Origin of the sequence: Devosia ginsengisoli (assembly GCF_024707105.1) — a bacterium.
Taxonomy (GTDB): domain Bacteria; phylum Pseudomonadota; class Alphaproteobacteria; order Rhizobiales; family Devosiaceae; genus Devosia; species Devosia ginsengisoli_A.
On sequence record NZ_JANQAJ010000006.1, the window covers coordinates 1 to 56,300 of the forward strand.

Sequence of the window (56,300 nt, forward strand, 5' to 3'; positions counted from 1 at the left end):
ACGTCGCCTTCGCGCCGCTGTGACAGCATGCGCGCGTGACTTTATCCCTCACCATGACTATGTGCTGGTCGGACGACGGGAAGCGCTCAGCGAACCCTTCGCCAAGCTGGTTGCCGATCTGAGTGCGCTGATCCAACGCGTACACACACCCAGATCGACAGACGAGCGCCAATCTTCCGGCCGCGGCCCACGGAAACCAAGATAATGGAAAACAATCGCAACATCATCCTGGCCATCGTGCTCAGCATGGTCGTGCTGTTCGGCTGGCAGTTCTTCGTGGCCGGCCCGCAACTGGAGCGGGCCCAGCAGCAGGCCCAGATCGCCGCCGAGCAGCAGGCAGCGGCCGATGCCGCGCTGGCAACGCCGGCGACGCCGGGTGAAGCCGCCGCCACGCCCGCGCCGACAGGCACGCAGACTTACGCCACGCGCGAGGAGGCGGTCGCCGCCAGCCAGCGCGTCAGCATCGACACCGAGGACCTGTCGGGCTCCATCAACCTGACCGGCGCCCGCATCGACGACCTGCGCCTCAAGCAGTATCGCGAGACGGTCGATGCGAATTCCCCGGTCATTACCCTGCTGACCCCGGCCGGCGTACCCAATGCCTATTTCGCCGAAGAGGGCTGGGTGCCGGTCACTGGTGCCAATATCGCGGTGCCGGACAGCCGGACGCAGTGGTCGATCGAAGGTGCCAATACCGCGCTGACCACGACCACTCCCGTGACGCTGGCCTGGGACAATGGCGCTGGGCTGATCTTCCGCCGCACGATTTCGGTCGATGAGCATTACCTGTTCACCATCAGCCAGGCGATCGAGAACCAGGGTACGGGCGATGTCGCCCTTTATCCCTATGCGCGGGTCGTCCGCCACAACACGCCCCATGTCGCGAACTTCTTCATCCAGCATGAAGGCCCGCATGGCGTGCTGGGCGACAACAATCTCATTTCCAAGAAATATTCCGACCTGCAGAACGACCGGCAGGTGACCTACGAAAACACCTCGGGCTGGCTCGGCTTCTCGGACAAATACTGGGCCACGGCTGTGCTGCCGCCGGCCGGCACCGCGCTCAATGCGCGCTTCAACTGGTCCAACGCGGCCGGCTATGACGACTACCAGACCTCCTATGTGGAAACCACGCCGGTCGTCGTCGCGGCAGGGGCCACGGCCACCCGCGAAAGCTACCTCTTTGCCGGCGCCAAGGAAGAATCGGTGATCTCGGCCTATCAGTCCCAATATGGCTTCGACCGGCTGGAACTGCTGATCGACTGGGGCTGGCTGCATTTCATCACCAAGCCGATGTATTACCTGCTGAGCTTCCTTTACGGGATTCTGGGCAATTTCGGCCTCGCTGTGCTGGCCGTGACCGTCATCGTCAAGGCCATCTTCTTCCCGCTGGCCAACCGCTCCTATGCCTCCATGGCTGCCATGCGCCGCGTGCAGCCGGAGATGAAGGCCATCCAGGAGCGCCTCAAGGACGACCGCCCGGCCCAGCAGCAGGCGATGATGGAGCTTTACCGCAAGGAAAAGATCAATCCGCTGTCCGGTTGCTGGCCGATCCTCATCCAGATCCCGGTCTTCTTCGCGCTCTATACGGTTATCTTCATCAGCCTCGACATGCGCCATGCGCCGTTCTTCGGCTGGATTCAGGATCTGGCGGCGCCCGATCCGACCAATATCTTCACCCTGTTCGGCCTGATCCCGTGGGATCCGACCGTATTGCCCTTCATTGGCAGCTTCCTGCATCTGGGCATCTGGCCGGTCATCATGGGCATCACCATGTGGGTGCAGATGAAGCTCAATCCGCCGCCGCCCGACCCGACCCAGGCGATGATCTTCAACTGGATGCCCGTCATCTTCACCTTCATGCTGGGCACATTCCCGGCGGGCCTGGTGATCTACTGGGCATGGAACAACACGCTGTCGGTCACCCAGCAGTATTTCATCATGAAGCGCCACGGCGCCGAGGTGAACCTGCTCGGCAATATTCTCGATGCCTTCAAGCGCAAGCCCAAAACGGCCGAGCCCACCAAGTCCTGATCGTCACCATCGATCAGCCATGCTATTGCCCGCCGGAACACTTCCGGCGGGCTTAATATTTGTACGGCCGCGCTTCCGAACCGGAAAACCGGCAACCACTTTTCCTGGAAGCGCTAAAATTGAAGCGAGCAGCACCATGAGCACTATCGATTACGCCCCCGACATGATCGAGCGCGGCCGCCTGCTGTTCGCGCGGCCCTTCCTCTTCGTCAAAGGCTGCGTGCGCATTGCCGACCTGCCGCCGATGGACCGGGTCGAGATCGCTTTTGCCGGCCGTTCCAATGTCGGCAAGTCGAGCCTGATCAATGCGCTTTGCGGCACGTCCTCCCTGGCCCGCACCTCCAATACGCCCGGCCGCACGCAGGAACTCAACATCTTCGAGAGCCAGAGCGAAAGCCTGCGCATCGTCGACATGCCCGGCTATGGCTATGCCAAGGCGCCCGAGGACAAGGTGCGGCAATGGACAAGGCTGATCCATCAATACCTCACCGGTCGTGCCACCCTGCGCCGCGTCTATGTGCTGGTCGACGGGCGGCACGGGCCCAAGGACAATGACCTCACCGTCATGAATGAGCTCGACAAGGCCGCAGTCAGCTACCAGGTGGTCCTGACCAAGGCCGACAAGCCGTCGGCGGGTGAATTGACCAAGGTGATATCAGCCACCAAGGCCGCCATAACAAAGCGCCCCGCAGCCCATCCGCATGTCATCCTGACCTCGAGCCTCAAAGGCGAGGGGCTGCGCGAACTGCGCACCGAAATCGCCTTGCTGCTGGAAAGCTGATCAGGCCTCGGCCTACCGCGTCGTACAGGCCACCCAGCGCCGCAGGATTTCGCTCAATGCGGCCGACCGGCTGGCCAGCTCATCGGCATCGCGGAAGGTGATGACACCACGATCGGGCGCGGCCCAACTGATCAGCCTGTCCGGGTCTTCGAAGCGGAAGAAGTCGTCGGCACCGGCCTTGGCGCCACGGTGCAGGATCAGCTGCACCCGGTCGCCGGGATGCAGGCGCATGGTGATACGGTCATCGTCGCCCAGCCCGAAGCTCGGGGCGTTCCACTTGATGCGCTCGACCAGGTCGGGCACCGCCGCCAGGATCACCAGCCGCAAAGCCGCAACATCGGCCTTGCGAGCGTGCTGGAGTCCATCGAGATAGGCATCAACGGCACCGAGCTTTTCCGCCACAGCCATGTCAGCGCCCCCTGAAAAACTGCCCGATATAGCCAGCAACGTCCGCGCTGTGCGACGGGGTGGCAATGGAGGAGATGGCGGTTTCCACTATTTCATCCGGCGCCTTGCCGCGCCGCAGCTCGGCCAGCGCCAGCGTATAGTCGTCCTGGAATTCGGGATGCGGCTGGAAACTCAGCGCCGCGCCATTGCGATAGGCGAGCCCGGCATTGGGGGTGAAATCGGAGCCCAGGATCACTTCGGCTTCGGCGGGCGGCACAATCACCTGGTCCTGATGCGAGCAGGCCACCGCCAGCGCCGCCGGCGCCGCAGTCATGAAATCGGGCCGCCCTTTCACCGCATAGGTATGCCGACCCAGGCCCCAGCCCTTTTCGGACTTGCGCACATCCCCGCCCAGCGCATCGGCCATGATCTGGTGACCGAAGCACACGCCGAGCATGGGGGTCTTGCGGCCATAGGCGTCGCGGATGAAGGCCCGCAGCGGATCGAGCCAGGCATAGTCGTCATAAACGCCAGCCGGCGAACCGGTCAGAACAATACCCTCCAGTTCCCCCGGATCGGGCAGCGCCGCGCCGTCGGACACCGGCACCATGTCATAGGTGAAGCCCTGCCCCGTCCCATCGAACATGGTCTCGAACATCTTGCGATAGGGACCGAACCGGTCGCGCAGCGGCAAGGGGACTTCGCCGGTCTGGATAATGGTGAGCTTCATGGACAGGTCCGCAGAGTGGCCCCTGTCGATAGCGGGAAAACAGGGCGCGACGCAACACCCTGCCCGTCCGCGGCCTTAAGCTGGAATGAACTTCAGTGCCAACCCGTCAATGCAATAGCGCAGGCCGGTGGGCGGAGGACCATCCTCGAACACGTGCCCCTGATGGCCACCGCAATTGCTGCAATGGACTTCCGTCCGGACCATGCCGAATGTGTTGTCGACATTGGTGCCCAGGGCGTCGGGAATGAAGGTGTAGAAGCTCGGCCAGCCCGTGCCGCTATCGAACTTGGTGGCCGATTCAAACAGCGGCTGGTCGCAGCCGGCGCAGGCGAAAATGCCTTCGCGGTGCTCGTCGAGCAAGGGCGAGGTGAAGGGACGTTCGGTGCCTTCTTCACGCAGGATGTAATAGGCGTCGGGGGAGAGCCGGGCGCGCCATTCGGCGTCGGTCAGCTTGAACGGGAAGTCGCCCTCGGCCGCAATGGTCGCGCCGGTGGGGCGCAGGACGCTGAAGGCAGCGAGCGCGGCTATAGCGGTGCCCCCGAGCAGCATTGTGCGACGATCGATCGTGGCCATGTCTCTTCCCTCCGATCCGACAGCCACCCTACAGCCCCGACAGGGGCGATGGCAGTCAAGTTGTGGTGAGAGGCCGTCGTAACGGCCTCTCTATGGGCGCCATTCGCAGCAGCGCCGCTTTTGGTTACAGAGCCGGCCGATGGCCGGCCTGTTACATGGCCGATTTGGGAGTCAGCACGGCGTCGATCACATGGATCACGCCATTGGACTGGATCACGTCGGCAATGGTCACATTGGCTACAGTGCCATTCTCGTCGGTCACGGTCACCTTGCCGTCAGCGGCCTTGAGCGTCAGCTTGCAGCCGCCCACGGTGTCCACGACATGCTCGCCGCCATCGGCTTCGACCATGCCGACAATGTCGGTGGAGAGCGCCTTGGCCGGGATGACGTGACAGGCCAGGATGGTCGACAGCATCTCCTTGTTTTCCGGCTTCAGGAGGGTTTCGACCGCCCCTTCCGGCAGGGCGTCGAAGGCGGCATTGACCGGGGCCAGCACGGTGAACGGGCCTTCGCCCGACAGCGTCTCGACCAGGCCTGCGGCCTGGACGGCGGCAACCAGCGTCGTGTGGTCGGCCGAGTTCACGGCATTTTCGACGATGTTCTTGTCGGCAAACATGGCGGCACCGCCCACCATCGGATTGTCCTGCGCAAAGGCAGCGCCCGAGAGAGCGGAGACGGAGAGCATGGCGGCAAGGGTGAGTGCGCGGAAATTCATTTGTCGTTCCTTCCTGTGTTTCCTTCCCATTCTTTCGGCTGGGACAGGGGAAGGTACGGAGGGGTGACGGAAAGAGTTTCAGGCTCGATACTAAATCCGCGTCACCGCCCCCTTGGCGACGATCGGGCCGGTCGGCGCGCCGCTGGGCGAGCCGCCTTCGGGTTCGAGCGTGATGGCCAGCACAGAGCCTTCGCCCCAACCGGCCAGGATTTCGGGCGCGATGGTGACAGTGCTGCGTTCGCCGACCGGGATGACACCCATGGAGACGGGTGCATTGTCGCCCTGGATGGCCCAGAGTTCGAAATCGCGATCCGGCACATCTTCGCCCGACAGCGCCGTCAGCCGCACCGAGCCGCTGCCGTCATAGAGCGCGACGAATTTGACGTCGCTCCCCTCTTCCTCGAGCGCGGCGACGAGCTGGGTGGTGAGCGTGCCCACATCGGGCGCCGGTTGCAGCAGATTGAAGCCGATTGCCGCAATGGCGACAGCCAGCGCCCCGGCGGCGATGCCGCGCCAAATCAGCAGATTCTCCCACAGGGAAACGCGTTTCTGCCCTTCGCCAAAGGCGCGGGCCTCGATGGCGGCATAGAGATGGGCGGGCGGGGGCACTTCCGCATATTCGTCATCGAGCGCGGCAAAGCGCGCAACCCAGAAATCGCGCTCGGCCCGCAGACCCGCATCCGCCTCGATCAGGCGGCCGACACGTTCATGCTCGCTGGTCGAGAGCAGGCCGAGCACATATTCGGCCACCAGGGCGTTGCGCCCTTCATGATCTCCGCCGATGTCGTCGCTCGCGCTCATGTCGTGAGGCACTCTTTCAGTTTGATGAGACTCCGGCGCAGCCAGGTCCGCATCGTGTTGAGAGGCACGGCAAAACGCGATGCCAGTTCCTCATAGCTATAGCCATCGAGATAGGCACCGCGCACCGCTTCGGCACGATCGGGATCGAGCGTGCCCAGGCAATGTTCGATCCGGCCACGCTCCTCGCTGTCTGCAGCGGCGCGTTCCGGGCTCGGGCCGCTATCGGGAATCTCCAGCGCCACGTCGATATCGTCGGCGGCCGGACGGCGCGCCCGCAGCTTGTCGAGCGCATGATTGCGCGCCACCGCCACCAGCCAGCTGATCGGGCTGGTATTTCCGGCCACATAGCGATCCGCCCGCTGCCAGATTTTCACATAGACCTCCTGGATGGCCTCTTCGGCCTCCGAACGGTCCTTCAAGATACGCAGGGTCACCCCGAAGAGTTTCGCGCTGGTCCGCTCGTAGAGCAGGCGGAAAGCGGCCCGGTCGCGCAGGGCACAGCGGGCGATGAGATCGGCGATGTCCCGCGACGGGGCTGTGGTGGACATGAAACCGGTCTGCCTCCCGACATGGGCATATCGGCCCAGTCCGAGAACGCAACAGACCTTAAAAAGGATCAATGCGCAAATGCCGCATAAGCGTCTTTTCCTTTGGGCATTGATGTTCTAGACCCGTTGCGGTCTCAATAGGGACTGCTTGCCAACAGAATGGGTCTGTCCATGACTGATCAGCCTTCGACCGACCGGTTCAGCCACGACGCCGGCATCCTCGCCCAGGCCCTGCCCTATATGCAGCGCTACGAGGGCAAGACCGTCGTGGTGAAATATGGCGGCCACGCCATGGGCGACCTCAAGCTCGGCCAGGCCTTCGCGCGCGATATCGCGCTGCTCAAGCAATCCAAGGTCAATCCGATCGTGGTGCATGGTGGCGGGCCGCAGATCGCCTCCATGCTCAAGAATCTGGGCATCGAATCCAAGTTCGAGGGCGGCTTGCGCGTCACCGATGCGCGGACCATGGAAGTGGTCGAGATGGTGCTGGCCGGCTCGATCAACAAGGAAATCGTGGCGCTGATCAATGCCGAGGGCGAATGGGCCATCGGGCTCTGCGGCAAGGACGGCAACATGGTCTTCGCCAAGAAGGCCGAAAAGACCATCAAGGACCCGACCTCCAATATCGAGAAAGTGCTCGATCTCGGCTTTGTCGGCGAGCCCGTCGAAGTCGATCGCACCCTGCTCGACCTGCTGGCTCGCTCCGAGATGATCCCGGTCATCGCCCCGGTGGCGCCCGGCCGCGACGGCAACACCTACAATATCAATGCCGATACCTTTGCCGGGGCCATTGCCGGCTCGCTCGGCGCCAAGCGCCTGCTGTTCCTCACCGACGTGCCGGGCGTGCTCGACCGCAACGGCACGCTCATCCCAGAACTCAGCGTGCGCGAGGCCAAGGACCTGATTGCCGATGGTACCATTTCAGGCGGCATGATCCCCAAGGTCGAAACCTGCCTCGAAGCGCTCGACAATGGCGTGGAGGGCGTGGTGATCCTCAACGGCAAGATGCCCCATGTCGTCCTGGTCGAGCTCTTCACCGAATTCGGCGCCGGCACGCTGATCGTACGCTAGGACAAACCACCGCGTTGACGTTTCGCTAACCATTTGGCACATCCCGGTCGAATTGGCCGGGATGTGGCGCTTATGGCATAGCCCGGTCCGGACAAGTCGTGGCAAATTTTAGCCATCAGGTTTGCGGGGTTTTTGTCATGCGTAAGGAATTCAAGCTGGCGGCAGCGGCCGGCATCGCGGTAATCGGCTCGGCCGGGGCCGCACAGGCCCAGTCGATGATGGCGCCGGTCGTCACCAGCGGCATGTATCAGCCGACATATTCGGCCTGGGATGGCTTCTATGTCGGCGCGCAGGGCAGCCTGGTTGCCATGAAGAGCCACGAGATTGCCCCGGGCATCCTGGCAGGCGAACAGCTTCTCGGCGACATCGGCGGCAGCGCCGGGGTGTTCGCGGGTTACCGCTACCAGCTCAATGACTGGCTGGTGCTGGGCGTCGATGGCGAAGTCAACAATGTCGCCACGCAGTTCGAATATAACGGCGCCCAGAATTACGGTGCGCTCAAGTGGGATGCGGCCGTACGGGCCACACTGAGTTATCCGGTGGCGCCCAATGTGCTGGCCTATGGCACGGTCGGCTATTCATGGGGCCATTTTGATCTCAGCCCCAGCCGTGGCGGCGTCAGCACGGAATTCACCGCCAGCGGCTTCCAGCTTGGTCTGGGTGTCGACATGATGGTCACCGAAAACCTCATGGCCCGCCTCAACGCCACCTGGACCCATTATGGCGTCAACACCGTGCCGGGCGGCGGCACCAGCGAACCGAGCAATTCGGTCGTTCGCGCAGGTCTGGCCTGGAAGTTCTAGAACCAATACGACCGGAATCAAAAAGGCCGCCCATTGGGCGGCCTTCGCATTTCTAGGCTTCGACCAATACCGGCTGGGCCGGTGCGCCACGCGCCTGCCCGCCCTTGGGGCCCCTGAAAAACGGGGCCAGCAGCAAGACCAGGGTAAAGCTGCCCACCACATACCAGAGCGCCAGGCTCGACGCGTCGGCAAAGGCGGCATGGGGCGTCGCACCACCGGCAAAGCCGTTGCCGAGTCGGGTGAAGAAGATTTCCCCGATAATGGCGACGCCCAGCGCGCCACCCACCTGCTGGAAAGCCTGCAACGCCCCAGAGCCAGCCCCGGCATCGCGCGGCGGCACATTGGCCAGCACGAGCTGGAACAGCGAGGAGAAGCCCAGGCCCAGCCCGATACCCGCGATCAGCAGCGGCGGCAGGAAGGCCAGGGAATCGATGCTGTCAGTGACCCCGGCAATGTAGAAATGCAGCCACAGGATGCCGAAGGACAGCAAGGCACCCGCCACGGCCAGCCGGGAGCGCAGGTAGTTGGCGCCGAAGCGTGCGGCAATGCCCGAAGCGATCAGCACGCCCACCGAAAAGGGCGTGTTGGTCAGGCCCGATTGCAGTGGTGTGAAGTCGAAACCGCCTTGCAGCAGCAGCGAAATCACCATGAAGAAGCCGGGAATACCCGAGGCATAGATGGTGACGACGAAGGCACCGAACATGAACTGCCTGTTGGTGATGAGATCGAAATTCAGCAGTTGGGGCGCGCCGGCGGCGGCCCGGCTGCGCGTCCACAGCACGAAGGCGACGAGCAGGAGGAGACCGGCGGCGATCATGGCAAAGGCCCAGAGCGGCCAGCCATAGGCGCGACCCTCGACGATGGGGAAGACCACCGCGACTATGCCAAGGCCGAACAGGACGATGCCGACATAATCATTGCGCAGGGCGGCATGGCCCGGCAGCCGCGGAATGAGGAACCAGCCGGCGATCACGGCGGCGATGCCGATCGGGATGTTGACGAGGAAGATAGGCTGCCAGTCCATGCCGAAGAGATTGGCCGAAATCAGGGCGCCGCCCAGGATGGGACCGCAGACCGAAGCGAGGCCGGCCGACAGGCCGAACAGCGAAAAGGCCTGGCCCCGCTCATGCGGCGGGAAGGTCACGGTGGCGATGGCCAGCACCTGCGGCGTCATCATGGCGCCGGCCAGGCCCTGGATGACGCGGGCGGCAATGAGGAATTCGATATTGGGCGCCAGGCCACACAGGGCCGAAGCGGCAGTGAAGCCGGCCACGCCCCAGAGGAAGAGCCGGGTGCGGCCCAGGATGTCGCCGAGGCGCCCGAAGGGCAGCAGGCCGAGCGCGAAGGCCAGGATATAGGCGGCAATCACCCATTCGATCTGGCTGTCGGTGGCGCCCAGCCCGTCGCGCATCGAGGGCAGCGCGACATTGACGATGGTCACGTCGATCAGGTTCATGAAATTGGCGATCAGCAGGATGCCCAGCGCCAGCCAGCGGCGCGGATCGGGCGGAGCATCGGCCCCGGTTGTGTGAGGTTGGGCAGACATGGAAAATTCCTTGGTCGTCTGAATTAACGGGTGAAGGCGCGCTCCAGTTCGGCCGCCACGCGGTCGAGCAGGGAGAGCGACAGTTTGGGCTGGCGCCAGCAATCGGAGAGGGCGCCAGTCGAAATCAGGGCGGCCGCCTCGGGATCGAGGTCGGGCCGGAACGAGCAGTCGGATATGCCGAGCCGGAAAATGTCGGCAAACTGGTTGCGCCAGAAATCGCGCATGGGCAGCATGATTTCGGCGATGACTGCATCACGCCTGGCCCGTTCGACAAGTTCTGTCAGTATGATGATGAGGTCGGGCATTTCGACGACGGTTTCGCGGAAATCGTCGAATTCGAGCCGCAGTTGTTCGAGCCCGTTCTTGCCGCTGCGCGGATGGCGCAGGGCTTGTGCCTTGAAGTCGTGGCGCAAAGATTCCGCCACCAGCGCGACCAGCGCTTCCTTGGACGGCACATGATAATGGAGCGTGGCGATATTGATGCCGACGCGGGCGGCAATATCGCGCGTGCGCAGGCCTTCGAGGCCTTTTTCGACGATGATCCGGCGCGCTGCCTGCGCGATGGCGAGGCGGCGGTCGTCGCCGCTTTCGCGCTTGCCGGTCAGCGATATGTCCATGGTCATGGCGGCCCTCCGCATGATGCGGCAGTGCCTATAGCGCGGCGCAGCCCGTCAATCAATCATTTGATTGAGAGGCAGCCATGAGCAGATTGCAAGGCTTCGGCGGCGGCGAAATGCTCGCCTTCCGTCAGCGCCTGGTGAGTTCCACCACCGGAATGAACGCGCGCGAGGTCTTTTCCTGATAGCCGGCAAATTGGGGAAAACAGCGCGCCTGTTCGGCATAGATCGTCGCCCGCTCATCGCCCTCGACCACGCGGGCACGCACGGGAATGCGCTTGATATCCGTGCCGTCGCCCACCTCGATCTCGATATCGGGATGCGCCACGAGATTGTGGAACCAGGCCGGATTCTTCGGTGCGCCGCCATAGGAGGCAAAGACATACCAGGGGCCATTGTCCTGCTGGCGCAGATACATCAAGGGCTGCAAGCGCTCCTGCCCCGATTTGGCGCCGACGGAATGCAGCAGCAGAACCGGCGAGTCCTTGAAGTGGCCGGCTGGCTTGCCGCCATGCTGCTTGAAATCGGCAATGACCTGCGCGTTGAAGTCGTTCATGCTGGTAATCCTCTCGGTGGGCCCCATTTCCGACATCGGTAGACGGCGTTGAGAGTTCAACCCGCTCGCGCGGGAAAAATATCCGGGGAGGTAGCACCCTTGTCACTCCACCCCCGATGTCATCCCGGCCTTGAGCCGGAACCCATCCCGAGATCATGCCACGGCCGCAAGGTGGATCGTCCGACCACTGGATATGCCTTGCCACCTCAGGATGGATCCCGGCTCAAGGCCGGGATGACATCGAGGGAGAGGATCGCGCGGTGCTCCACTTACCCATCTTATCCCCCTCGCCAAAAACCGCGCGTATCATCTTGCTCATCTTCCGGGATACGGGCGGCGCTGCAGCGACGGGCGTCCGGAGGCCAGCCGGGGGAGTGGAGGTCGCGCTCTGCTCCGGGTCGAGCGGACGAGGCGTTTGGGCGGGGTGCTACGGCTAACCGCTAGGGTCTGCGATCGCGCCGTCCGAGCAAGTCCGGCATCCCGAGACGGCTTCCGTCTCATTACTAAATTTACCAGAGGCGAAAGCCGTCTCGGGATCCGCACGTCCGCGGCCGCACTTGCGGTCCGCATCCGACAACCGCATTGCAGGCGGCGCTTCAGCTTGCCCGATTGACAAAAGACTGCGCCGGGCATCCAACACGGCACGAAATGGAGTGCCCGCCATGCAGGACTATGTCCGCCGCATCCTCACCTCGTCAGTCTATGAAGCGGCCGAGGAAACCCCGCTCGAAAAGATGGAGCTGCTGTCGGCCCGGCTGGGCGCCGAGGTGCTGCTCAAGCGCGAGGACATGCAGCCGGTCTTCTCCTTCAAGATCAGGGGCGCCCACAATCGCATCGCCCAACTCACGGAAGCCGAGCGCGCCCGTGGCGTCATCTGCGCCTCGGCCGGCAATCATGCTCAGGGCGTGGCCCTCTCCGCCACGCGGCTGGGCATCCGCGCCATCATCGTCATGCCCACGACTACGCCCGTTATCAAGGTGAACGCCGTGCGTCGGCTGGGCGGAGAAGTCCAGTTGTTCGGCGACGGGTTCGATGCGGCGCGCGCCCATGCGGCCGAACTCGCGGCCAAGCATGGCTATGTCGTGGTCCACCCCTTCGATGACCCCGATGTCATTGCCGGCCAGGGCACGATCGGCATGGAACTGCTGCGCCAGCATCCGGGCGAGATCGGCGCCATCTATGTGCCGGTGGGCGGCGGTGGGCTTGCCGCGGGCATTGCCGCCTTCGTCAAGTTCCTCCGCCCCGAAATCCGCGTCATCGGCGTCGAGCCGGAGGAAGCGGCCAGCATGAAGGCGGCCATTGCGGCCGGCCATCCCGTGGCGCTCGACCAGGTCGGGCTCTTCGCCGATGGCGTGGCCGTGCGGCAGGTGGGCGACGAGACGTTCCGGCTCTGCCGCGAACTGCTCGACGATATCGTCACGGTCTCGGCCGACGAGATCTGCGCCGCCATCAAGGACATTTTCGATGATATGCGCGCCATTGCCGAGCCGGCCGGCGCGCTGGCCCTCGCCGGCTTGCGGCGGCAGGTGGAACTGGGCGAGGCCCCTGAAGGGGCGCTGATCGCCATCAATTCAGGCGCCAATGTCAACTTCGACCGGCTGCGTTACGTGGCCGAGCGCGCCGAGATCGGCGAGCGGGCCGAGGCTTTGCTGAGTGTCGAAATCCCCGAAAAGCCGGGCAGCTATCGCGCCTTCATTCGCCTGCTCGGCCAGCGCTCCATAACTGAGTTCAACTACCGCTTCGCCCATGGCGCCTCGGCCAATATCTTCGTCGGCATCAAGCTGACGGGCGGCGATGCCGAAAAGCACGAGATCATCGCGCTGCTGGAAAAGCACGGCCTCGGGGTGACCGACCTCACCGATAATGAAGTGGCCAAGCTCCATGTCCGCCATATGGTCGGCGGGCGCGTGAGCGACCTCGATGACGAAGTGGTCTACCGCTTCCAGTTCCCGGAACGGCCAGGAGCGCTGCTCAAATTCCTCGAAGGGCTGAACGACCGCTGGAACATCTCGCTGTTCCACTATCGCAACCACGGCTCCGACTATGGCCGCGTGCTGGTCGGGGTGCAGGTGCCCGCGGCAACGCGGGACGATTTCCTCGCCCATATCGATGCCATCGGCTTTCCCTATTGGGAGGAAACCGACAACCCGGCCTATCGGCGTTTTCTCGATCGCGGCCGCCCCTGAACCGGGAGTGTCACAACACGGTCACCAGCGTTATGCTGCAGTAAACCGACAATGAGAAAGACAGGCCACCATGCGGCCGGAATCTATTGCAATTCAATGCACAAGGGGCCATCTGCCACAGAATGGCGCCGGTCTATTGCTCAATGCGCCCACCCGACAAAGCAAAATCACACCAATGCCGGAGATGACGATGAGGACCACAAAGACGACCCGCCTGCTGCTGAGCGGTGTTGCGACCGTTGCCCTGATGGGCCCTGCCATGGCGCTCGATGCACAGGCCTTCGTCGATCGCATCGCCGAAGTCTACAAGCCCCTCGGCTATGACTTCACCTTCGGCGCGGCAGCGCTCGATGGCGACACGATCACCATCGATGGCGGCACCGTCACCATCGTCTCCTCGCCCGAAGCGGCCATGGAGCCGATGACCTTCGACACCGAAGTCACCTTCACCGGCGTCGTCGAGAATGCCGATGGCAGCTATACCGCCGAATCCGTCACCATCCCGGACATCGAAACCGACTTTGCCGAGGAGCCGGCTGGCCATCTGAGCCTCAGCGACATCCGCGTCGATGGCTTCTACCTGCCGGCGGGCGATCCGATACCGTCCATCGGCCTGCTGCAATTGTTCCAGTCCTTCAGCACTGGTCCGCTCTCGCTCACCCGCGACGGCGAAGAGGTCTTCGCGTTCGAAACCATGGCCTCGCAATCGACCTTCAATCCGTCCTTTGCGACGACCGAGCTGACCGATCTGGCCTCGACCTTCCTGATCAGCGGCATGTCAGCCGATCTCACCTCGGTTGCCGAAGAAGACCCGGCCGCCGGCGCCACGATCGAGGCGCTGGGTCTCACCAGCGTCACCGGCGAAGTCTACATGGAGATGAGCTGGGCCATGGCCGACGGCCATATGGATGTCAGCGCGCTCTCCTTCGACTTCGATGATGTCGGCGCGCTCGATATTACCTTCGACATTACCGGCTTCACACCGACAGTGCTCGACCAGATCTATGCCATGCAGGCCGCGATGGGCACGGGCGGCGAACCGACCGAGGAACAGGCGCAGGCCCAGATGATGCAGGGCATGGCGCTGATGCAGGGCGTGAACATCGTTTCCGCGTCGATCCGCTATGACGATGCCTCGCTGGCCGGCAAGCTGCTCGACTTCTTCGCCGCCCAGTCGGGCGCCGACCGCGCCACCTTCGTCCAGGGCCTCAAGGCCATGCTGCCGGCCATGCTGGCCGAGTCGGGCATCCCGGCGCTCAACGACCTGGTCGTGCCGCCGGTCTCGGCCTTCCTCGACGATCCGCAGAGCCTCGAAGTCAAGGTGGCGCCGCCTTCGCCCACTTCGCTGCTAGTGCTGATGGCCGCCGCCGCCAATCCGGCGGGCCTGATCACTGCGCTGGGCCTGGCCGTCGAAGCCAACCAGCCGGTGGACTGACAACAGATCGGGGAGCGGCAGTCTGGCCGCTCCCCGATGATTTATCCCCATTTTCACACTTGCGTATTATAGTGGGGCGACCATGAACGATATGACGCCCCCTACCCGCAGTCTCAGCCACATCACCGATTGGGTGTTCGATCTCGACAACACCCTCTATCCGCGCGAATGCAACCTCTTCGCGCAGATCGACAGCCGCATCACGCAATATGTGATGGATGTGACGCGGCTCGATTTCGAAGCCGCCCGCGCCCTGCAGAAAAGCTACTACCGGGACTTCGGCACCACGCTCAACGGGCTGATGCTGAAGCACGAGATCGATCCCGACCACTTCCTGAACACGGTCCACGCCATTGACTATTCGCCGGTCGACGCCCATCCCGACCTGGTCGAGGCCATCCGCGCTTTGCCCGGCCGCAAATTCATTCTCACCAATGGCGACACCGGCCATGCCCGCTCGGTGCTATCGAGGCTGGGAGGCGCCGACATTTTCGAGCATGTCCACGACATCCGCGCCATGACCTTCGTGCCCAAGCCGCATCGCTCGGCCTATGACGGGTTCCTCGCTCTTCACGACATAAACCCGGCCAGCGCCGTCATGTTCGACGACCTGGAAAAGAACCTCGTCGTACCGCATGAAATCGGCATGGCGACGGTGCAGGTCGTGGCCGATGCCGGCTATGTGCATGAGCAGGTGGAAGCCTGGGAACTGGATCGCAGCAGCGGCCCCCATGTCCATCACATCACCGACAATCTGGCGCGCTTCCTGCGCGAGATGCCCTGACTACATATTGTTCAGGTGCAGGATATTGCCGTCCGGGTCCTTGAGCCAGACGGCCTTGAAGCCGTTGGTGCTGTGGATGCCGTCCTTATAGTCCAGGCCCATATCCGGATAGTGCTCGAAACTTATCCCCTTGGCCGTGAGGTCGGCGACAATGGCGTCGAGCTGGTCACCGACACCCCAGACAACGGCATTGGCCTTGTTGGTGCCGGCGAAGTCGGAGACATAGACGTTGAGTGTGGTCTTACCGGTCTTGAAGGAGAGCACGTTGTCGTCGCCCTGGGTCAGCTCGAGCCCGAGCTTGTCCTGGTAAAAGTCCCTGGCGCGCGACATATCCCTGACCGCTACGATGGCTGATGAATCGATGTCCTTGAGCATGGTCACATCCTCGCTGTGTGCATTGGGTTCCGAACGCGATCGCCCGCGTCATGGTTCAATGACGTTCGGCCCGCCGCTTTACAGACAGGACGCTAGGGATTAGCGTTCACTCCATCGGCAACTGCCGATATATCAAGGCGGCGCGGAGCCGCGAAACCATCAGGAACAGTGTCATGGAATATCGTCGCCTGGGCAAATCCGGCCTCAAGGTCAGCGAGCTGTCGCTCGGCAGTTGGGTCACCTTCTCCAAGCAGGTGGACGAAAAGGAGGCCCTGGCACTGATGGGCCTGGCCTATGACGAAGGCGTCAATTTCTTCGACAATGCCGAGGGGTACGAGGCCGGCGAATCCGAAACGCTGATGGGCGCCGCGCTCAAGAAGCTCAATTGGAGCCGCGACAGCTATGCCGTCTCCTCCAAGGTGTTCTGGGGCGGCACCAAGCCGACACAGAAAGGCCTCAACCGCAAGCATGTGACCGAGGCGGCCCATGCCGCGCTCAAGCGCCTGCAGGTCGATTATCTCGACCTCTATTTCTGCCACCGCCCCGATATCGAGACCCCGATTGAGGAAACGGTCTGGGCGATGCACAATCTCATTACCCAGGGCAAGGTGCTCTATTGGGGCACATCGGAATGGACCGCCCAGCAGCTCACCGAAGCCTGGGCCTTTGCCCGCGCCAACCACCTCATCGGCCCGCAGATGGAGCAGCCGCAATATAACCTGTTCACCCGCGAGAAGGTCGAGCACGATTATCTGCCGCTCTATGACCTCATGGGCCTGGGCACCACGATCTGGTCGCCCTTGGCCTCGGGCGCGCTCACCGGCAAATACAATGACGGCATCCCTGCCGACAGCCGCATGAACCTGCCGGGCTATGAGTGGCTCAAGAAGGAATGGACCAGCGAGGCCGGCAAGGCCAAGCTCGAAAAGATCAAGCAGCTTGCCGCGCTGGCCAAGGAAGTCGGCCTGCCGGTCCACCATCTGGCTTTGCTCTGGTGCCTGGACAACCCTCATGTCTCGACCGTCATTCTCGGCGCGTCGAAGAAAGCCCAGCTCGCCGACAACCTCTCGGCCCTCAAGTCGAAGGACAAGATGACTCCTGACGTGGCTGAGAAGATCGAAACCATCATGGGCAACAAGCCCAAGGCGTTCGAGCGGTACTAGGCTCGATTTCGCAGTCGTCCACGCTCCCCCTTGTGGGGAGGGAAGCGAGGATAGGACTTAGCGTTTGCTAAGTCCGTTGAATCGAGCAGGGTGGGGGTGTCGAACGCGCCCCGAACTCGGCGGGTGCGGACCGCTCGACACCCCCACCCTTGATCCCTCCCCACAAGGGGGAGGGAGACGACTGAGACGCTGGCGGCAATTGTTACGACACCTTAACGTGGAGAACTATTCCCCCTCCCCCGCCGCCCGGTTATCATTGCCGCATGACCGACCTTCCCGGGCGGCGTCCGCCGCCCACGCCTGACAAGGCTCCCACCTTCCGCGAGCGTATCGAGAACCTCCGCCATCTCGGTCGGCTGGTCGCGCAGATCTGGCGCACCAGCCGACCGCTGACCGCCGCGAGCATGGGGCTGCGACTCATCGCTTCGCTGCAGCCCATCGCCATGCTCTATGTGGGCAAGCTCATCATCGACGAGGTGGTTCGCCTCACCGCCATAGCCGCACCCGGCCCCGGCTTTGCCGACTGGTGGAGCAGCGGCGCGCTCAATCTCATCGTGATCCTGCTCGCCATCGAACTGGCGCTGGTGGTCGCTTCGGACCTGCTGGCGCGGGCCACGGGCCTCGTCGATTCGGTGCTGTCGGAACTCCATTCCAATACGGTCAGCGTCGAGCTGATGGCGCATGCCGCCCGGCTCGACCTCATGCATTTCGAATCCGCCGAATATCAGGACCGGCTGGAGCGGGCGCGCCGCCAGGCCGCCGGCCGCAATGCGCTGCTCAGCCAGATGTTCGGCCAGGCGCAGGACATGGTCACGGTCGTGACGCTCGGCGCCGGCCTTTTCGTCTATGCGCCCTGGCTGATCCTGTTGCTCCCGCTCTCCTTCGTCCCCGCCATCTGGGGCGAGACGCGGTTCAATACGCTGGCCTATTTCATGAGCCGCTGGCGCACGCCCGAGCGGCGCGAGCTCGAATATATCCGCTATATCGGGGCCAGCGCCGAAACGGCCAAGGAACTCAAGCTGTTCGGGCTGGGCGACTTCCTCATCACCCGCTTCCGGCAGCTCGCTCACACCATCTATCTCGAAAACCGCAAGCTCTCGACGCAGCGCGCCATCTGGGGCGCCCTGTTCTCCTCGATTTCGACCCTGACCTATTACGGCGCCTATGGCTTCATCGTCTGGCGCACGGTGACGGGCGATTTCACCATCGGCGACCTCGCCTTCCTGTCAGGCTCGTTCCTGCGGCTCAACGGCCTGTTCCAGAAGATCTTGCTCGGCTTCACCCAGATTGCCGGCCAGTCGATGTATCTCGACGACCTGTTCAGCTTCTTCGAGATCGAGCCGACCATCCTCTCCCCTGCCAACCCGAAGCCCTTTCCCCAGCCGATCCGCCAGGGCATCACCTTCGAGGATGTGGGCTTCCGCTATCCCGATACTGAAGGCTGGGCCATCCGCCACCTGAGTTTCACCCTCCATGCCGGCGAGACGCTGGCGCTGGTGGGCGAGAACGGCGCCGGCAAGACCACGATCGTCAAGCTCCTGACCCGGCTCTACGATCCGGATGAAGGCCGCATCACCATTGACGGTATCGACCTCAAGGATCTCTCGGTCGCCGATATCCATGCCCATATCGGGGTGATCTTCCAGGACTTCATCCGCTACAGCCTCACCGCCCGCGAGAATATCGGGGTAGGCCGCATCGAAGACCAGAACGACATGGCGCGGATCGAGAATGCCGCCGAGTTGAGCCTTGCCGATGCAGTGATCGAAAAGCTGCCCCAAGGCTACGACCAGCAGCTCGGGCGTCTGTTCAAGAAAGGGCGCGACCTCTCCGGCGGCGAATGGCAGAAAGTCGCCATTGCCCGCGCCTATATGCGCGACGCCGACCTCATCATCCTCGACGAACCCACCGCCGCGCTCGATGCCAAGGCGGAAGCAGAGGTGTTCTCCCGCTTCAAGAGCCTGGCTGCGGGCAAGACCGCGGTCATCATCTCGCACCGGTTCTCGACCGTGCGCATGGCGGATCGGATCCTGGTGCTGGAAAATGGCGCGATCCTGGAATCAGGGTCGCATGCCGAGCTGCTCGCCCTGCGCGGGCGCTATGCGGAACTGTTCGAGTTGCAGGCGGCGGGGTATCGGTGAGATCGGAGTACCCCTCCCAACCTCCCCCTGATAGGGGGAGGAGCCGCGCAGTGGTTGAGGCAAGATAGTGTCTCATTTCCGATCTGTTCCTCCCCCTATCAGGGGGAGGTTAGGAGGGGGTATCCCACAAAGACTCACCCACCTTGACCAGCATCCGCCCCTTGACCTCGCCCGCGAGAATCTCCCGCGCCGCTTCCGGCAATTCCTCCAGCCCCACCTCGCGCACCAGCCCGGCATAGGCGCCTAGATCGAACGTCCCGGCAATCCGCGCCCACGCCGCTACACGCGTGCTGTACGGCTGCATCACGCTGTCGATGCCGAACAAACTTATCCCCCGCAGGATGAACGGCAATACATTGGTCGAGAGCTCGATACCCCCGGCATTGCCGATACTGGCAACAGAACCGCCATATTTGACCTGCTTGAGAACCTTGCCCAGCACCTTGCCGCCGACATTGTCGATCACCGCCGCCCAGCGCGCCGATTCAAGCACCTTGTCGGGCTGGGCCAGGAACTCGTTGCGGTCGACCACACTGGCCGCGCCCAAGGCCTTGAGCGCCTCGGCATGCTGAGGGCGTCCCGACAAAGCCGCGACCTGATAGCCCAGCCGCGCCAGCATGGAGATCGCAATCGTGCCGACGCCACCGGCTGCGCCCGTTACCAGCACTTCACCCGCTTCCGGGGTCAGGCCCGCCGCTTCCAGCCGGTCGATGGCCAGCATGGCGGTCAGGCCTGCCGTGCCGACAATCATGGCATCGCGTGTCGTCAGGCCCTGCGGCAGCGGCACCAGCCAGTCGGCATTGACGCGGGCACGCTCGGCATAACCGCCCCAATGCGTCTCACCCACGCGCCAGCCGGTCAGCACCACCTGGTCGCCGACCTTGTAGCGCGCATCGCTGCTGTCGCGCACCGTGCCGGCAAAGTCGATGCCGCCGACATGCGGATAGGTCCGCACCAGCCCGCCCCCGCCGGTGAGGCAGAGGCCATCCTTGTAATTGAGTCCCGCCCAGTCGATATCGACCGTCACATTGCCCTCGGGCAGGCGCGCATCGTCCAGCATCTGCACCGACGACGTCACCTTGCCCTCGGCATCCTTGTCGGTCAGCAATGCGCGGAAACCCATGATCGACTCCTCATCGTCTTTGCGCCAGCTTGGCACGACGAGGCGAATGGAGCCACCCTCTGGCGCCCCACGCCGAAGCGCCTTACCTCTTGGTGCAGCAAGCCCTATCGAGTCATCGCCTTGAGCACACCCAGCGACGCCCAGATATCAGTGATTGCCGAAACCTATCGCCTGCTGGGCGATCCGACGCGGCTGCGCGTGCTGCTGGCCTGTCTCTCCGAACCCATCGCGGTTGGCGATATCGCCAGGGCCGTCAACGCTTCGCCCTCACTGGTCAGCCACCATCTGCGGCTGTTGCGGGCGGCGCGGCTGGTGCGGGGAACGCGGCGCAACAAGCAGGTGTTTTACGAGACAGCCGACGAGCATATCGCCCATATGCTGGCCGACATGATCGAGCATGCGATGGAAGACCATAGCGAGGACAGCGACACCTGATCGCAGGTATGTCATCGCTTTTTGCCTTGATCTGCACATATGAACATGTATTCATATGATAGAATTTCGAGGAGCAGGACGATGGCCGTTGGCAGCAAGGAACAAGGTCCCATGGCCCATGGGCACGACCATGCCGGCCATGAGCATGCCGATCCCGATCATGCGGAGCATGAGCATCACAACGGTCATGACCATGCCGGGCACGATCATTCGGGCCACGACCATGCAGGCCACAGCCACGCGCCAACGGTGAGTGCCGGCAATGAGCGTGTCGTGCTGATCGGCTTCCTGCTGACGGCCAGCTTCATGCTGGCGGAAGTCGTGGCCGGCCTGCTCTCCGGGTCGCTGGCACTGATTGCCGATGCCGGACATATGCTGACCGATGCGGCCGCTTTGCTGCTGGCCTGGGCCGCCTTTCGCTTCGGTCGTCGCGCTTCGGACGGCAAGCGCACCTTCGGCTACATGCGGCTCGAAGTGGTGGCCGGTCTCATCAATGCCGTCACGCTTTTCGCGCTGGTCGCCTGGATCATCTACGAGGCCATCCAGCGCTTCATGACACCGCATGAAGTGCTGGCCGGACCCATGTTCGTCGTGGCCGTGCTGGGCCTCGTGGTTAATGTCACCGTCTTCCTCGTGCTGTCGCGCGGCGACAAGGAACACGTCAATATCAGGGGCGCCATGGTCCATGTGCTGGGCGACCTGCTCGGCTCGGTCGCGGCCATCGTGGCAGCCATCACCATCTGGTTCACCGGCTGGATGCCGATCGATCCGATCCTGTCGGTGTTTGTCAGCTTGCTGGTCCTGCGCAGCGCCTGGAAGCTGTTCCGCGGCTCGCTGCATATCCTAATGGAGGGCACACCGGGCAATGTGGTGGTCGAGGATTTGAGCAAGGCCCTGGTGGCCAAAGTGCCCGGGCTTGCCGCTGTCCGCCATGTCCATGTCTGGTCGATCACCTCGGGCAAGCCGGTGGCGACACTGGAGATCGTTCTGACGCCTGGCGCCGTTGCCGGCGCGGTGACACAGGCGGTCAAGGAGGCGCTAAGCGCCGACTACGGCATCACCCACTCGACCATCGAGATCGTCTGGGACGAAAACGCCCCTGCCTGCGCCCTGGCGCCGGACGACGTGCCCTAGTCCTAGCGGTGAATCGGCTCCTTGCGATGCCAATTGTCGAGCTTGCGCGCACCCGAATGCGGTCGCATGGCCCATTCGATGCCATTGCCGATCACATGCTGCACCATGGGATGGTGATAGATCGGGAAGGTCTCGTGGCCAGGCGAGAAATAGAAGATACGCCCCAGCCCGCGATAGAAGGTGAGGCCCGAGCGGAACACTTCACCGCCCTTGTACCAACTCATGAAGATAATTTCGTCGGCGGCCGGAATGTCGAAAGGCTCGCCATACATTTCCGATTGCGGGATTTCGAAGAAGGACGGCACGCCTTCGGCAATCGGATGGTTCGGGTTGGTCACCCAGACACGCTCCAGATCGCCCTCGGGCAGTTCGCGCCAAGCCAGATTGCAATTGGTACCCATCATGCGACGGAACATCTTGGAATGATGCCCCGAATGCAGCACGACCAGTCCCATGCCGGCCAATATACGCTGCTGCACCCGGTCAATATACTCGTCCTTGACCTCGTCATGAGCCACATGGCCCCACCAGGTCAGCACGTCAGTACGATCCAGCAGTTCCTGTGTCAGGCCCTGCTCGGGATCGTCGATAGAGCGGCGCTCGATGGCAAAGTCGCGATCCCCAAGGCCGGCAGCAATCGCGCCATCCATGCCATCAGGATAGATTTTCGCCACCGGCGCATCGCGCTTTTCGTGGCGGCCTTCATTCCAGACGGTCACGCGGATGGTCACGTCTCTCTCCCTCGGTTCGGCGCCATTTGGCGACCTTGACGGGCAAGAATGTACACGTCTACATTTTGCAGGCAAGCGGGTTCGCGGGAGGAAATCATGGTGTTGCGCCTGGGTGTGATCGGGGCCGGCCTCAAGGCGGCCGATTATGCGCGTGGCTGGGCGGCGATGGACGATGTGAAGATAGTCGCCACGGCCGAAGTCAGCGAAGTGTCGCGCAAGCGCTTTGCCGATACCTGCGAAGCCGCCGGCGCACCTCGCCCAGTCGAATATGGCGATGCCGAGAGCATGCTCGCCAGCCTCAAGGGCCAGATGGATGCCGTCTATGTTTCGACCCCGCATGTCTTCCACGGCGCCAACGCCCTGGCGGTCATCGAAGCGGGCTATGACCTGCTGCTGGAAAAGCCCATGGTCACCACGGTCGAGGAAGCCCTGGCTCTTATCGAAGCGGAAAAGCGCACAGGGCGGACGATCGTCGTCGCCTTCCAGGGCGGGCTCTCTCCCCTTGTCCACGACACACGCGACCGGGCAAGACGCGGTGATTTCGGCGAGTTGGTCAGCGTCAATGCCGCCATATGGGAAGGCTGGAAGAACAATTATGCCGGCCAGTGGAAACAGAACCCGGCCATTTCAGGCGGCGGCTTCATGTTCGATACCGGGGCCCATATGATGAACACGGTCTGCGTGCTGGCCGATGCCGAATTTGCCCGGCTGTCGGCCTATGCCAACAATCGCGGCATTGCCGTGGACCTGGCGACCGCCGTCGCCGCCCGCCTCACCAATGGCGCGCTGGTCACCTTCAATGCCGCCGGCGACGGTCCGCCGGGCTGCGCGTCGGCCATCACCTTTTTCTACACCAACGCCATCGTACGAATCGATGCCTGGGGCAAATGGCGCGAGGTGAGTATTGGCGGCGAGGCCGAGCCGCGCGAAGAGGGTGAAACGCGCGATACGCCCATGCACACATTCCAGGCGGTGCGCGACGGGCGGCTCGCCAATCCGTCCACCGTCGCCAATGGCCTGCGCTTCGCCCGGCTCTGGGACGCGATCAAGCTCTCGGCCTCTCGTGATGGCGAAACGGTTGCGCTAGAGGTGACGACGCCCCGATAGCGGGGCGGAGGACGGGATGCGGCGCAAGGGCATTACATCGGTTGAACTGGCCAAACTGGCCGGCGTCTCCTCGGCAACCATCTCGCGCGCCTTCGCAGCCGGTTCCAGCATGAAGCCGACGACTCGCGTCCGTATCCTGGCCCTGGCCGACGAGCATGGCTTCCGCCCCAATGCCATGGCGCGGGTACTCAACAACAACCAGTCGCGGCTGGTGGCTTTGGTGGTCAACACAGTGGCCAATCCGGCCGAGGCCGAAGGGCTCGATCAGCTTATCCGGCGCCTGCAGGAACAGGAGCGGTTGCCGCTGGTGTTGCGCTGCGCCGACCATGAGGATCGCAGCCAGCTCATGCGCATTGCCTCGACCTACCAGGTCGATCATGTCGTGCTCTATTCCGATGCCGTTTCCATAGACGACGCCACGCGCATCTTCCATTCAGCCATACCCATCATCGCCTCGTCCGAGCCGCTGGAAGGAAGAAATATCGCAGATGTACGGCTTGATGCCGATGTGGCCACGACCGAGATCATCGATCATCTCGTGGCTCAGGGGCGGCGGCATTTCGTCTATCTTTCGGGCCGCGCGTCCAGTCATGTCGACAAGCAGCGCATGGGCTGGTTCGCCGCCGCGCTGGCGAAACATGACCTGGCCTTCGACCTCGTCGAGCATGGCGATTACTCCTACGAGTCCGGCTACAAGGAAGCCGCCCTGCTGCTGCGCCGTATGCAGCCCGATGTCATCGTCTGTGCCAATGACCTGATGGCCGTGGGCGTCAAGGATGCCGCTGCCGTGCTGGGCCGCACAGTGCCGGATAACCTAGCCATTGTGGGGCATGACGGGGTGGCTTTGGCCGGCTGGGACAGCCACTCCATCACCACTATCGCCCCGCCACCCGGCGCGGTAAGTGCAGCTTTGGCCGAAATCATCGAGCAGCCGAGTGAGGCGCCGCCAGTGCAGCGCGTCATCACCTGTGTCGTTCGCTGGGGCCGCAGCGCCGGCGAGTTGCCGCGCCGCTGAGCCAAGAAAATCCTACCTATATGCCCGAGAGTTTGCGGACAGTTCCGGGACGAACCGGGGCCTTGCTGTGCGAGGAGGCGATGGCGGCAAAGCAGAGTTGCAGGCTCAGCAGATTGCCGCGGGCGCCGTTAATCGGTTCGCGATCCTCCTCGATGGCACAGAGCAGTTCGCCCATGGCGCCGTGGAAGCCATCGTTGAACCAGGCGCCCTGCAACAAGGGGTGAGCCGCGCCCTCGGCGGTGTAGAGCGTTACGGCCTGGCTGCCGAGATTGGGGCCCTGACTGACAAGAGACCCCTCGGTGCCCGATATATAGGTGGTATCGAGTGGACCGAACCGGGCATGAGCGTCAAAGGCCAGCGAGCATTGGCCGCCTTCGAATTCAACCAGCGCCTGCGCCAGCATGGGTGGCCGCATCTGCTGCCCGGCAGCATGGGCGCGGGTCGCGAAGACATTGGTCGCGCGATCGCCGATAATGCTGGCCAGGAAGTCGAACCAGTGAATGGCGAAGTCGTAGAAGACCAGATCGTCGATATCCTCGAAGGGCGTGCCCTTGGTCCAGGTATGGTCCCAATGGACGCCCAGATGCACGCTCTGCACGTCGCCGATCACGCCGGCCCGAACGGCCTCTCGCATATAACCGAAATGCGGCGCCCAGCGGCCGTTCTGGTTGACGGCCAGTTTGACGCCGTTGCGGTCCGCCCGCTCGACCAGGGCCTCACCGATATCGAGATCGAGAACGAAGGGCTTTTGCGAGAGCACATGCTTGCGTTCATCCAGCGCGCGTTCGATCAGCGATACGCGGGCTGCCGGATGGGTGGCGATATCCACCACAGAGATATCGTCGCGGCCGAGGATATCATCGACATTGGTGGTGATGGCGGCTTCGGGATAGAACTCGTCGCGTCGGTTGCGGGCGCGCTCAATGTCCTGGTCGCAGATGGCGGCTACGTCGTAGCCGGCATGCCGGTAGGCTCCAAGATGGGCGAAGGTGATGCCCCCGGCCCCGATCAGAGCGATCCGGGGGCGATAGGCCCGCGGGTCGCGGGGCTGATAGGGCAGATCCGGCGCCACAGCCACGCCTTTGGGCGCTTCGTTCAGGGCGTAGGAATCGGCGCTAGCGGTCGTCGTTTCGCTCATGGCAGAAGCCTCACGGTACGCTTTTCGCTGGCCGACAGCATGGCGCTATCGACGATCTGCTGGCCGATCCGCGACAGTCTGGGATCGAGCGGACCTTTGATGGCCTCGCCGGTCTCCATGCAGTGCAGCACGTATTCGACGGGGTTGCGGTAGGGCGCGGCAATGGTATCGACCGGAACGGTGTGGATCGCGGGCCTGGCCCTTGTCTGCATACTGATCGTGGTCTCGTAGTCGTAGCTGGCAATGGTGCCTTCGGTACCGACGACGACAAAGCCGCATTTGGGCTGTGGCTGCGTCAGCCAGGGATCGGAGAAAGCGCCCCAGCGGGTTTCGAACTTGGACAGGCCGGTGGCATAGCGGGCCACGGTCACCGAATGCTCATCGACCTCCAGCCCTTCGCGCGTGTCGGTTGTGGTGGTGACCTCGATCGGCGCCCGCCCATTCATGAACCAGCTGGCCAGCGTCACGCCATAACCCAGATAATCGAGCAGGCTGCCGCCGCCAGCCGCCTTGCTGTACCACCAGGAGCCGGCCTTTTCGGCGAGGGCAGCATCCTGCTCGACCTCGATCTTGTCAGCACGGTGATAGAGCGGGCCGCGATTGCCGTCGTAGTAGTGGACCTCGATCACCTCGCCGATGGCGCCCTCGTCGATCAGGCGCTTGGTGGTGATATGGGGCGGATACCAGGCCAGCGGCCAGTTGATGATCAGCATTCTGTCGCGCGTTGCGGCGATCATGCGGTCGGCCTCGGCCAGGGACGCGGCGAATGGCTTTTCTACGAGGATGGCTACGTCGTGCTTGGCAACCTTTTCCACGAAATCGGCGTGATGGGCGGTGGCCGGGCACAGGATGACCAGATCGGGCTTGGACTCGACGATGCAGCGATTGATGTCGGTATAGATTGCACTGTCGGGAATGGCGAAATTCTGCCTTGCCGTCTGCATGCGCGCCGGGTCGGCGTCGCAAAGCGCGACGATCTCGGCCTGGGGGGTGGTCATGGGCCAGACGCAACAGATCGCCCATGTGCATGTGGTCGAAATTGATGCCGGCAATACGCCAGGTTTTCATGCTCTATTTTCCTCCGAAAATCGTTCCCGCGCCCATAGGGCGGCGCCCGTGGCGCCGGGCTGCTCGATGCTTGCCGCGGCGATCTGCGGCTTTACCGCGCCGAATACGGCAGTATTGGCGCGAACCGTCTCGCGGATCGGGCCGAACAGCAACTCGCCCGCTTCAGCCACGCCGCCGCCGACAATGACGCGCTCGATGTCGGCAATCTTCATGGCGTGGGCTATGCCCAGGCCCACGGCGTGGCCGACGCGCTCGAAAATCTCACGGCACTCGGCCTCCCCCTGGCGTGCCGCAGCAGCAACTGCGTCGGCGTCGAGCTTGTTCAGGTCACCGCCGATCAGTTCGCGCAGCATGGGTGCGCGTCCCTGCAACAGCGGACGCAGCGCCGTAGCGGCGATGGCCGGACCCGACGCATAGGATTCGATGCAACCAAGGCCGCCACACCCGCAGCGCAGGCCATGCGGATCGATGCTGATATGACCGAATTCCCCAGCCATATGGTTGGGGCCAAAGCGCAGCTTGCCGTCGAGCACGAGCCCCCCGCCGACACCGGTGCCCAGCGTCACCCCGAGCAGGTTGGCTGTGCCGCGGCCAGCGCCAAGGCGCGCCTCGGCGAGTGTAAAGCTGCGCGCGTCATTGATGAGATAGACCGGCAATCCGACCAGCGAGCTCAGCGCGTCGGTGAGCAGGAACCCCTGCCAGCTCTCGGAAAAATTGGGGAGAAGGATGATCCGCCCAACGGCCGGATCGATCACCGCCGGAACCCCGATTCCCACCGCGACGATGGATTCGCGGGCCAGATGAGCGCGCTCCACCATGGCGGAGACCGCTTCGGCAACCTCGGCCAGCACGATGTCGACCTTGCGGTGGGAGCCGGTGGACAGGGTGACGGTATCGGTCAGGCCACCGCCAGCTACCTGCCAGCCAATCTTGTAGCGCGTTCCGCCCAGATCGATGCCGATGGTAGCGGTGGGAAAGCCGGGTTTGGAATAGTGGGTCAGTTTCTGTCGCCTTGGACACTTGCCAGATGCTGGACATCTGTATACTGGTACGGACCACCTAATGTCCATACCAGTAATTTCAGAAGCACAACGTGAACCCCCGCGACCTGCGCACCGTCCTTGATCACCGCTCGCCAACACCGCTCTTTGTGCAGCTCAAGGATGTGTTGCTGCATGGGTTGCGCAGCGGCATGTGGTCGGAAGACCAGCCACTGCCCTCCGAGCGGCAGCTGACGAGCGAGCTCGGCGTGTCTCGCGCCACGGTGCGCCAGGCCATCCAGGAGCTGGAAAACGAAGGCTGGCTCATTCGGCGACAGGGCAAGGGGACGTTTTCCAGCCAGCCCAAGGTCGAGCAACGGCTCGAACTGCTGGCAGGGTTCAGTGAGAATATGCGCGCGCAGGGGTTTGAGCCGACCTCACGCGTGCTGGAGACCGGCCTTACCTCGGCCAGCGAAAAGGTCGCGCGGATTTTCAACCAGTTGCCGGGCTGGCCGGTGGTCACCTTGCGGCGCGTTCGCCTGATCGATGGCGAGCCGCTGCTCTACGAGATTTCCCATATCAACGAAACGCTGGCGCCTGGGCTGGCAACATTCGACCTGGCCGGCTCGCTCTATCACACGCTGCTGACCCACTACCGCATCACACTGGCCGGTGGAGAGGAGACCATCGAAGCGGTCTCTGCCGATGCCGAACTGGCGGAACTGCTCGAAGTCGAGCCCGGTGCACCCCTGGTCTACACCGAACGAACGGTGGTGACCGACAAAGGCCAGCCCGTCGAATTCACCCAGCGCTGGGGCCGCGGCGACAAATCCAGTTTCCGCGTCAAGCTCTCGGCCGGCAACACCCTGATTACCCGAAAGGAAGACACGACCAATGGATAGAACGCCCGCCACCGCCTATTTCGACGCGGCGGAAGCCCTGCTCAAGCGCGTCCGCGACACCCAGGGCGATGTGATCGAAACCGCCGCGACCTGGTGCGCCGATGCCATCGCCCGCAAGGGCCTGGTGCATCTGTTCGGAACCGGCCATTCGCGCATGGCGGTCGAGGAAGTGTTTCCCCGCTATGGCAGCTTTCCCGGATTCCACCCCATGGTGGAATTGTCGATGACCAACCACACCCAGGTAGTTGGCTCGAACGGCCAGCGCCAGGCGATGTGGATCGAGCGTCAGGAAGGGTTCGGCGAAGTCATTCTCTCCAATTACGTACTGCGCGACTATGACGTGATGGTGGTGTTTTCCACCTCCGGCACTAATGGCGTAGTGGTGGATGTGGCGCTGGGCGCCAAGGCGCGCGGCATGAAGGTCATTGCCATCATTGCCGCCCAATATTCCGCCCTGCTGCCGAGCGGGCATTCATCGGGCAAGAAGCTGGCCGATATTGCCGATCTGGTCATCGACAATTGCGCGGTGCCGGGCGATGCCATGGTGGACATTCCCGGCGTCGATGTTCCCGTCGGTCCCGGCAGCACCATCGGCAATACGGCCGTGGTCAATGCCATGAAGTGCCTGATCGCCGCCGATCTGGCAGCGCGGGGCCAGATGCCGCTCGTGCTCGCCAGTGCCCATACAATGGGTGCCGAGGCATCAAAACAGCGCTTCGAAGACACCTATAACGACTACCGCGACCGCGTGAAGGTGCTCTATGGCGCCTGACCGTTCAATCGCCCTCGTTACCGGGGCCTCGGGCATTGCCGCTGCAACCGCGCGCTACCTGGCGCGCCAGGGCCTCAGCGTGGCCGCGCTCGATCGTGCGCCAGACAATCTTGCTGCGCTGGGTGAAACCATTCCAGGCCTGCTGGCTATCCAGCGTGACCTGACCGAGCCCGATGCCGCGGCCGATGCCGTGGCGCAGGTGCTGGCCCGCTTTGGGCACCTCGACGTGCTGGTCAATGTCGTCGGCATCAGCGGCAGGCGCTTCGGCGACGGGCCGGTGCATAGCTGCACCGATGAGGGCTGGGGCACGGTGATGGATACCAACCTTACCACCACCTTCCGCATGTGCCGTGCCGCATTGGCACCGATGATGGACGCCGGCCGGGGCAGCATCGTCAACACCGCTTCGGTGCTGGGCTATGCCCCGGCCAAGCTCTTCGCCACCCATGCCTATGCGGCTTCCAAGGGCGCCATCATCGCGCTGACCCGGACGATGGCCGCCTATTATGCTGATCACGGCATCAGGGTAAATGCGGTGGCGCCTGGCCTCATCGAAACGCCGATGAGCCTGCGGGCGCAGGGCGATGAGCCGACCAAGGCCTATATCAAGCACCGCCAGCCACTGACCGGCACATTCGGCAGTGCCGAGGACGTGGCCGATGCCATCGGCTTTCTGGCGCTCGATCAATCCAGATTTGTAACCGGGACCGTGCTCGAGGTCGCCGGAGGGTGGGGAGTCGCAGGATGACCAGCTTGAGCTACAAAACCGACCTATCAGTGCTGGCGCAATGCGACGTGCTGGTGATCGGCGGCGGCAGCGCCGGCTCGGCCGCTGCCATTGCCGCGGCGCGTCAGGGCGCCAGTGTCGTTCTCGTCGAGCGCTACGGATTTCTCGGCGGCACCGGCGTCATGGTGCTCGATACCTTCTATGGCTTCTATACGCCGGGCCAGACCGAGAAAAAGGTGGTCGGTGGCATACCAGACGATGTGATTGCCGGGCTTTCCGCGCACAATGTGCTCATCAAGCGGCCCAATACCTATGGCGCAGGCGCTGGGCTCACCTATGACCCCGAAGTGCTCAAGGTGGTGTGGGACAAGCTGGCGCATGATGCGGGCGTCAAGGTGCTGTTCCACAGCTACTTCATCGACCTGCTGCGGGACGGAAAACATCTCAAGGGCGCGCTTATCGGCACGCCGAAGGGGCCACAGGCGATTATGGCTACGACCATCATCGATGCGTCGGGCGACGCTACCGTGGCCGCCCGCGCCGGTGCGCCATTCGAGGACTCTGGAGCCTTGGGCATCGCTCAGTCGCTCACCACCACATTCAAGATGATCAATGTCGACATGGCGGCTGCCAAGGCCTTTCCCAAGCAGGCCATGTGGGACCTGATGGCGGCCAAGAGCGACAGCTACAATCTGCCGCGCAAGGAAGGCAGCGCCCATATCACCCCGCATGACGGCGTGATGGTGACCAATATGACTCGCGTCGGCGGGGTCGACGGCACCGATGTGGAACAGCTCTCCGCCGCCGAAAGGGAGGGCCGGCTGCAGGCGCTCGAATATGCACGCTTCCTCGTCGATAACGTGCCGGGCTATGAAAAGTCGGTGCTGGGGGGCCTGGCCATCCAGATCGGCGTCCGCGAGACTCGCCGCATCAAGGGCGAATACTGGCTGACCCGCGAAGACGTGCTATCGGCCCGCCAATTCGATGATGCCATCGCCCAGTGCGGCGCACCCATCGAGGAGCATCACGCCGGAGGCAATACCCGCTGGGAATATGTGCCCGACAGCGGCACCTACGGTATCCCCTATCGGTGCCTCCTGCCGCAGGACGTCGATGGAATGCTGGTCGCCGGCCGCTGTCTCAGCGCGTCCCATGATGCCCATGCCAGCGTGCGTTCGATCGGCCAATGCCTGGCCATGGGCCAGGCAGCCGGTGTCGCCGCCGCGCTATCCACCAGCATGGGCGTGGCGCCACGTACCCTGCCCGCCACACTGATCCGCGAACGGCTCGCCGATATGGGAGCAGTGCTGTGATCGTCCGCACGGTTCTCGGCGATATCGACCCGGCCGATCTGGGCCTCACCCTGGGGCACGAGCATATCTATGCCGTGCCACCCCCGGATGTAACCGATCCCGACCTGTTTCTCGATGACGAAGCATTGGCGCAGCGCGAGCTGGACCTATTCGCCGCGGCGGGCGGACGATCCGTCATCGAAATGACCACGATCGACTATGGCCGGGATGCCGCAGTCATGACGCGCATTGCGGCGGCCAGCGGCGTGCATCTCATCGCCGCGACCGGCTATAACAAGGGCAAGTTTGCCGACCGGATCAGCTCAACCCTGACCACCGACGCAATCGCCGCCTGGATGATCGAGGAAATCCAGCACGGCATTGCCGGCTCGGCGGCCAAAGCTGGTCTCATCAAGGCATCATCGAGCCTTGATGGCCCGGGTCCGCACGAACGCCGCGTCTTCGAGGCGGCGGCCGCCGCCCACCAAGCCACCAACGCGCCTATTAGCACCCATACCGAAAAGGGCAGTTGGGCCATTGGCCAGGTGCAATTGCTGGGTGATCATGGCGTGCCTGCCGATCGCATCCTGCTGGGCCACCTCGATCTCAAACCCGATCTTGGCTACCTGCGCGAAGTCGCGGCAACCGGAGCTTTCCTTGGCTTCGACCAGTTCGCCAAGGCCAAATATCTCGCCGACGCCGACCGCATTGCCCTTGTGGTGGCGCTGGTGGCTGACGGCCATAGCCACCAGATCATGCTCAGCGGCGACATGGCGCGCCGATCCTATCACCAGGCTCACGGCGGCGGGCCGGGCTTTGCCCATATCCCCACCACCATTCTGCCGGCACTTGCCAGCGCCGGATTGTCATCCACCGATATCGAGGCGCTGGCCGTCGGAAATCCCCGACGCTTCCTCGCCTTCGATCCGGTGGCGACCTGATTACAACAACAGTCCAGGGAGGACATCGTGTTCAAATTCTCGAAAATGACGATGACGTGGGGGATCGCACTGCTCGCCGGCGTTGCCATGCCGGCCATGGCCTATGCCGCTGAGCTTTCGGTCGTATCGGGCAGCACGGGCCGGAGCGTTGAATTCCTGCGCACCCAGCTTGACCGCTTCGAGGCCGATACCGGCCACACGGTGACGATCGTACCGATGCCGTCCTCGACCACCGACCAGTTCGGGCAGTACCGCCTGTGGCTCGCCGCCGGCAATACCGATATCGACCTCTACACCACCGACGTGATCTGGGCGCCCCAGCTTGCCGACCAGTTCCTCGATCTCACCGAGGCAGCAAAGGATGTGGTGGGCGACTTCTTCCCCTCGATCATCGAGTCGCAGACCGTGGATGGCAAGCTGGTTGCCCTGCCCTCCTATACCGGCGCACCGGCGCTCTATTACCGCAAAGACCTACTGGAAAAATACGGCAAATCGGTTCCGGCGACCTGGGCCGAAATGACCGCGACGGCTCAGGAAATCATGGATGGCGAGCGCGCCGCCGGCAATGCCGACATGTGGGGTTTCGTCTTCCAGGGCAATGCCTATGAAGGCCTCACCTGCGATGCCCTGGAATGGGTCAAATCCTATGGTGGCGGGCAGATCGTGGAGCCCGATGGCACCATCTCGATCAACAACGAAAACGCCGTCGCCGCCATCGACCTCGCCGCTAGCTGGATCGGCACTATCTCGCCGGAGGGAAGCCTAGCCTATATGGAAGAGGAAAGCCGCGGCGTGTGGCAGCTCGGCAATTCGGTGTTCCACCGCAATTGGGAATATGCCTATGCGCTCGGCAATAGCGGCGACAGCCCGATCAAGGGCCTGTTCGATGTGGCACCGCTACCGTCAGGCGAAGGCCCTGACGCCCGTTCGGCCGCAACGCTTGGCGGCTGGAACTATGCCGTTTCCAAATATTCGAAGAACCCGGATGCCGCCATCGAGCTGGCGCTCTATCTCACCTCCTACGAGGTACAGAAGGAACGCGCGATCGAGCTGACCGAAATGCCGACGCGTCCGGCACTTTATGACGACGCCGAAGTGGCGGCAGCCCAGCCGATCGTGCCGGCGTGGAAGGACGTGCTGCTCAATGCCGTGCCGCGGCCCTCGGCCCCGACCAAGACCGACTATAACGAGGTCTCTTCGCTGTTCTGGAGCGCGGTTCACAACACGCTGGCCGGCAACGGTTCGGCTGCTGAAAACCTCGAACTGCTCGAGGCGGACCTTGCCGACCTCAAGGGCGACGCCTGGTAAGAGCGCCTGACTGAAAGGACGGTGCGGGCGGTGGAGCTTCCACCGCCCGTTTTCGTTCAGCGCGGGGCGCCAACGACCCATTGTTCGAGATCGATCGAGGTGCCGGTCTGCAGGCCTGACAGGTCAGACAGCAGATAGACGGCCAGACGGGCGACCTCGCTGGCTTCCAGCAGACGGCCCAATGGCAGCTTGCCCGCGGCCTGCTGCACCCAGTCCTCGCCCTTGCCCAGAATGTGGGCCTGCATGTTCTGCTCTGCCTCAGTGGCGGCCCAGCCCATATTGATGCCGTTGACCCGGATGCGGTCGGCGACATGAGCATTGGCTGCATTGCGCGTCAGCGTGGCGAGTGCGCCCTTGCTGGCCGAATAGATGGCCAATTCCGGCGTGCCGCAATGGGCGTTCATCGACTGGATATTGACGATCGAACCGGGCGCCTTGCGCTCGCGCAGATGCGCGATCATGGCGGACATCAGCAGGAAGGGCGCCCGGGCATTGACGGCAAAGAGCTTGTCCCAGATGGCGACCGTGCCATCGGTGAAGCTGGCCCGGTCGGTCAGGCCCGCAGCATTGACCAGTCCGTCGAGTGGGCCATTGGCCAACACCTCTTCCATCAGGCGCGCCGGGGTCTCAGGATCGCCCAGCTCGCCGAAAACCAGTTCGACACCCGGAATTTCTCCCTTTGCCCGCTCCCCCTTGCCGGCATCACGCCCGGCCAGAACGATACGGCCGGCGCCATTGGCCTGGGCGTGGCGCGCGATTTCGAGGCCGACGCCCTGAAAACCGCCGGTAATCAGCACCGCCTTGCCCAGCAGGCTCTGTCCGAAGGGCGCAGTCATCGGCTTCTCCAAGCTCAGCTTTGGTCGGTGATCCGCACATAGACGGCGGTGACGGCCAGAATGATCGCGCCGAACAGCAGGCGCCGAGCGCCTTCGGGGATTTGCAGCAGCGTCAGCAGGGTGCCTAGCACGGTGAGGATCAGCGCGCCGACAATGGTGCCCGAATAGCTGCCGCGCCCGCCGAAGATCGAGGTACCGCCGATCACCGCGGCGGCGACCGATGGCAGCATCAGCGAATTGGCCAGTGACAGCGACGGCGCACGGATGATGCCGACATAGAGCAGCCCGGTAATGCCGGCGATGAGGCCGACCACCGTATAGAGCGCCATCAGCACCTGCCAGGAGCGTACGCCGGAAAGACGCGTGGCATTCTCGTTGGCCCCCAACGCATAGAGCAGCCGGCCAAAGCCGGTGCGCCGCAGGCCCCAGAGGATGAGGATAGCGAAGGGTACGAACAGATAGAGCGCATTGGGCATGCCGAAGGTGCGACCAGTACCCAGGAACTCGAAAAATCCGGGGATTTCCGAGCCGGTATTGATGACGTAGCGCTGATAAACCTGCAGGCACCCCGTGCCGATCAACCCTGTGCCCAGCGTCATGATGAGCGGATGGACCCGGCAGATGCCGACGCCAAAACCATTGACCAGTCCCATCAGCACGGCCGGCACCAGCGCCAGCACGATGGCCGCAGGGCCGCCAACCAGTGGGGTCAGCGTGGCAACGACGAATGCGCTGACCGTGGCCACGACGCCGGCCGAAAGGTCGATGCCGCCGGTCAGCATGGTGAGGGTCTGGCAGGCCGCCAGCATGGCGAGAGGAATGGCGAAGCGGATGGTGTTGCCCACCCAGCGCTCATTGAAAATGCCGGGCTGCAGGCCTTCCAGCAGGCCCACCAGGGCACAGAGCAAAAGGATCAGCGGGATGACCGGGTTCTCGCGGATGATCCGGGCGGCATACTGTAGCGGTGAAATCGTCTCGACGGGCGTTGCCATCAGCGCGGTCCTCTCATAGCCAGCAGGCCGCCGATCATCACCACGGCCACCATGATGATGCCCTCGATAATGGTGGTTACGTTGGGGTCGACCGACAGCAGGGTGAGGTCGAGCCGCAGCGTGCGCAGGATGAAGACGGCAATGATCGGGCCTAACAGGCCGCCGCGACCGCCGGTCAGCGATATCCCGCCGAGCACGACGGCGGCGACGCTTGCCAGCAGATAGGGGCCGGCGATCGGCTCGCCGATGCCGGTGCTGAGGGTAATCGACAGGCCGCCAAGCGCCGCGAACAGGCCGGCAAAAGCATAGGCCGCCACGCGGGTCATCCCGATCGGCACACCGGAACGGAAGGCCGCGTTCTGGTCGCTGCCGATGGCATAGATGGACAGGCCCAGCTTGGAGCGGCGCAGCGGCAGCCAGATGATCAGCGTAAACGCCACCAGCACGACGAAAGCCCGGGGCAACCATGCCGTCAGCTCCGGCGGCAGCCCGGGAATGGTCACCCCGCCCACGACCAGAGCGCGCAGCCAGGGCGCTGCCGTGCCGCCCGGTGCATTGAGGATCAGCAGCGCCACCCCTTCCCACACGAACAACATGGCAAGGGTGACGACGATATCGGGCACCCGCGTCAGCACGATGAGAAGGCCGTTGATGGCGCCCATCGCCACCCCGGCGAGGAGAACGATGAGGACGACCAGCCCAGCGCTGGCGTCGCCCATCTGCTGCATGAGCAGTGCCGCGATGACCCCGGCGACCGCCATGATCGAGGCAATGGACAGATCGATGCCGCCGGCGATGACCACGATACCCATGCCAATCGTGGCAAACGCAAAAGGCAGGGCAGCGCGCGCCAGGGAATCGAGGCCAGAGGCACCAAAATTAGGCTGAATAATGCGGGTCGCGACGAGCAGGATAACCAGGATCGCGAACAGGCCGAGCGACCAGCTGTGCCGGGTGAGGAAGCGCGTCATGGCTGCGCCTCCGTCATGGTGGATGACTGACGTCCGGCTTCGGTCAAGCCGTAGGCGGCACGCATCAGGTTCTGCTCGCTGGCCTGGCTGGCGTCGATGACGTCTACCACTCGACCGCCGAAGATGACGATGGCGCGGTCGCAAGCCAGCGCGACCTCATCCAGTTCGGACGTGTAGAATAGAATGGATGCGCCTTGCGCCGCCAGTTCGCGCAGCAGCGGATAGATCTGGTGCTTGGTGCGCACATCAATGCCGCGCGTGGGATCGAACAATAGCAAAGTCTCGACACCGGCTGCCACCCAGCGGCCGATGGTAACCTTCTGCTGGTTGCCGCCCGAAAGGCGTCGGACCTCGGCCTGGGCGCGCATGTCGATCTGCAGTCGCGCAACCGCATCGGCGACGCGCGCGGCTTCCCGGCGCATCGGAATGGCGCCCCATTTCGATGGGTGAGCCAATTGCGGCAGGGCGATATTTTCGCGCACCGAGCGCAGCATCAGCAGGGCGTCCTTGCGGTCGCCGGGCACCAGCGTCAGGCCACGGGCAATGGCGTCGGCGGGGTGGCCGAAGCTGGCGGGCTTGCCATCGACCTCGATCGTGCCGGAACGTGCGCGGCGGAAGCCGGCAAGGACGCTGAAGAGTTCGTCCTGCCCCTGCCCTTCCAGCGCCACGACACCAAGGACTTCACCCTTGTTGAGGTCGAACGACACATCGGCGAGCTTGGAGCCGGCGCCGAGGCCGCGCACCTGCAGGCGCGGCGTTTCGGCGGCACCAGCAGCATCGCGAATACGCGCACCAGTCGCTTCGACACGAGTGGGAATGCCACCCAGCATCAGTTCGACGATCTTCTCCTCGATGCCGGGTTCGATGACGAAATCGCCCACTGTAACGCCGTCGCGCAAAACCGAGGCGCGGTCGCAGACGCGGGCAATCTCCGCAAAGCGATGCGAGATATAGATGACGGAGCGCCCGGCATCCGCCTGGGCGCGAATGACGGTCAGCACGCGCTCGACCAGATCGGTGGGCAGGGCCGCGGTCATTTCATCAAGCATCAGCACCTTGGGCTCCTTGGCGAGCGTCAAGGCGAGATCGAGGATGCGCAGGGTAGCGAGCGGCAGGTGCGCAATGGGGTCATCGAGCCGCAGATCGGCAATGCCGAGTTCATTGACCCAGTGCCGGAACGGCTCGACCGGCACATCGACAAGCCGCAGATTGTCGGCCACGTCGAGGTCGGGAATGAGCGAGGGCTCCTGATAGACCGGCATGATGCCCGAGCGTCGCGCCTGGGCCGGAGAGGCGAAGCGCCGGTCCTGCCCGTCGAGGTGGATATGGCCCGCATCAGGCCGCAGCGCGCCGGTAAGGATTTTGACGAAGGTCGATTTGCCGGCGCCGTTCGCGCCCATCAGCGCGACGATTTCGCCGGCAGCCACCGTGAGCGACGCATCCTTGAGCGCCGCGACGGCGCCGAACCTTTTGGCCACGCCGCTTGCGTCCAATAGCGGACGCCCAGTCGCTGCTTCCGTCATGCCGACGACACCTTGCCCTTGCCTGGTCGGGAGATGTCCCCGGCCTTGCGGCCGGGGACAGGATCAGATCACTCGCCGGGGCCTTTGCAGGCGATGATTTCCTCGGTCGTGTAGGTGGTGAAGTCCGGGATCGAGACACTCACCGGCCATTCGGGATCGAGGTTCGGATTCTGCGCCTCGGCGATCTTGGCCTTGCCTTCGTCGGAGACGTTGTCCCAGAGCTCGGGCGCCACCAGCACGGTTTTCTCTGCCGGCGCATTCCCTTCGAGGATCTGCAAAGCAAGCGTCACGCCGGCACCCCCGATCGAGCCCGGATTGGTCACGGCCGCGCCGACGAGGCCATCGACGCTGGCAAGCTGGCCGACAAAGCCGGCATTGTCGGCGCCAACGATCGGCACCAGCGGTGCATCGGATTCGACGAAGGCATCGACGATGACATTGTCGATACCCGAGGTCCACACACCATCGAACGGAATGCCGGTCGCCAGATAGTCGAGGATCTGCTGCTTGCCCTGGTCCTGCTGCCAGCCAGTGAACACTTCCTGGGCAACGCTCACGCCCGGATATTCGGCCAGGGCGCGCTTGAAGCCTTTGTCACGATCGTCGTCGGCCGAGGCACCAGCAGCGCCGCGCATATAGACCACGCTACCTTCGCCGCCGATCTGCTCGAACAGCCACTTGGCGCCGAGATAGCCGTATTCTTCCTGGTTGTTCGACAGGACATAGGCAGACGGCTCGGTGACCGCCTGATCCACCGCAACCACGATGATGCCGGCATCGGTTGCTTCCTTGACGGCCGCATTGATGCCTTCCGGATTGGCCGGGTTGACGACGATGGCGTCGACGCCGGCCTGGATCAGGTTGCGGATGTCTTCGAGCTGGCCGGCAGCGTCAGTATTGCGGTGGGCGATATTGAGCGACGACACCAGACCGGAATCGAGAGCCTGCGCCTTGATCGCGCAGATCATTTCCTCGCGCCAGCCATTGCCCTGCACGGTGTTGGAGACACCAATCGTATATTCCTGGGCGGCGGCAATGCCGCCGAGCCCGACAAAAATGGAGACCGCGCTGGCGGTCACGAGCAGCTTGTTCATATTAGTCCTCCCTTGAGACTGTGGTTATCCTTGCATATTCTTTTGGTTACTTCACGTATGGATTGAGCACGTCGCGAGCCAGCAAAAAGCCTCGCTTGAGCTTGTCGTCACTTCCCTCGAAATTGCGGTCCTCATGCTCGATGATGACCGGGCCGTCGTAGCCGGCACGATAGAGACCGGAGAAGAACTGGGCCCAGTCGATATCGCCGAGGCCCGGCATGCGCGGTATCTGCCAGCCGATACCGACCGACATGATGCCGTTCTCGTAGAGCCCGTCGCGGTCGATCATCACGTCCTTGGCGTGGACATGGACCATCTTGGGGCCGAATTCGCGGATAAAGCGCGGCTGGTCGATCATCTGCCAAACGAGGTGAGAAGGGTCGTAGTTCATGCCAACCCCCTCGTCCCAGGTATCGAAGATGCGCCGCCAGATTTTGGGCGAATAGGCGATGTTGTGCCCGCCGGGCCATTCGTCATGGCTGAAGATCATCGGGCAGTTCTCGAAGGCCAGAGTCACCCCAGCATCGCGGGCATGCGCCACGATCGGGGCGAAGATATCCCGCGCACGCGACCAGTTTTCCTCGATGTTGAGCGTCCGGTCGCCGCCCATGAAGGTATTGACCACGGGCACCTGCAGCAGGCTCGCGGCCGTGATGACCTTCTTGAGATGACCGATCACCGCGTCACGATGGGCTTCGTCCTCATGGAGAGGATTGGGATAATAGCCCAGGCCGGAAATGGTTATGCCCTTGGCGGCGAGCGCTGCGACAATCTCGGCGGCCTTGCCGGCCGTAAGCCCGTCGACATCGATATGCGAGGTACCGGCGTAACGCCGCGTTTCACCACCCGAGCGGGGCCAGCACGCGATTTCCAGCGCTGAAAAGCCGTTATCCGTCGCCCAGTCGACCACCGCCATGAGATCGGTATCGGCAAATGGGGCCGTCAGAAATCCCAGCTTCATCCTTGTCCTCCCACGTCGACCCAGCTGCTTTCTCTGGCGCTCTTGAGTACAGCATCGCAGAACAGCATCTCATAGTGGCCATCCTCGAAGCTGGCGTAATTTGCCTGTTCGGAGCGCCGGCCGGCAAGTATGTCGGCATAGACGGCTCCGAACAGCGCGAAGAACGTATCGGCAAAGCCTTCGATATGGCCACCGGGCAGGCTGGCGGCAGCACTGCCCAAGGCATTCATCAGGCCCGGATCGCGCTGCAACACCTGATTGGGCACCTCGCGGTGGCCGAGCCAAAGATGATCGGGGTGCTCGGAATTCCAGGCGGCGGAACCTGCGGCGCCACTGATCTCCCAGCTCATCGCATTCTTGCGGCCGTGGCTGACCTGGCTGGTGGTGATCGAACCGCGCGCGCCATTGGCGAAACGCAGCAGGATCAGCGCAGCGTCATCGGTTTCGATGCGGCGCGCCTCGCTGGCCTCGGCCCCAGCCTTGGCAAAGGTCTCGACCGGACCGAGTGGCCGCCGACGCTCGGGAATGAAGGTGGCGAGTTCCGCCAGGATCGCGGTGGGTTTGGCTCCTGCTATAAAGCTGACCAGATCGATCCAGTGCGTACCGATATCGGCGACGGACCGCAGGGCGCCGCCTTCATCGGTTTCCAGCCGCCAGTTCCAGTCGCTCGCCTTGGCCAGCCAATCCTGGTGATAATGCCCGGTGACGAGGCGGATATCGCCCAGTTCCCCGGCGCTGACCATGCCACGTGCCTGCTGGTTGAGCGGGTAGAACCGCGTATTGTAGCAAACGGCAGCGATGCGGCCGCTGGCGCGCGCCAATTCGACCATTTCCGCCGATTCAGCTGACGTCATGGCCAGCGGCTTTTCGCAGATCACATGCTTGCCCGCCGCCAGGATCGCCTTGACCTGAGCGTAATGAGCATGGTTGGGCGAGGTGACATGCACTGCATCGACCGCCGGGTCGGCCAGCAACTGATCCAGCGAGTCATAGGCACGCGGCACGCCCAGTGCAGCGGCACGTTCGGCGCCACGGGCCGCATTCGACCCCAGCACGCCGGCGATATGCATGCCTAGACGACGCAGCGCCCCGATATGGACGGTGCCGATGAAGCCCGTACCAATGACGGCAATGCCCAGATCGCTGAACCCGTTCATGCTCCCTCCCAAGACCAGGCGGCTCCTCTTCCGCCCGGCTCCGTTAAACGACCGAATATCCTCCATCCACTGGCATGCAGGCGCCAGTGATAAAGGCCGAAGCATGCGAAGCCAGAAACAGGACTACGCCCGCGATGTCATCCGGCTGCCCCCACCGGCCCAGCGGGGTGCGCGCATTCACATTGGCCACGTGGACCGGGTCAGTGCGACTGCGGGCCGACTGCTCGGTGACGATGAAGCCGGGCGCCACGGCGTTGACCCGTATGCCGTCGGGCGCCCAGGCAATGGCGAGCGACTTGGTCAACTGCTCGACCGCGGCCTTGCTGGCGCCATAAGCCGGGTTTCGCGGGCTGCCGAAGCGGGCATACATCGAGGCGATATTGACGATATTGCCGCCGCGCGCCTTCAGATGCGGGTGAAAGGTTTCGGCGGTGCGGAACGTACCGTGCAGGTTGACGTTGACGACCTTCTCGAAAAAGCTCGGCTCCATCTCCTCGCCTCGCGCGGTGATGGCAGCGCAGTTGACGAGCACGTCGAGCCGGTCGATCGAATTGCTCAGGGCGCGGACGGCTTCGGTATCGGTGACATCGAGCTGCGCATAGCGGAAGCGGGCACGATCCTCCTCAGCCGGCTGGTCTTCGACGCCGGTAATGATCACGTCGGCCCCGGCCGCCTGGAACGAGCGGGCGATAGCGGCGCCGATGCCGGCCCGGCTGGCGCCAATGACCAGCACGGATGCTTCGGAAAAATCGAACCTAGCCTGCATGTCGACATCCCCCTCCACCACCATCGCCGAGGACGCATCACCTTGCAATCTATTTTTCGTTTTTCGCTTTTTGGTTTTTTGATTTCATTTTGTCCGACACTGGCTGCTCGGCGCGCAGCCGCCGTCCAAGGCTGACGATGATGGCCTGACATACGACCAGCGCAGGCACCTGCGAGCGGAAATGTCCCAGCCTGGCCTCGGTGACGTAGAGAATATGACTGGCTGGCCCGACGACCGGGCTGAGTTCGTTATCGGTGATCGCCAACACCGTGCGCCCCTGTGCGGCGGCCAGGCGCGCCGCCTCGACGGTTTCGGGCGTGTAGTCGTCAAAGGTGACGACCAGCAGCACGTCATTCTCGCCCATGGCAGCGATCTGCTCGCGCCGCATGGCGCCGAGATTATCCACCAGATGGGCGCGTTTGCCGATATTGGCGAGGCCGTAGACGGAATAGGCCCCAATGCTGAAGGCGCCACGGGCCGCCGCTACATGGACCACGTCGCAGGCGGCCAGGGCATCGACAAAGGCCGCCAGTTCGCTGCGATCGAGGCTCTCCTCGATGCGCACCAGCGAATTGACCGCCGCCTGCACGAAGCCTTCAAACACACGGTCAGAATCGTTAAGATCGGCATCGCCAATCTCGCCGGTGCGCAGCCTGGTGACACGCTCGGCATAGGGCAGGCGCGGCCCGACCAGCCGCTCGCGGAACACTGCCTGCAGATCGGCAAAGCCGACAAAACCGAGCTCCTTGGCAAAACGCGTAATGGTGGCCGGCGGCACCTGGGCATGATCGGCCAGGGTCACCAGCGTGCTGATCGCCACCTCTTCGGGGTGATTGAGAAAAAACCGGGCGACCTGCCCGAGCCGCCGGCTGAGCGAATCCTGCCGCTCGGCAAGCACTGCGCACAAACTCTCGTAATCCCTGATCGGCGGGCGCGGCGCGCTGGCGCTCATCGTTTCTACTCTGCTCCCATCGCCTCGATCAGCGGAAGCGATGCTTGCATGTCCACCGCCCGGTCGGCAAGCCGAGCCACACGGCTTGCCCTCGTCTGCCCTACATGGTCTCGTAGCCAGAATCGGAGAAGTCGACATGAGCGCACCAGTGAGAATTCTCGTCGTGGGGCTGGGCAATATGGGGCGCTCGCACGCCATCGCCTACCACCGCAATCCGGGCTTTGAAATCGTGGGGCTGATGAGCCGGTCGATCCGGTCCGCCGCCATCCCGGACGAATTGCGGAACTATCCGCTGTTCGAGGATTTCAACGAGGCCATGGCTGCCACAAAGCCGGATGCCGTCTCGATCAATTCCTGGCCCGACACCCACGCTGAATACGCCATCAAGGCGATGGAAGCGGGGGCGCATGTCTTCATGGAAAAACCCATTGCCACCACGATTGCGGATGCGCGAAAGGTCGTGGCGACCGCGCGGCGGACCAATCGCAAGCTGGTGCTGGGTTATATCCTGCGGGTCCATCCGAGCTGGATCAAATTCACTGAACTCAGCAAGACCCTGGGCAAGCCGCTGGTCATGCGGATGAATCTCAACCAGCAGAGCAATGGACCGGCCTGGACCGGCCACAAGAACCTGATGGATTCGCTAATTCCGATCGTTGACTGCGGCGTCCACTATGTGGACGTCATGTGCCAGATGACCGGTGCCAGGCCGGTTCGCGTCCATGGTATCGGCGCCAGGCTGTGGGAGGCGGCAGACAAGCCCAATTATGGCCATCTGCATGTCACTTTCGACGATGGTTCGGTGGGCTGGTACGAGGCCGGCTGGGGACCGATGATGAGCGAGACGGCTTATTTCGTCAAAGACGTGATCGGCCCCAATGGCTCGGTCTCGATGGTTCCCGCATCGTCGGAAGGCAAGGACAAGCTGACCGAGGTGACGGACTCCGCCGATATCGACCGACACACCAAGACCGACATGCTGCGCTACCATCATGCCGAGGTCGGACCTGACAAGAACTTCGTCAAGCCGGACGAATTCATTTCGACCGAGGACGAGCCCACGCATCAGGAGCTATGCGATCGCGAACAGGCGCTGTTCCTGAGCGCCATCCGCGAGGATATCGACCTGAGCGATGCCATGGACGCCGCCGTCAACAGCCTTGAAATCGTCCTGGCCGCCGAACAATCGATCAACGAACGCCGCGTGGTCGAGCTGGAATAACGCGGCGCGCGAAGGTCACCGGCAACCGGATGGGCTAAAGTGCACTCTGGATATAGGTGACCCTGGATCTGACGGAGGTGACCTACTGGCCGATTTTGAACCGGCCCTTGCGAAGCCTGATTATCGTACCGGTGCAGTGCTCATATGAGCATGATTCAAGGCTTTCTGATCGCCTCGCCACTCCGCTCTTTGTTCACTTGAACATATCCTTTGCCAAATGAAAATTGCATTGCTACGACTCGGCGATGCGAGGACGGAGATCCTTTGCTTAAAAAACACCGGAGGAACCACCCAATGAAGAAGCTTGCGCTCCTGTTGTCGACAGGTGTGATCGCCGCACTGGCCCATGCGCCCAACGTTGCCGCTCAGACCGAGATTGCCTGGTGGCATGCCATGGACGCCGAACTGGGCAAGAAGCTCGAGGAAATCGCCAATGGCTTCAATGAAAGCCAATCGGAATTCAAGGTCGTTCCGAGCTACAAGGGTACCTATCCCGAGACCCTGACCGCCGCTATCGCGGCCTTCCGCGCCAATGAGCAGCCGGCCATCGTGCAGGTCTTCGAAGTGGGCACCGGCACCATGATGGCTGCCAAGGGCGCCGTCTATCCGGTCTACCAGCTCATGGCCGACAATGGCGAGCCGTGGGATCCGGCCGGCTTCCTCGCCCCGGTGACCGGCTATTATTCCGACACCGACGGCAACATCCTGTCGATGCCGTTCAATTCCTCCACGCCCATCATGTATTACAACAAGGATGTGTTCGAGGCCGCCGGCCTTGATCGCGAAACGCCGCCCAAGACCTGGGCCGAACTCGAAGCGATGAGCCGCCAGATCATGGAATCAGGCGCCGCGCCCTGCGGTTTCACCAGTGGCTGGATCACCTGGGTGCAGACCGAAAACCTCTCGGCCATTCACGACCAGCCCTATGGCACGCTGGAGAATGGCTTCGGGGGCTTGGGCACCGAATTCACCTTCAACGGCCCCGTGCAGGTCAAGCATTGGGACAACCTCAAGAAGTGGGCCGACGAAGGCCTGTTCGAATATGGCGGCCCGGTGGGCGGTGGCGATGCGCCACCCAAATTCTACGCGCAGGAATGCGCCATCTACATGAACTCCTCGGCTTCGCGTGCCGGCGTGATCAACAATTCCAAGGAGTTCGAAGTCGGTTTTGCACCCCTGCCCTATTATGACGACGTGACCACCGATCCGAAGAATTCGATCATCGGCGGCGCCACGCTGTGGGCGCTCAATGGCAAGGACCCGGAGGTCTACAAGGGCGTCGCCCAGTTCTTCACCTATCTCAGCCAGCCTGAAGTGCAGGCCTCCTGGCATCAGTTTACCGGCTATCTGCCGATCACCAATGCCGCCTACGAGCTGGGCCAGGAACAGAACTACTACGCCGACAATCCCGGTTCGGATATTGCCATCCAGCAGATCACCCGCGGCACGCCCACGGCCAATTCCAAGGGCGTTCGCTTCGGTAACCTGACCCAGGCCCGGACCGTGGTGGATGAAGAGTTCGAAGCTATGCTGGCCGGCACCAAGACCGCCCAGGAAGCGCTCGATGCCGCCGTCGAGCGCGGCAACCAGATCCTGCGCGACTTCGAAGCCGCCAATCAGTAGGCCCTCCGGCCCGAGCACGCCCCACCCTCCTCGTGAGGGTGGGGCGCCAGCAGCGCCGCCACTGGCGGCACAGAACGAGGCGGAGCATGCAGGCCAAGCGAACCATCTTCCCCAACAAGATTCTCCCCTACATGCTGCTTGTCCCGCAGCTTGCCGTTACCCTGATCTTCTTCATCTGGCCTGCCTTGCAGGCGCTTAAATCCTCTTTCGAGCGGGAAGACCCGTTCGGCTTCCACACCACTTTCGTGTGGTTCGAAAATTACCGCCGGCTGTTCATCGACCCGAACTATGTCGGCTCATTGAGCAAGACCGCGGTCTTCGCCTTCAGCGTCACCGTGTTGTCGATGACGCTGGCCCTGGTCCTGGCGGTCGCGGTGAACCGCGTGCTGCGCACCAATCGGCTCTATACGACCCTGCTGGTGTGGCCCTATGCGGTGGCCCCGGTGGTGGTGGGCATATTATGGTGGTTCATGTTCAACCCCACGATCGGCATCGCCCCCTATCTGCTGCGCGCGGCAGGCGTCGACTGGAACCACCGCATCGACGGCACCGATGCCATGATCCTGGTCATCATCGCTGCAAGCTGGAAGCAGATTTCATACAATTTCCTGTTCTTCGTGGCGGGGTTGCAATCGGTGCCGCAATCGCTGATCGAGGCCGCGGCCATCGATGGTGCCGGCCCCTTCAAGCGCTTCTGGACCATCGTTTTCCCGCTGCTGTCGCCGACCACATTCTTCCTGCTGATCGTCAACATGAACTACGCCATGTTCGACACGTTCGGGCTCATCGACGCCACTACCCAGGGCGGGCCGGCGCAGGCGACGAATATCCTGGTCTACAAGGTTTATACCGACGGCTTCATCGGGCTGAATATCGGCTCATCCTCCGCCCAGTCCGTGGTGCTGATGATCATCGTCATCGCGCTCACCGCCATCCAGTTCCGCTATGTCGAGCGGCGTGTGCAGTATTAGGGGTGTGGCGAGATGATTGAAAACAGACCCTTCCTGGCCTTCCTCACCCATCTGGTGCTGATCATCGGCGTCGTCATCGTGGTGTTTCCGGTCTACCTGGCCTTCGTCGCCTCCACCCATGGCAGCGGCGATTTCATGCGGGGGCTGGTGCCCCTGCTACCCGGCCCGCATCTGCTCGAAAACTACGGCTTCATGCTCAACGAGGGCATTTCGACCGCCGGGGCGCCACCCCTTTCCATCATGCTGCTGAACTCTCTGGTGATGGCCATTTCCATCGCCGTGGGCAAGATCGCTATCTCGATCCTCAGCGCCTATGCCATCGTGTTCTTCAAGTTCCCGTTCCGGCTGCTGGCTTTCTGGATCATCTTCATCACGCTGATGCTGCCGGTCGAGGTGCGCATCATCCCCACCTTCAAGGTGGTGGCCGATCTGGGCATGCTCAATTCCTATCCGGGCCTGATCATTCCGCTGATTGCCTCGGCCACCGCCACCTTCCTGTTCCGGCAATTCTTCCTCACCGTGCCAGACGAGTTGATGGAGGCGGCGCGGGTCGATGGGGCAGGGCCGATGAAGTTCTTCCGCGATATCCTGCTACCGCTCAGCCGGACCAATATCGCCGCACTCTTCGTCATCCTCTTCATCTATGGCTGGGTGCAGTATCTGTGGCCGCTGCTGGTGACCACAGACAGCCGCTATTACACTGTCGTCATGGGCATCAAGCGGCTTGCGGCCACCGCCGATGCCGAACCACAATGGAACTTCGTCATGGCCGCCGTCATCCTGGCGATGCTGCCCCCCGTCCTCGTCGTCATATTAATGCAGCGCCTGTTCGTTAAAGGCCTGGTCGAAACCGAGAAGTGAGAAAATGGCAAGCATCGACATATCGGGCGTCAAAAAGGTCTATGCCGGCGCCGTCACCGCTATCCACAGCCTGGACCTGGCCATCCCCGATGGCGAACTGGTCGTGCTGGTGGGGCCATCGGGCTGCGGCAAGTCCACCCTGTTGCGCATGATCGCCGGCCTTGAGGCGATCACCGAAGGCACGATTTCCATCGACGGCACCGTGGTCAACACCAAGGAGCCGGCCGAACGCGACATCGCCATGGTGTTCCAGAACTACGCGCTCTACCCGCATATGACGGTGCGCGGAAACCTCGAATATGGTCTCAAGAATCGTGGCACGCCGCGGGCCGAGATCGACCGGCGCGTGACCGAGGCCGCCCGTATCCTCGAGATCGAACCCTTTCTCGACCGCCGGCCGCGCCAGCTTTCGGGCGGCCAGCGCCAGCGCGTCGCCATGGGCCGGGCTATCGTGCGCCAGCCCAAGGCATTCCTGTTCGACGAGCCGCTCAGCAACCTCGATGCCAAGCTGCGCGGACAGATGCGTATCGAAATCAAGCGCCTGCAGCGCAACCTGGCCACGACAAGCGTCTATGTCACCCACGACCAACTCGAAGCCATGACCCTCGCCGACCGCCTGGTGGTGATGAATGGTGGCCGCATCGAGCAGGTGGGGGCACCGCTGGCACTCTACGAGCGCCCCGAGACACTGTTCGTTGCCGGGTTCATTGGCTCCCCGCCCATGAACCTGATCGATATCGATGACCTGCGCGACAAGGGCCCACTGGCTCTCCCCGATGGTACCGACCTTGTCGGCATCCGGCCCGATACCATCCAGTTGTCGCCCCCTAATGGTCCGCATCTGATGCTAGAGGCCACGGTCGAGCTTTACGAACCGATCGGCGGTGAGAGCCACCTGCATATGCGGCTGGACGGCAGCGGCCAATTGATCGTGGCAGCCGTGCCGGCTCGCACTGCGGTCACCGAGGGAGGAAGGGCAACGCTCTATGTGAGCATGACGGATCTCCATCCATTCAACAGGGAAACAGGACAGCGCACCGACTGACACTGGACGTCGCCAGGGGCGAGCAGATGACAGACAGCCGGCCTCGGACCACCGGGGAAGTTCAAGTGCAGGGGCAAGCGCCTCGCGCCCCGGCCGATGCGAGCCCGCGTGATATTCCCCAACAACCCACAGCTGTTCCTTCAATGATATGAGCGACCCCCGACTTTCCGATCGGCAGAACGATATCCTGGCGCGTATCGGTGCGCGTGGCGCCCAGCAGATCGACCTGCTGGCGCAGGACTATGGCCTGACCCCACAGAGCATCCGCCGGGATATCAACGTGCTGTGCGCGTTGGGCCTGGCGAGGCGGCTGCATGGTGGAGTCGACCTGCCGGTCATGGCGCAGAACACGCCGATCAATGCCCGGGCCAGCCTGCACAGCCGGGCCAAACGCCTCATCGGCGGCCATGTCGCCCGAGACATCCCCAATGGTTCCACGGTGTTTATGGGCATAGGCACGACGGTTCGGTTCGTCGCCGAGGCGCTGCGTGGCCATACCGGGCTTACCGTGGTCACCAACAATGTCGATGTCGCCCTGATCCTCGGCGATGTCGAGGGCATCGAACTGTACCTTACCGGCGGCGTCTGGCGGACGAATGACCGCGATCTCGTCGGCTCAGACACGATCGGCTATTTCGAAAAGTTCCACGCCACACATGCCGTGGTTGGCGCCGGCGGCCTGCATCCGACGAGCGGCGTGCTCGACTTCAGCTATGAGGAAGCCCAGATCACCAATGCGATCCTGCTGAATTCGCGTAATCGATATCTGGTGGCGGATGCCAGCAAATGGCTGGGAACAGCTGCGGTGCGGGTAGCGCCATTCTCAAAGTTCACCTGCTTCGCCACCGACCTGCTGCCGCTGGACCAGGAAAACAAGGAAAGCCTGACCCAAAGCGGCATACACGTCATGCTTTGCGGACCGCAGAACCGCTAATGTCCGGCCATGCCTCGGCGGCGCCTTAGCCGCCGCTATGGCGTCATTGCACAGCGTTCGATCGCGGATATTCGAGCTGCATAGCCACCACATTGGTCGTGCCTTCGCCATATCGTGCGTTGATGGCCTGCAGTGTCTGGTCCAGCGCGGCAGCGGGTGGTTGCCCGGAGAAATCGGGGACGCTCTTTGCCGCCGGCCAATCCTGCATGGTCCGGTCGGGCAGGATGCGGATGCCGTTGGCCGTCACGATGGCGGAATTCGACGCCGCGAAGCTGACCGTCCCGGACCGGTAGGTCCGCGACCAGGCATCGGCCACGAGGGCCAGCGCCACCTCGTCCACACCAGGTTGGAGGGGAACACCGAACTCGTCGCGGTTCCAGAACGCCATGGTATTGGCAAGAACAGTGGTGGCAAACGGGCGGGTGAACGTGAAGGCGTTGCTCGCATGCTGCGCGCCCCAATATTCCACACCGAGGTCCTGCGCCACCGCCTCCGCCCGCGCCCGACCGCCAATGGCCTCGACCAGCGTCAGCATCATGGGCATGGATGCGGTGACGCCAGTTGTCGTCACGACGTTTCCGTCCATCACCATGCGCCGGTCCGCGACATAGTCGATGGTCGGACTGCGCCGCAGCAGATCGCGCAGATAATACCAGTGCGTCGTGGCGCGCTTGCCGTCGAGCAGACCCGCCGCGCCCACTACCTTGGCGCCGGCGCAGACGCCGATGACGATGGCGCCCTTGTCTGCTTGCTGCCGGAGCCACGCCAATACCGCGGGGTCGTCATCCCGGCTCATCGCCGGCACGATGACATAGTCGGCCCCTTGAGGATGGCTGGCATCGAATTCCGCGATGGTGGCATCCGGCTCGACCTTGAGCGCGGGGTAGAGCTGAACAGGGCCGGGGCCGGTCGCCAGCATCACCACGTCGGCAATGGCAGCACGCCGCAATATGCCTGTCGGCATAAGATAGTCGGTCGTCTCTGTCGCATCGTTGAGGCCGATAACGGCGACGACCGGCCGCTGACCACTGGCGGGCCGAAGTCCCTCCAGCATTGCCGCCGTCTCGGACGCCGGCACAGGCGGGGCGGATGCCGCAGTGCCGGCCGGCAGCAGGGACAGCCAGATGCCGAGGCCGCCCGCTGCAAGAATGACGACCCCGAGAAGACCCCATGCGGCAACTACACGCTTCCTCACTTTTCGCTCCCGTATTGCGCCAGATGTTGACAACAGCCTAGCGCAGGGTGGAACTTGTCCGAAATGACATAAATCGGGCGAAAACTGCCATTACACGACGGATCGGTTTCGTCATCCATCCAGGCTTCCAGTTCCTCGACGTCGTCGGACCCACAGCCGCGTTCGAGCTCGCGTCCCGCTATGTGCCGGAGGGCTATGCTCTCGAGATACGGGCTCCAACGGCTGGAATGATCGCCAGTTCCTCCGGCCTCGAGCTGGCAGCGACAGCGCTGGATGCCGACGGGCTCGACACGATCGTGGTCTCGGGCGGCCAGTTGGTCTGGGACATGGTGGCCTTCCACACCATTGTCGCGTGGCTGAAAGTCATCCGCCCGCGACGGCTTGCAAGTGTGTGCTCGGGCGCATTCCTGCTGGCCGAAGCCGGCGAGACTCGACGGCCGTTCGGCCACGACGCACTGGGAGAGCACCGAGCGCTTTCGGCGCAGCTATCCGCGGGTCCGCCTCGAACCCGACCGCATCTTCACCCGGGACGGCGACATGTGGACGTCAGCCGGAATTTCAGCAGGCATCGACCTTTCCCTCGCCCTGATCGAAGACGATCACGGGCCGGCAATCGCCCGGCAGGTCGCCCAGCAACTCGTGGTGCACAGCCGCCGGCCCGGCGGACAATCGCAGTTTTCCGGCCTGCTTGAGCTCGGCGGTCAATCGGGGCGCTTCGAAGCCTTGGTGGCATGGGTCAAATCCAGCCTGACCGAGCCGCTGACCATCGAGCAGCTGGCGGAACGTGCCGCCATGAGCCCGCGCAATTTCGCGCGCGCCTTTCTGCGGGAAATGGGAACGACGCCGGCCAAGGCAGTGGAGCAGCTACGGCTCCTCGCCGCGCGCGACGCCGTCGAAGCGGGCCTGGGGTCTTTTCGACGAGATCGCCCGCCGCGTTGGCTTCAAGGATGCCGGCAGGATGCGCCGCGCCTTCCTGCGTGTCCTGGGCCAGCCGCCGCAAATGCTCCGGCGGTCCATCCGCGAAGCACGGTAGCCCCATGCTCTCAGTCGGCCCGCACCAGGCTGGCCGCAGCCTCGTCACAGAATACCAGAACCTTGGCATGCATCTGCAGTGCCGAGGCCGGACAAGCGGGCGTCTGCTTGCCTCGGAACGCCGTTTGCAGCGCCTCGGCCTTGGTGGCGCCGATGGCGACCAGCACGATTTCCCTGGCCTCGAGAATGGTGCCGATGCCCATGGTCACGGCGGTGGGAGGAACCGTTTCCCCTGCGGGGAAATCGGCCTTGTTGGCCTCCTGGGTCGAAGGTGTCAGATCGACCTGGCGGGTGCGGCTGTCAAAGGCCGATCCCGGTTCGTTGAAGCCGATATGGCCGTTCCGGCCGATACCGAGCAATTGCAGATCGATGCCGCCCGCCGCCGCAATGGCTGCCTCGTAGTTTCGGCAGGCCAGTTCGATGTCCCCTTCCACCGCCGGCAGGTGGCCATGGCCCTCGGGAAGATCAACATGATCGAACAAATGGCTTTGCATATAGGCGCGGAACGAGGCGACATGGCCGGGCGGCAGGCCCACATATTCATCGAGGTTGAAGCTGCACGCCTGGGCGAAAGACAAGCCGCCGGCCCGGTAGTGCTCGACCAGCGCCGCATAGACGGGCACGAATGTATTGCCCGTCGCCAGGCCAAGCCGGATCGCCGGCTGCGCAGCCAAACGGGCCGCGAGATGGGCCGCCACGGCATCGGTCGTGGCAGAAGCGGATGGGAAGATACGAAAATCCGGATTGGTCATGGATCAATCTTCGGGCGAAGGACCATGCCCTCGCCCCTTTCAAAACTGGAATTATGCCGTGGCGGCGAGACTGCCGGTGCCGCCCGAGGCCTGCACGGAGCGTGAACCGGCGGTGATCGCAGCGGACAGGCATTCGTCCGGGCTTGCGCCATCGAGCCAGACATTGAGGAAGCCGGCATTGAAGGCATCGCCGGCGCCGGTCGTGTCGACGACCTCGACCTGTGGACTAGGCAATGCGATGACGGCACCGTTCATGGCCAGCAGGGCGCCGTCGCCACCGCATTTCAGCGCCACGACGGGGAAATGGCGCCCCAGAAGGGCCAGCGCGGCATGCGGATCATCGGTGCCGGTCAGGGCATAGGCTTCTTCCTGATTGGGCAGGAAGACATCGGTGCCCGCGCTGCGCTCGAAAAACAGCGGATCGCGGATGAGTTCATCGTCCCAACTGGGGTCGAGCGACACGGTCAGGCCATTGGCCTTGGCAGCCGTGATGGCGTCCCGCATTTCATGCAGGGTGGCATATTCGGCAATATGCAGATGCGTCGCCTCGGACCAGGCCAAAGCGCGCTCGAAGCTCGCCGGACGGGCATGGCCTGCCCGCAGCGACAGGAAAGCGCGGTCATTGTCGTTGACCATGACCACGGTCAGTTGCGGGCCGGCGGTTTCATGCCGATCGAGAAATTGCAGATCGAACCCCAGCGCTTCGATCTGTCCGGCCAGAGCCACGGACAGGGAATCGGTGCCGAAACGCGCCAGCAACGCCGATGACCGTCCGCTCGCCGACAGATGCGCCGCCGTGATAAGCGCCCCGCCGCCGGGGGTCATGGTGAAGTCACGAGCGAAAAGCTCGCGGCCCAGTTGCGGCATGCCGCCCAGGCCACGAAACACCATGTCGCAATAGATGCGGCCGAGGCTGAGCACAGCCCCGGCTTTCCTTGGCGAAGACGTCATGCCCGGCCCAGAGCCTTTTCGCTCGCGGCATCGAAGAGATAGAGGGCGCCGGCTTCGGCATGTACCGAAATGGTGCTGCCGACGGCCGGAACCACCCGGCCCGGCGCCGTGGCCGTGACCAGGGTCTTGCCGATCATCACGTGAACCAGTGTTTCCGAGCCCAGCGGCTCGACAGCCTCGACCAGGCCGGAAGCGCTGAGAGCGGGGCTAGAGCCTTCGCCCACCACCAGATCATGCGGCCGCAGGCCAACCGTGACCTTGCCTTCATGCGCCGGCAGCGTCAGACCGGACACGGCGACGCCATCGATGGCAAGGGCACCTTTGGACAGGTTGGCCTCCAGCATGTTCATCGACGGGCTGCCGATGAAGCGGGCGGTGAAGATGTCGACCGGATTCTCATAGAGATCGGTGGGCGAACCCACCTGCAGGATGTGCCCGTCGCGCATGACCACGATCTTGTCGGCCATGGTCATGGCCTCGACCTGGTCATGGGTCACGTAGACGATGGTGGTGCCGAGCCGGCGATGCAGGCTCTTGATCTCCATGCGCATCTGGCTGCGCAATTGCGCATCGAGATTGGACAGCGGCTCGTCGAAGAGGAAGGCTACAGGGTCGCGCACCATGGCGCGGCCGATGGCGACGCGCTGGCGCTGCCCGCCCGAAAGCGCCGCCGGCCGACGATCGAGCAGTTTCTCGAGGCCCAGTATCTTGCCGGTTTCCGCGATCCGCTGCTGCTTTTCCGCCTTGGACAGCTTCGACGTATAGAGCCCGAAGCCGATATTCTGGCCCACGGTCATATGCGGGTAGATGGCGTAGTTCTGGAACACCATGGCGATGTTGCGCTGCTTGGGCTCGCGCTGGTTCACCACCTCGTCCCCGATCAGCAGCGTGCCGCCGGAAATATCCTCGAGCCCGGCGATCATGCGCAATGTCGTCGACTTGCCGCAGCCTGACGGGCCGACAAAGACCACGAATTCACCATCCTCAATGGTGAGGTCGATGCCATGTACGGCGCGGGTCTGGCCGTAGGTCTTGACCAGTCCTTGCAGTTCGATCTTTGCCATCAGGCTTTTCCCTTCAATGCGTCGAAGCGCTCCTGGAGCAGGCGCGCGGCCTTGGCCTGGCGCTCCAGCAAATTGTCATGGCGGGCAGCAAGTTCGGCTGCCTGGTTTTTGTAGCCGTCGATAGCGGCGTTGAGCGGCTCGGGCGCCGGACCGCCATAGCGGGTGCGCACGGCCACGAAATATTCGGGCGAAACCAGTTCGGCGAAGGTCGCCTGATCCAGTGCCGAGGCACGGCCAGTGGCCTTTTCGAAAGCCTGGGTGAAGGGAGCGTAGCCATCGCTGACCAGGTCGCCGCCCATGGCCACCACGGCCTTGGCGACAGCCGCGGCTATTTCATGTCCCTCGCGGAAGGACAGGCCTTCGCGGCGCACCAGGCTATCGGCCAGTTCGGTAATGGTGATGCAAGAGCGGCGGATATTCTGCGCCACCCGGGCCGGGTCGATGCGGATCTGCGCCACCAGCGCCGCCAGCAGGTCCAGTACCCGATAGGCGCTGTCGAAGGCCTGATAGCCCATGGCCTGGGTTTCGCCCTCGCTGTCATTCATGTCGGTGAAGGGCGTATTGTGCATCACCGTCAACATGGCCTGGGCGCGGCCATAGGTCTGGCTCGCCAGGTGCCGCAGATGCTCGATGGGCACCGGATTGCGCTTCTGCGGCATGATCGAGGAGATCTGCACCAGGGAATTGGGCACATAGATCTGCCCGACCTCGAAACTGGTCCAGACCTGGAAGTCCTGGATGGGCCGGCCGAGATGCAGGAACATCAGCTCGATGGCGCTGTAGGTGGCGGTGATATAGTCGACGCCGGCAATGCAGGAATAGGAATTCTGCAGCGGCGCAGCAAAGCCCAGCAATTCGGCTACAAGCGCCCGATCGGTGGGGAAGCCGGTCGTGGTGATGGCAGCGGCGCCCATGGGCGAGAGATCGACGATTGCGTAGGCCTCGAACAGACGCTCGATATCGCGGCCCACGAACTCGACCATGGCCGACAGGTAATGGCCGAACGTAGTCGGCTGCGCCGGCTGGCCGTGGGTATAGGCGACGATCAGGGTGGATTTCTCGCGCTCGGCCGCCGCGATAAGCGCCTGATGCAGCGCCAGCGCCTTGCCGATCAGCACGTTGAGACGGCTGCGCAGCCCCAGCTTGAACAGGGTATGGTCGATATCGTTGCGCGAGCGGGCAGTATGCAGCCGGCCACCGAGATCGGGGCCGACGCGCTGCTTCAGCTCCTTCTCGATGAGGAAGAAGAAGTCCTCCACCTCACCGGTATAGACGAGCTTGGACGGTTCGATTTCAGCATCAATGCTGTCGAGCGCCCGGGCAATGTCACCCGCCTGGGCCGCATCGAGAATGCCGGTTTCGGCCAGCATGACAAGATGGGCGCGGTCGATGGCGCGGAAGCCCTCGACATGGTGGTCCTTGGCCCCGTCGAACAGGGGCGCAAGCACGGTCTGCTTATAGACGGGGTCGGGAAAGACC

At 63.3% G+C, this 56,300-nt stretch carries 54 protein-coding genes and 1 pseudogene (1 of these 55 running past the window's edge); 26 read left to right on the forward strand and 29 right to left on the reverse strand.

Annotation, left to right across the window (positions count from 1 at the left end):
• Positions 1–204: 204 nt before the first annotated feature.
• On the forward strand, positions 205–2,034 hold the full coding sequence (gene yidC, locus NVV79_RS03690; RefSeq protein ID WP_303986421.1) for a membrane protein insertase YidC: 1,830 nt from the start codon (positions 205–207) through the stop codon (positions 2,032–2,034).
• Between the two features lie 136 nt (positions 2,035–2,170).
• Positions 2,171–2,815, forward strand: a complete 645-nt coding sequence (yihA, locus tag NVV79_RS03695; protein ID WP_303986423.1) for a ribosome biogenesis GTP-binding protein YihA/YsxC — start codon at positions 2,171–2,173, stop codon at positions 2,813–2,815.
• A 12-nt stretch (positions 2,816–2,827) separates the two neighbouring features.
• Here yihA and NVV79_RS03700 read toward each other — a convergent pair whose 3' ends face one another.
• From NVV79_RS03700 to NVV79_RS03725, 6 genes are all read right to left on the reverse strand, one after another.
• Entirely contained in the window at positions 2,828–3,223 is a 396-nt protein-coding gene (locus NVV79_RS03700) for a DUF1801 domain-containing protein (RefSeq protein ID WP_303986425.1), read from the reverse strand.
• A 1-nt stretch (position 3,224) separates the two neighbouring features.
• Positions 3,225–3,932, reverse strand: a complete 708-nt coding sequence (locus NVV79_RS03705) for a gamma-glutamyl-gamma-aminobutyrate hydrolase family protein (protein WP_303986426.1) — start codon at positions 3,930–3,932, stop codon at positions 3,225–3,227.
• A 75-nt stretch (positions 3,933–4,007) separates the two neighbouring features.
• Complete coding sequence (gene msrB, locus NVV79_RS03710; protein WP_303986428.1) at positions 4,008–4,505, reverse strand: peptide-methionine (R)-S-oxide reductase MsrB; 498 nt, start codon at positions 4,503–4,505, stop codon at positions 4,008–4,010.
• A 151-nt stretch (positions 4,506–4,656) separates the two neighbouring features.
• Complete coding sequence (locus NVV79_RS03715) at positions 4,657–5,220, reverse strand: fasciclin domain-containing protein (RefSeq protein WP_303986430.1); 564 nt, start codon at positions 5,218–5,220, stop codon at positions 4,657–4,659.
• 90 nt (positions 5,221–5,310) lie between these two features.
• A complete protein-coding gene (locus NVV79_RS03720; protein ID WP_303986432.1) occupies positions 5,311–6,021 on the reverse strand; it encodes an anti-sigma factor in 711 nt (236 codons plus the stop codon).
• A complete protein-coding gene (locus tag NVV79_RS03725; RefSeq protein WP_303986434.1) occupies positions 6,018–6,569 on the reverse strand; it encodes a sigma-70 family RNA polymerase sigma factor in 552 nt (183 codons plus the stop codon). Before NVV79_RS03725 ends, NVV79_RS03720 begins: the two co-directional genes overlap by 4 nt.
• A gap of 171 nt (positions 6,570–6,740) precedes the next feature.
• Between NVV79_RS03725 and argB the strand changes: the two genes are divergently transcribed.
• On the forward strand, positions 6,741–7,640 hold the full coding sequence (argB, locus tag NVV79_RS03730) for an acetylglutamate kinase (protein WP_303986436.1): 900 nt from the start codon (positions 6,741–6,743) through the stop codon (positions 7,638–7,640).
• A 137-nt stretch (positions 7,641–7,777) separates the two neighbouring features.
• A complete protein-coding gene (locus NVV79_RS03735; RefSeq protein ID WP_303986438.1) occupies positions 7,778–8,443 on the forward strand; it encodes an outer membrane protein in 666 nt (221 codons plus the stop codon).
• Between the two features lie 52 nt (positions 8,444–8,495).
• On the opposite strand, the gene NVV79_RS03740 is transcribed toward NVV79_RS03735, so the two are convergent.
• The 3 genes from NVV79_RS03740 to NVV79_RS03750 form a co-directional block, all read right to left on the reverse strand.
• Entirely contained in the window at positions 8,496–9,989 is a 1,494-nt protein-coding gene (locus tag NVV79_RS03740; protein WP_303986440.1) for a DHA2 family efflux MFS transporter permease subunit, read from the reverse strand.
• Between the two features lie 23 nt (positions 9,990–10,012).
• A complete protein-coding gene (locus tag NVV79_RS03745) occupies positions 10,013–10,612 on the reverse strand; it encodes a TetR/AcrR family transcriptional regulator (protein ID WP_303986442.1) in 600 nt (199 codons plus the stop codon).
• Positions 10,613–10,736: 124 nt separating this feature from the next.
• Positions 10,737–11,162, reverse strand: a complete 426-nt coding sequence (locus tag NVV79_RS03750) for a nitroreductase/quinone reductase family protein (RefSeq protein ID WP_303986444.1) — start codon at positions 11,160–11,162, stop codon at positions 10,737–10,739.
• 662 nt (positions 11,163–11,824) lie between these two features.
• On the opposite strand from NVV79_RS03750, the gene ilvA reads away from it, so the two are divergent.
• From ilvA to NVV79_RS03765, 3 genes are all read left to right on the forward strand, one after another.
• Positions 11,825–13,348, forward strand: coding sequence for a threonine ammonia-lyase, biosynthetic (gene ilvA / locus NVV79_RS03755; RefSeq protein WP_303986446.1), 1,524 nt, complete (start codon positions 11,825–11,827; stop codon positions 13,346–13,348).
• Between the two features lie 190 nt (positions 13,349–13,538).
• A complete protein-coding gene (locus tag NVV79_RS03760) occupies positions 13,539–14,783 on the forward strand; it encodes a hypothetical protein (RefSeq protein ID WP_303986448.1) in 1,245 nt (414 codons plus the stop codon).
• Between the two features lie 82 nt (positions 14,784–14,865).
• Positions 14,866–15,567 (forward strand): pyrimidine 5'-nucleotidase, encoded by a 702-nt coding sequence (locus NVV79_RS03765; RefSeq protein ID WP_303986449.1) that lies wholly within the window; start codon positions 14,866–14,868, stop codon positions 15,565–15,567.
• Here NVV79_RS03765 and NVV79_RS03770 read toward each other — a convergent pair whose 3' ends face one another.
• Positions 15,568–15,942, reverse strand: coding sequence for a VOC family protein (locus NVV79_RS03770; RefSeq protein ID WP_303986450.1), 375 nt, complete (start codon positions 15,940–15,942; stop codon positions 15,568–15,570). It abuts the gene before it with no gap.
• Between the two features lie 173 nt (positions 15,943–16,115).
• Here NVV79_RS03770 and NVV79_RS03775 point away from each other — a divergent pair, with 173 nt between their 5' ends.
• Positions 16,116–17,105, forward strand: coding sequence for an aldo/keto reductase (locus tag NVV79_RS03775; RefSeq protein WP_303986452.1), 990 nt, complete (start codon positions 16,116–16,118; stop codon positions 17,103–17,105).
• 263 nt (positions 17,106–17,368) lie between these two features.
• Positions 17,369–19,246, forward strand: a complete 1,878-nt coding sequence (locus NVV79_RS03780; protein WP_303986454.1) for an ABC transporter ATP-binding protein — start codon at positions 17,369–17,371, stop codon at positions 19,244–19,246.
• Between the two features lie 109 nt (positions 19,247–19,355).
• Here NVV79_RS03780 and NVV79_RS03785 read toward each other — a convergent pair whose 3' ends face one another.
• Positions 19,356–20,369: an acryloyl-CoA reductase gene (locus tag NVV79_RS03785; RefSeq protein WP_303986456.1), complete on the reverse strand. Its 1,014-nt coding sequence runs from the start codon at positions 20,367–20,369 to the stop codon at positions 19,356–19,358.
• Positions 20,370–20,489: 120 nt separating this feature from the next.
• Here NVV79_RS03785 and NVV79_RS03790 point away from each other — a divergent pair, with 120 nt between their 5' ends.
• On the forward strand, positions 20,490–20,804 hold the full coding sequence (locus NVV79_RS03790; RefSeq protein WP_303986458.1) for a helix-turn-helix transcriptional regulator: 315 nt from the start codon (positions 20,490–20,492) through the stop codon (positions 20,802–20,804).
• A gap of 81 nt (positions 20,805–20,885) precedes the next feature.
• A complete protein-coding gene (locus NVV79_RS03795) occupies positions 20,886–21,938 on the forward strand; it encodes a cation diffusion facilitator family transporter (RefSeq protein WP_303986460.1) in 1,053 nt (350 codons plus the stop codon).
• Positions 21,939–21,940: 2 nt separating this feature from the next.
• Here the strand turns inward: NVV79_RS03795 and NVV79_RS03800 are convergent, their stop codons facing one another.
• Positions 21,941–22,669, reverse strand: a complete 729-nt coding sequence (locus tag NVV79_RS03800; protein ID WP_303986462.1) for a ThuA domain-containing protein — start codon at positions 22,667–22,669, stop codon at positions 21,941–21,943.
• A 96-nt stretch (positions 22,670–22,765) separates the two neighbouring features.
• On the opposite strand from NVV79_RS03800, the gene NVV79_RS03805 reads away from it, so the two are divergent.
• Complete coding sequence (locus NVV79_RS03805) at positions 22,766–23,776, forward strand: Gfo/Idh/MocA family protein (RefSeq protein WP_303986464.1); 1,011 nt, start codon at positions 22,766–22,768, stop codon at positions 23,774–23,776.
• A gap of 16 nt (positions 23,777–23,792) precedes the next feature.
• Positions 23,793–24,791, forward strand: coding sequence for a LacI family DNA-binding transcriptional regulator (locus tag NVV79_RS03810; protein ID WP_303986466.1), 999 nt, complete (start codon positions 23,793–23,795; stop codon positions 24,789–24,791).
• 16 nt (positions 24,792–24,807) lie between these two features.
• Here NVV79_RS03810 and NVV79_RS03815 read toward each other — a convergent pair whose 3' ends face one another.
• From NVV79_RS03815 to NVV79_RS03825, 3 genes are all read right to left on the reverse strand, one after another.
• Complete coding sequence (locus NVV79_RS03815; protein WP_303986469.1) at positions 24,808–25,929, reverse strand: Gfo/Idh/MocA family protein; 1,122 nt, start codon at positions 25,927–25,929, stop codon at positions 24,808–24,810.
• Complete coding sequence (locus NVV79_RS03820) at positions 25,926–26,927, reverse strand: Gfo/Idh/MocA family protein (RefSeq protein ID WP_303986471.1); 1,002 nt, start codon at positions 26,925–26,927, stop codon at positions 25,926–25,928. Before NVV79_RS03820 ends, NVV79_RS03815 begins: the two co-directional genes overlap by 4 nt.
• A 66-nt stretch (positions 26,928–26,993) precedes the next feature.
• On the reverse strand, positions 26,994–28,067 hold the full coding sequence (locus NVV79_RS03825; RefSeq protein ID WP_303986473.1) for an ROK family protein: 1,074 nt from the start codon (positions 28,065–28,067) through the stop codon (positions 26,994–26,996).
• 23 nt (positions 28,068–28,090) lie between these two features.
• Between NVV79_RS03825 and NVV79_RS03830 the strand changes: the two genes are divergently transcribed.
• The 6 genes from NVV79_RS03830 to NVV79_RS03855 are packed head-to-tail and all read left to right on the forward strand — an operon-like array spanning position 28,091 to position 33,919.
• On the forward strand, positions 28,091–28,879 hold the full coding sequence (locus NVV79_RS03830) for a GntR family transcriptional regulator (protein ID WP_303986475.1): 789 nt from the start codon (positions 28,091–28,093) through the stop codon (positions 28,877–28,879).
• Positions 28,872–29,651, forward strand: a complete 780-nt coding sequence (locus NVV79_RS03835) for an SIS domain-containing protein (RefSeq protein ID WP_303986477.1) — start codon at positions 28,872–28,874, stop codon at positions 29,649–29,651. The genes NVV79_RS03830 and NVV79_RS03835 overlap by 8 nt, the downstream gene beginning before the upstream one ends.
• On the forward strand, positions 29,641–30,399 hold the full coding sequence (locus NVV79_RS03840) for an SDR family NAD(P)-dependent oxidoreductase (RefSeq protein WP_303986479.1): 759 nt from the start codon (positions 29,641–29,643) through the stop codon (positions 30,397–30,399). The genes NVV79_RS03835 and NVV79_RS03840 overlap by 11 nt, the downstream gene beginning before the upstream one ends.
• A 5-nt stretch (positions 30,400–30,404) precedes the next feature.
• Positions 30,405–31,691: an FAD-dependent oxidoreductase gene (locus NVV79_RS03845; RefSeq protein WP_303986481.1), complete on the forward strand. Its 1,287-nt coding sequence runs from the start codon at positions 30,405–30,407 to the stop codon at positions 31,689–31,691.
• Positions 31,688–32,611, forward strand: a complete 924-nt coding sequence (locus NVV79_RS03850) for a phosphotriesterase (RefSeq protein ID WP_303986482.1) — start codon at positions 31,688–31,690, stop codon at positions 32,609–32,611. Before NVV79_RS03845 ends, NVV79_RS03850 begins: the two co-directional genes overlap by 4 nt.
• Before the next feature lie 45 nt (positions 32,612–32,656).
• On the forward strand, positions 32,657–33,919 hold the full coding sequence (locus NVV79_RS03855; RefSeq protein ID WP_303988312.1) for an ABC transporter substrate-binding protein: 1,263 nt from the start codon (positions 32,657–32,659) through the stop codon (positions 33,917–33,919).
• A gap of 56 nt (positions 33,920–33,975) precedes the next feature.
• On the opposite strand, the gene NVV79_RS03860 is transcribed toward NVV79_RS03855, so the two are convergent.
• The 9 genes from NVV79_RS03860 to NVV79_RS03900 all read right to left on the reverse strand — a co-directional run bounded on the left by NVV79_RS03860 (position 33,976) and on the right by NVV79_RS03900 (position 43,171).
• A complete protein-coding gene (locus NVV79_RS03860) occupies positions 33,976–34,755 on the reverse strand; it encodes an SDR family oxidoreductase (RefSeq protein WP_303986484.1) in 780 nt (259 codons plus the stop codon).
• Between the two features lie 14 nt (positions 34,756–34,769).
• Complete coding sequence (locus NVV79_RS03865; RefSeq protein WP_303986486.1) at positions 34,770–35,747, reverse strand: ABC transporter permease; 978 nt, start codon at positions 35,745–35,747, stop codon at positions 34,770–34,772.
• Complete coding sequence (locus tag NVV79_RS03870) at positions 35,747–36,718, reverse strand: ABC transporter permease (protein ID WP_303986487.1); 972 nt, start codon at positions 36,716–36,718, stop codon at positions 35,747–35,749. The genes NVV79_RS03865 and NVV79_RS03870 overlap by 1 nt, the downstream gene beginning before the upstream one ends.
• Positions 36,715–38,196, reverse strand: a complete 1,482-nt coding sequence (locus tag NVV79_RS03875; protein ID WP_369684698.1) for a sugar ABC transporter ATP-binding protein — start codon at positions 38,194–38,196, stop codon at positions 36,715–36,717. The genes NVV79_RS03870 and NVV79_RS03875 overlap by 4 nt, the downstream gene beginning before the upstream one ends.
• A gap of 113 nt (positions 38,197–38,309) precedes the next feature.
• On the reverse strand, positions 38,310–39,335 hold the full coding sequence (locus NVV79_RS03880) for an ABC transporter substrate-binding protein (protein WP_303986491.1): 1,026 nt from the start codon (positions 39,333–39,335) through the stop codon (positions 38,310–38,312).
• Between the two features lie 46 nt (positions 39,336–39,381).
• Complete coding sequence (locus tag NVV79_RS03885) at positions 39,382–40,296, reverse strand: sugar phosphate isomerase/epimerase (protein ID WP_303986493.1); 915 nt, start codon at positions 40,294–40,296, stop codon at positions 39,382–39,384.
• A complete protein-coding gene (locus tag NVV79_RS03890) occupies positions 40,293–41,453 on the reverse strand; it encodes a Gfo/Idh/MocA family protein (RefSeq protein WP_303986495.1) in 1,161 nt (386 codons plus the stop codon). The genes NVV79_RS03885 and NVV79_RS03890 overlap by 4 nt, the downstream gene beginning before the upstream one ends.
• A gap of 43 nt (positions 41,454–41,496) precedes the next feature.
• The gene (locus tag NVV79_RS03895) at positions 41,497–42,219 is read right to left on the reverse strand and encodes an SDR family NAD(P)-dependent oxidoreductase (RefSeq protein WP_303986497.1); all 723 of its coding nucleotides are present in this window, start codon (positions 42,217–42,219) and stop codon (positions 41,497–41,499) included.
• 49 nt (positions 42,220–42,268) lie between these two features.
• Positions 42,269–43,171, reverse strand: coding sequence for a MurR/RpiR family transcriptional regulator (locus NVV79_RS03900; protein WP_303986499.1), 903 nt, complete (start codon positions 43,169–43,171; stop codon positions 42,269–42,271).
• A 136-nt stretch (positions 43,172–43,307) separates the two neighbouring features.
• Here NVV79_RS03900 and NVV79_RS03905 point away from each other — a divergent pair, with 136 nt between their 5' ends.
• The 6 genes from NVV79_RS03905 to NVV79_RS03930 all read left to right on the forward strand — a co-directional run bounded on the left by NVV79_RS03905 (position 43,308) and on the right by NVV79_RS03930 (position 49,827).
• A complete protein-coding gene (locus NVV79_RS03905) occupies positions 43,308–44,393 on the forward strand; it encodes a Gfo/Idh/MocA family protein (RefSeq protein ID WP_303986501.1) in 1,086 nt (361 codons plus the stop codon).
• Positions 44,394–44,687: 294 nt separating this feature from the next.
• Positions 44,688–46,016 (forward strand): sn-glycerol-3-phosphate ABC transporter substrate-binding protein UgpB, encoded by a 1,329-nt coding sequence (gene ugpB, locus NVV79_RS03910; protein ID WP_303986503.1) that lies wholly within the window; start codon positions 44,688–44,690, stop codon positions 46,014–46,016.
• A gap of 86 nt (positions 46,017–46,102) precedes the next feature.
• A complete protein-coding gene (gene ugpA, locus NVV79_RS03915) occupies positions 46,103–46,987 on the forward strand; it encodes a sn-glycerol-3-phosphate ABC transporter permease UgpA (protein WP_303986506.1) in 885 nt (294 codons plus the stop codon).
• Positions 46,988–46,999: 12 nt separating this feature from the next.
• Positions 47,000–47,848 carry a sn-glycerol-3-phosphate ABC transporter permease UgpE gene (ugpE, locus tag NVV79_RS03920; RefSeq protein WP_303986508.1) on the forward strand — a complete coding sequence of 283 codons (849 nt, stop codon included), beginning with the start codon at positions 47,000–47,002 and terminating at the stop codon, positions 47,846–47,848.
• Positions 47,849–47,852: 4 nt separating this feature from the next.
• The gene (locus NVV79_RS03925; RefSeq protein ID WP_303986510.1) at positions 47,853–48,893 is read left to right on the forward strand and encodes a sn-glycerol-3-phosphate import ATP-binding protein UgpC; all 1,041 of its coding nucleotides are present in this window, start codon (positions 47,853–47,855) and stop codon (positions 48,891–48,893) included.
• Positions 48,894–49,041: 148 nt separating this feature from the next.
• The gene (locus tag NVV79_RS03930; protein ID WP_303986512.1) at positions 49,042–49,827 is read left to right on the forward strand and encodes a DeoR/GlpR family DNA-binding transcription regulator; all 786 of its coding nucleotides are present in this window, start codon (positions 49,042–49,044) and stop codon (positions 49,825–49,827) included.
• 43 nt (positions 49,828–49,870) lie between these two features.
• Here the strand turns inward: NVV79_RS03930 and NVV79_RS03935 are convergent, their stop codons facing one another.
• Complete coding sequence (locus NVV79_RS03935) at positions 49,871–51,022, reverse strand: DJ-1/PfpI family protein (RefSeq protein WP_303986514.1); 1,152 nt, start codon at positions 51,020–51,022, stop codon at positions 49,871–49,873.
• Between the two features lie 89 nt (positions 51,023–51,111).
• Between NVV79_RS03935 and NVV79_RS03940 the strand changes: the two are divergent.
• Positions 51,112–52,055, forward strand: a pseudogene (locus NVV79_RS03940) (GlxA family transcriptional regulator).
• 10 nt (positions 52,056–52,065) lie between these two features.
• Here the strand turns inward: NVV79_RS03940 and NVV79_RS03945 are convergent.
• The 4 genes in view from NVV79_RS03945 to argH are tightly spaced (at most 51 nt apart) and all read right to left on the reverse strand, a layout consistent with a single transcriptional unit that may run on beyond the window.
• Complete coding sequence (locus NVV79_RS03945) at positions 52,066–52,806, reverse strand: glucosamine-6-phosphate deaminase (RefSeq protein WP_303986516.1); 741 nt, start codon at positions 52,804–52,806, stop codon at positions 52,066–52,068.
• A gap of 51 nt (positions 52,807–52,857) precedes the next feature.
• Positions 52,858–53,757, reverse strand: a complete 900-nt coding sequence (locus NVV79_RS03950; protein ID WP_303986518.1) for a carbohydrate kinase family protein — start codon at positions 53,755–53,757, stop codon at positions 52,858–52,860.
• A complete protein-coding gene (locus NVV79_RS03955) occupies positions 53,754–54,821 on the reverse strand; it encodes an ABC transporter ATP-binding protein (RefSeq protein WP_303986520.1) in 1,068 nt (355 codons plus the stop codon). The genes NVV79_RS03950 and NVV79_RS03955 overlap by 4 nt, the downstream gene beginning before the upstream one ends.
• On the reverse strand, positions 54,821–56,300 hold the 3' portion of the coding sequence (gene argH, locus NVV79_RS03960) for an argininosuccinate lyase (RefSeq protein ID WP_303986523.1). It continues 29 nt past the right edge of the window; 1,480 of the gene's 1,509 nt are visible here — the last part of the coding sequence; its start codon lies off the right edge, out of view; it ends in the stop codon at positions 54,821–54,823. The genes NVV79_RS03955 and argH overlap by 1 nt, the downstream gene beginning before the upstream one ends.

Excerpts from the sequence above, each read along its gene's own strand:
- NVV79_RS03895 (WP_303986497.1), bottom strand. The coding sequence starts at position 42,219 with ATGCAGGCTAGGTTCGATTTTTCCGAAGCATCCGTGCTGGTCATTGGC.
- NVV79_RS03795 (WP_303986460.1), top strand. The coding sequence starts at position 20,886 with ATGGCCGTTGGCAGCAAGGAACAAGGTCCCATGGCCCATGGGCACGAC.
- yidC (WP_303986421.1), top strand. The coding sequence starts at position 205 with ATGGAAAACAATCGCAACATCATCCTGGCCATCGTGCTCAGCATGGTC.
- NVV79_RS03785 (WP_303986456.1), bottom strand. The coding sequence starts at position 20,369 with ATGGGTTTCCGCGCATTGCTGACCGACAAGGATGCCGAGGGCAAGGTG.
- NVV79_RS03775 (WP_303986452.1), top strand. The coding sequence starts at position 16,116 with ATGGAATATCGTCGCCTGGGCAAATCCGGCCTCAAGGTCAGCGAGCTG.
- NVV79_RS03815 (WP_303986469.1), bottom strand. The coding sequence starts at position 25,929 with ATGAGCGAAACGACGACCGCTAGCGCCGATTCCTACGCCCTGAACGAA.
- ilvA (WP_303986446.1), top strand. The coding sequence starts at position 11,825 with ATGCAGGACTATGTCCGCCGCATCCTCACCTCGTCAGTCTATGAAGCG.
- NVV79_RS03820 (WP_303986471.1), bottom strand. The coding sequence starts at position 26,927 with ATGACCACCCCCCAGGCCGAGATCGTCGCGCTTTGCGACGCCGACCCG.
- NVV79_RS03765 (WP_303986449.1), top strand. The coding sequence starts at position 14,866 with ATGAACGATATGACGCCCCCTACCCGCAGTCTCAGCCACATCACCGAT.
- NVV79_RS03805 (WP_303986464.1), top strand. The coding sequence starts at position 22,766 with ATGGTGTTGCGCCTGGGTGTGATCGGGGCCGGCCTCAAGGCGGCCGAT.
- NVV79_RS03700 (WP_303986425.1), bottom strand. The coding sequence starts at position 3,223 with ATGGCTGTGGCGGAAAAGCTCGGTGCCGTTGATGCCTATCTCGATGGA.
- NVV79_RS03740 (WP_303986440.1), bottom strand. The coding sequence starts at position 9,989 with ATGTCTGCCCAACCTCACACAACCGGGGCCGATGCTCCGCCCGATCCG.
- yihA (WP_303986423.1), top strand. The coding sequence starts at position 2,171 with ATGAGCACTATCGATTACGCCCCCGACATGATCGAGCGCGGCCGCCTG.
- NVV79_RS03720 (WP_303986432.1), bottom strand. The coding sequence starts at position 6,021 with ATGAGCGCGAGCGACGACATCGGCGGAGATCATGAAGGGCGCAACGCC.
- NVV79_RS03705 (WP_303986426.1), bottom strand. The coding sequence starts at position 3,932 with ATGAAGCTCACCATTATCCAGACCGGCGAAGTCCCCTTGCCGCTGCGC.
- NVV79_RS03770 (WP_303986450.1), bottom strand. The coding sequence starts at position 15,942 with ATGCTCAAGGACATCGATTCATCAGCCATCGTAGCGGTCAGGGATATG.
- NVV79_RS03855 (WP_303988312.1), top strand. The coding sequence starts at position 32,657 with ATGACGATGACGTGGGGGATCGCACTGCTCGCCGGCGTTGCCATGCCG.
- NVV79_RS03745 (WP_303986442.1), bottom strand. The coding sequence starts at position 10,612 with ATGACCATGGACATATCGCTGACCGGCAAGCGCGAAAGCGGCGACGAC.
- NVV79_RS03925 (WP_303986510.1), top strand. The coding sequence starts at position 47,853 with ATGGCAAGCATCGACATATCGGGCGTCAAAAAGGTCTATGCCGGCGCC.
- ugpA (WP_303986506.1), top strand. The coding sequence starts at position 46,103 with ATGCAGGCCAAGCGAACCATCTTCCCCAACAAGATTCTCCCCTACATG.
- NVV79_RS03900 (WP_303986499.1), bottom strand. The coding sequence starts at position 43,171 with ATGAGCGCCAGCGCGCCGCGCCCGCCGATCAGGGATTACGAGAGTTTG.
- NVV79_RS03810 (WP_303986466.1), top strand. The coding sequence starts at position 23,793 with ATGCGGCGCAAGGGCATTACATCGGTTGAACTGGCCAAACTGGCCGGC.
- NVV79_RS03865 (WP_303986486.1), bottom strand. The coding sequence starts at position 35,747 with ATGGCAACGCCCGTCGAGACGATTTCACCGCTACAGTATGCCGCCCGG.
- NVV79_RS03840 (WP_303986479.1), top strand. The coding sequence starts at position 29,641 with ATGGCGCCTGACCGTTCAATCGCCCTCGTTACCGGGGCCTCGGGCATT.
- NVV79_RS03725 (WP_303986434.1), bottom strand. The coding sequence starts at position 6,569 with ATGTCCACCACAGCCCCGTCGCGGGACATCGCCGATCTCATCGCCCGC.
- NVV79_RS03780 (WP_303986454.1), top strand. The coding sequence starts at position 17,369 with ATGACCGACCTTCCCGGGCGGCGTCCGCCGCCCACGCCTGACAAGGCT.
- ugpE (WP_303986508.1), top strand. The coding sequence starts at position 47,000 with ATGATTGAAAACAGACCCTTCCTGGCCTTCCTCACCCATCTGGTGCTG.
- NVV79_RS03760 (WP_303986448.1), top strand. The coding sequence starts at position 13,539 with ATGAGGACCACAAAGACGACCCGCCTGCTGCTGAGCGGTGTTGCGACC.
- NVV79_RS03945 (WP_303986516.1), bottom strand. The coding sequence starts at position 52,806 with ATGACCAATCCGGATTTTCGTATCTTCCCATCCGCTTCTGCCACGACC.
- NVV79_RS03860 (WP_303986484.1), bottom strand. The coding sequence starts at position 34,755 with ATGACTGCGCCCTTCGGACAGAGCCTGCTGGGCAAGGCGGTGCTGATT.
- NVV79_RS03870 (WP_303986487.1), bottom strand. The coding sequence starts at position 36,718 with ATGACGCGCTTCCTCACCCGGCACAGCTGGTCGCTCGGCCTGTTCGCG.
- NVV79_RS03955 (WP_303986520.1), bottom strand. The coding sequence starts at position 54,821 with ATGGCAAAGATCGAACTGCAAGGACTGGTCAAGACCTACGGCCAGACC.
- NVV79_RS03880 (WP_303986491.1), bottom strand. The coding sequence starts at position 39,335 with ATGAACAAGCTGCTCGTGACCGCCAGCGCGGTCTCCATTTTTGTCGGG.
- NVV79_RS03735 (WP_303986438.1), top strand. The coding sequence starts at position 7,778 with ATGCGTAAGGAATTCAAGCTGGCGGCAGCGGCCGGCATCGCGGTAATC.
- NVV79_RS03750 (WP_303986444.1), bottom strand. The coding sequence starts at position 11,162 with ATGAACGACTTCAACGCGCAGGTCATTGCCGATTTCAAGCAGCATGGC.
- NVV79_RS03715 (WP_303986430.1), bottom strand. The coding sequence starts at position 5,220 with ATGAATTTCCGCGCACTCACCCTTGCCGCCATGCTCTCCGTCTCCGCT.
- NVV79_RS03905 (WP_303986501.1), top strand. The coding sequence starts at position 43,308 with ATGAGCGCACCAGTGAGAATTCTCGTCGTGGGGCTGGGCAATATGGGG.
- NVV79_RS03950 (WP_303986518.1), bottom strand. The coding sequence starts at position 53,757 with ATGACGTCTTCGCCAAGGAAAGCCGGGGCTGTGCTCAGCCTCGGCCGC.
- msrB (WP_303986428.1), bottom strand. The coding sequence starts at position 4,505 with ATGGCCACGATCGATCGTCGCACAATGCTGCTCGGGGGCACCGCTATA.
- NVV79_RS03890 (WP_303986495.1), bottom strand. The coding sequence starts at position 41,453 with ATGAACGGGTTCAGCGATCTGGGCATTGCCGTCATTGGTACGGGCTTC.
- NVV79_RS03835 (WP_303986477.1), top strand. The coding sequence starts at position 28,872 with ATGGATAGAACGCCCGCCACCGCCTATTTCGACGCGGCGGAAGCCCTG.
- argB (WP_303986436.1), top strand. The coding sequence starts at position 6,741 with ATGACTGATCAGCCTTCGACCGACCGGTTCAGCCACGACGCCGGCATC.
- NVV79_RS03930 (WP_303986512.1), top strand. The coding sequence starts at position 49,042 with ATGAGCGACCCCCGACTTTCCGATCGGCAGAACGATATCCTGGCGCGT.
- ugpB (WP_303986503.1), top strand. The coding sequence starts at position 44,688 with ATGAAGAAGCTTGCGCTCCTGTTGTCGACAGGTGTGATCGCCGCACTG.
- NVV79_RS03885 (WP_303986493.1), bottom strand. The coding sequence starts at position 40,296 with ATGAAGCTGGGATTTCTGACGGCCCCATTTGCCGATACCGATCTCATG.
- NVV79_RS03825 (WP_303986473.1), bottom strand. The coding sequence starts at position 28,067 with ATGGACATTAGGTGGTCCGTACCAGTATACAGATGTCCAGCATCTGGC.